Here is a 57,671-nt window from a genome sequence, read left to right as displayed (position 1 = left end):
TCAAGAAAAACTTATGCAATATGGCCTACTAAGTAAAGAAGCAAAGTTCTCTTCCGATACAACTGTTTATTTAGGCAGAAATATTAATCGGATTGCATTTATTCAAGAGAAAATTGGTGCCGGCTCCTATATGATGACTCATAAGTATACAATTGATCATCGTTTCGATGAAGTCCATTCTCGTATGCTTTCAGAATTCTTATGGGATAGCATTGTATTTGAAGGACGCGCTTCTATTGATACGTTTCTAGCAGAAGTAAAACGTCTTGGCTTTATCGATATTGTTACTCTCCCATTCTCATATACCGACGTTCCAACTTTACACTATGCAAATAAAGTCGGGTTTCATAACATTGATCATCAATTACAAGAAACTCTTATGCAGAAAGACACGGTAAGACAATGAAAGGAATTGTATATGTTGGACACGGTAGTCGCTTGCAAGAAGGGAACGAACAATTCATTCACTTTATTCAATCTGTTATGAAAGAACGTAACGAAAGCATTCAAAAAATAGCTTTTCTAGAACTAACGACACCTACCATTTCGGATGCAGTTACAGAAACGATACTAGAGGGAGCAACTGAAATAATGATTGTACCTGTTTTATTATTTGCAGCAGCTCACTATAAATGTGATATTCCTTTTGAGATAGAACAAATGCAAAAGCAATATCCACATATAACATTTTCAGTTGTACCACCTTTTAGTACGCATCCGCATATGGTTGAACTTGTAGTGAAAAGAATACGTGAAGCTATGCCAATGCAAAATAGTAGTATTTTACTCGTAGGAAGAGGTAGTAGTGACCCCCAGCCCATACATGAGTTACAGCAAATTGGAGTAGCTGTCGAACAAAAACTCAGTATACCAGTATCGTGCTCCTTTTTAACGAAAGGAACACCCTCTTTTACTGCTGAGCTAAAGACAATAACATCAACTGCATCCCATGTATATGTCATGCCCTACCTTCTCTTTACCGGATTATTGCTTCAAAAAATTAAGTTGTATACAAAAAAATACGATCACGTGACGACTTGTAATTGCCTACAGTTTGATACATATATGAAATTAACATTGTTAGAACGAATGGAGGAATGCATATATGTATAACATGTACCCCCTTATGTTTAATCTGCAAAATAAAGTGGTCGTTATCATTGGTGGAGGTAAAATTGCATATCGAAAAGCGTCTGGATTAAAAAATACAGGCGCTTTTGTCACCGTTATCAGCCCAGAAATTTGCGAGGAGATGAAGGAACTTCCTTTTATTACTTGGAAGCAAAAAACTTTTAGTAATGATGATATTAAAGATGCTCACCTTATTTATGCAGCTACAAATCAACATGCTGTAAATATGATGGTCAAGCAGGCCGCCCACGATTTTCAGTGGGTTAACGTTGTAAGTGATGGTACAGAATCATCTTTTCACACACCTGGCGTCATTCGACATGATGAATATGTTGTCACTATTTCAACTTCAGGTAAAGATCCATCGTTTACGAAGCGTTTGAAGCAAGAACTAACATCTATATTGCCTAAACTTATAAAAAAGATTTCTCGTACACATAAATTGTAGTCTATTTCTTAGTTAAAATCGTAATTACCTTTGGACAAACGTTTGTTAGGGGACGTTTGTTCTTTTTGTTGTAGTTCCGTTCTTTTATTCCATAAGCAATCTACGAAGAAAATGAATGGTGTTTGCAACTTGTAAGCAAGTAAATTTCATGACAAGTGCAACATTACGAGCAACTCTTTCTATTCAGTTTTTATATTGGATATTCATTCAACCAATTTAGCGCTTGTTCATAATCGTCAAAAAACTCTACGGATTCTTTTGTATTGGATTGTTGCAAATACTTCAGTATCTCTCCTTCTTCAAGAAGAAATGCAATTGCCTTGCTATGATTCAAAATAGTTTCATTGAAGAACTTCTCTTTCCATACTTTTTGAACAGAAAAATGATTTGGCGTGTATCCTTTTCTATCCACCAACAATTTGTATTTCCGCCCCTCAGAAATAAATTGCTGACAAACCTGCTCAAAGCCATTAAACCATTCATACACATCCTCTGTTTTAATCTGGCCAATTAGATGGGTAACAATCAAATCTCCTGAAATAGTTGTACTAATATTCTGTTTACTCATTTTAGAATCATCTCCCTTAAATACAATTATGAGGAAAAACCTCATAAAATCAATAAAGATAAAATTCTTACTTGACACTCCCGCTCCATCGCTATCATCCTAAGCTCATGTAATCTTAATTATAAGCGAGATTGCGTCTTTTTTCGCAAGTCTATATGTAAATGCTTTAAAGATTTGTATACGAAATAAACCTTAATGAGTTTCCTTTTTTGAATTAAGCCGCTTAATTATCAGACACGATACAATTGTAAACGACACCTAATATATGAAAGACTGCTTTTTCTCATCTCGATCCCCTTCCATCACTCGCCACCTCAAATCTATTCGTTTTTGCATGTAAATTCAAAACAAAATATATGACAAATAAATAACGACAGTTACTGTAACAATACTAAAAAGTGTTGAAAATAAAACGATTTGCGCATGTAGTTCAGGCTCTATTTGATACTCCATAGCAATGGTTGCTGTATTTCTTGAAGTAGGAAAAGAACTTGCAATAAATAATGATTGTGCAACAATACCATCAATCTTTAGTAGGTAGATCATGGTAAGTGCTACTAATGGTCCCATCAGTAACCTTCCAATTAAAGCCCATGTTATGACTCGATGGAAAAATTTAAGCTTAATGTTGGATAATTGCGCCCCTAGCAATATGAGTGCTATTGCAACAAAACCATTCGCAAGCTGATTAAGAGGTAGCAAGATAGAATTAGGTAATTGAATTGTAAAAGATTGAAAGAGAATCCCTAATACGAGCGCATGAAATACAGGCAGTCTTAGAAATGATTGAATAATACCTCCGATTGTTTTTGTTGCTGATAGTAAGTTATATATTCCATATGAATAGGTTAAAAGATTCTGGAAAATAACAATGAAAATCTGAATGGAAACCCCCACTGGATTGTGACTAAAAATCAATTGACTTACTGGTAATCCATAATTACCGGAATTCATTAACGAAATGCTATTTTTTAGAGCTGCACTTTCCCCTTTTTCTAACTTTAATATTTTTGAAATAAAATGACTTACTATGATCAGACTTAGACTGTAAAGCATTAAATAGTATATTATCTGGAGCAACAAATCTATTTCTATACGAATATCATATATATTCACAAATACAGCCGCAGGCATCAAGCAATACGTAATAAGTGTAGATAGTTGCTTTAAGTCAAATTGAAACTTTCTTTGTAAGATTGCACCAATTAGCATCAATATTAATATCGGTAATATTACGTCTAATATAATAAAAACAAACATTTACAACCTCATTCTACATATATTTTAGTTGGATTAAACACTTTACTACATATGGACCACATTTAATTCATCGGAAAACACCATTAGTTCTCAATAATCAGAAAAAACACTCATTTCATTTCCCTCCCCTTTCTTTTCTTTAACATAACAAATATGATCCATAAAGAAAATTATGGATTATTTATAGAAATTTATAATTTTATCTTATCGAACTGAACTGTATTCTTTAGTTTAAGTATACTTTTTCACAATACTCATTAGCCTTATCAAAAAGCTGGTTCTAATAAAATATGAAGTTTTTTCTTGTTATAGATACCGTCATATGTTTTTTAAAATTCCGAGGAATTTCAATTTTTATATTTCTTGATATAGATTGATAGATATTTTTTAGAAAGGAGTGACTATTAATCGATTCATTAGCGATCAATAGTCATATCGTTTAATTCAAAAGTTATTGTTTTCATTCTCGATATATTCCGAATGTTTTATGAGGATGTTTCGTTTATTCATTTCATTCTTATAACAATCGTACTGTTTCTTTTACTTTGTAAACTTTCAATAGACAAAAAACTGAGTTCTCGATTGTAGAATTAGATTTAAGGTCATACATTTATCCCTTAATTTCTTTATCTGTAGGCAAAACAATTGCAGCTATTATATAAATTAACACTGTAAATCCGCTAGTAAAAAAGGCTGATAATGCAGTTACTATGCGAAGGATACTAACATCAATTCCATACTTGTCACTTAAGCCACCTAACACACCTGATACTTGTTTATCTTGAGTGGACTTATATAACTTTTTCATCTAAACACCCCAATCCAATTAAATATTTGCTTTCTAAAAATTAGTTTAATCTTTATGCTTGAACTAACCTGCCCTTTAATTGAATAACATCTGATATTTATATTTTAACATAAAATCCCATTACTCTTCTGTTTTTCATTTTAAAACCACATTATTTTAGGAAACAAACGTTCGTTAAGATATCAATAGAAAACATGTTGAAGCCTATTACTAAAAGAACCATCCCAAAATACTTTGGGACGGTTCTTTTTCCTTATTAATGATTCTTTAACATCACTAAGAGTTTCTCCTGACTATACATCCAGACTGTAATAATTAAACAAGCAAGTGCGACTTCTGATAACGCCATAAATCCTATTGCATAATGACCTGTTAGTTGGAATAGTAATGTTAAAATTAGAGGCGGGAAGAATCCTCCTAGTCCGCCTAAAGCTGAAACGAGTCCGTTTACAATACCAGCTTGTTCAGAGAAATACATTGGAACGAGTTTGAAGATTGTACCATTACCGATACCTGCGCAAAATGCGACAAGTAGGCAACCAAATGTATATACGTTCATGCTAGGCATAAATGATAAAATAATACCTGAAAGTGTTAAACCGATAAATACGAAGATTAATATTTTAAATGGATTAAACTTATCACCGAGCCAACCACCAATCGGACGCATAATTGTTGCGAGTACGATGAATCCGGCTGTACGTATACCTGCATCTACTTTCTCTAATCCGAAATGAGATACTAAAAAGTTTGGTAAATATACTGTAAATGCAACAAATGATCCGAAAGTTAAAAAGTAAAAGATACATAAAAACCAAAGTTTCTCATTTTTATATACACCTTTTATTTGTTCCATTAGTGGTGTATTCACTTTTTTCTCTTTACGATCACCTAATAAAAAGTTCATAAGTGCAAACGCTGCAAGTAAAACTAAATAACATTGTACTGTCGTTCTCCAGCCAACTGAAGTTGCGATAACAGGCGCTAAAAATGAAGTAATTGCTGTTCCAGCGTTACCGACACCGTAAATACCATTTACAAAACCGTGACTCTCTTTTGGAAAGTATTTTGGTAAAGAAGTTACTCCTACAGAGAATACAGCACCACCGATTCCTACAAATAATCCACCAATAATTAAATCCATCATAGAATTGGCAACACTAATATAAAAAACAGGAAATAATAATAGAATAAAACTAATAAAGAATAATTTTCTTGCTCCGAAACGATTTGTCCAATAACCAATTGGAATGCGAAGAACAGAACCTAAAATAACGGGTACTGCTGTTACCATAGAAATTTGTCCCGCAGTTAATGGGATATCCACTTTAATATAGGGCATTAATGATGATAAAATAACCCACACCATAAAACCGATAATTAGATTAGAAGTTTGTAAACTTAATTGAAAATTAGGACTTTTCATCCTGTTCCCTCCTATGTATACGTAGTTATATTCATTCCCTCCAGCCTAATCACGTTCTTACATGATTAGGCTGAAAAGAATCAACCACCACTTACTGGCGGAATCATTGCTACGACATCACCAGTTTGAATGATGTCATCCTCATTTGCGTATTCTTCATTTATCGCGACCATAATCTCGTTTGAAATTGCTACATTATATTCCTTAATCAGAACTTCCTTCAGCTTCGCGACTGTAATATTTTCACAATCTATGTGTAATGCTGGCTTACTTACTTCTTCTTGTAAATGTGCAAATAATAGTACTTCAATCAAATTCTCATCTCCTTTCCAGGCTCGCCATTACCATATGCTGTTTTCTCTAACTGATCGCCTATCCACGACTCACTATCTTCCCAAAACTCTTTTTTCCATATCGGAATAATTTGTTTTATACGTTCCATAATATATTCATTCGCCTCATAAGCAGCTTTCCGATGCGGTGTAGCAACAGCAACGACAACAGCCAAATCAGAAATTTGTAATGTACCAATGCGATGTGTAATTGCCACATATGCCCCAGGCCATTTCTCCCCTACTTCTGTACCAATTCTCTCAAGCTGTTTCTCCGCCATTGTTTTATAAGCTACATACTCTAAATAAAGGGTACGACGGCCTTTCGTAAATTCTCTAACAGTGCCAATAAAAGTAGTAACCGCACCACACTCACGCCGAATTACTTTGTTTGTAACTTCTTCAATTGATATAGGTGTATCTATTACTTCATAATACGTATGTGTCATTTCGCACCTCTTATCTTTGTATAAATTAGCAACCTATTTTTCTATTATTTGTATGAACGAAGCAATTCTTTCCATGGCCATTCACTTCCGTTGGTTGATTCTAATAACAGTACCGAAACAGTAATTCCAGCTTTAAATCCTCTCGTTCCCCCTGGCAAAACGATAAATGCATTCGCTTCTGCAAGTGAAGAAATTGCGCTAGATTTATCTAAACCAACTGGTGTAACTTGTAATTGACCATCTACAATTTCTACTCTCCCTCTTACAAATCGAGTAAACGGATTTGCTTTCGGAAAGTCTTTTTGTAAAATTGCCTCTGCACGAAATACGTGCGAATCTTTTCTATGCAAGTATGTTCCAATGACTGGTCTAACATATAATTCACAACCGACATAACAAGCTGAAGGATTACCAGATAAACTAAATAGTAGTTTTCCTTCTACCTCAGCTACAGTTGTCACACTTCCTGGTCGCATCGCTATTTTGTTAAAAAGTACATTAGCTTGTAATCTCTCATAAATAGCAGGCAAATAGTCATAGTCTCCTACTGAAACGCCACCAGTCGTAATTAAAATATCAACTTCTTTTATCGCCTTTTTCACATTGTTATAACACGTCTCAAAATCGTCAATGAATTGTCCATAATACCGTACAACTCCGCCCGCTCGTTCAATTTGCGCAGCTATCATATAGGAGTTACTATTTCGAATCTTCCCTGGCTTTAATTGTTCATGTACTTCAAGCAGTTCACTACCCGTCGTTACAATTCCAATAATCGGCTGTTTTACAACATGTACGGAACTATAACCAAACGTAGCAAGAAGTGCTGCAACTCCAGGATTAATAACAGTCCCTTTTTTCACAAGGGTGCTATTTTGTTTTACATCTTCTCCTTTAAAAGAAATGTTATCACCAGGAGAGAAAGACCGTTTTAATACCATATAAGTCTTTTCGTTTTCTTCAAACCCTTCCGTTATCTCCAACATCACAACCGCATTACACCCTTTCGGAATTGCGGCTCCTGTCATAATACGGACAGCTTGAAATGCTTTCACTTCTTCTGTAAAAACAAACCCTGCTCCAATTTCGCCAATCACTTCAAACTGAATGGGATTACTGCTACTAGCTTCTTTTGTGTCTTCCGCTCGAATCGCAAATCCGTCGTACGGAGAGCGATCAAAATGTGGGACATCATGATCTGCAATAACATCTTCTCCAAGCGTTCTACCGTAACTTTCTATAAGAGAAACCTCTTCTGTTTCACCTTGATGAGCATATTTCATTACTCGTGCAACTGCTTCTGCCACTGGAATCGGTATACGTTTTGCTAACATTCTTTTTCACCTCGTTTTAATAAGGAGAAACTCTCTCTGTTCATCCTATATATTTTGCATATAGTCGTTTTGCCATTTTCACATCATTTGTTCCATGAATAAATGCCCTACCGTCTGTAAATAAAACGAAACGATATTCATCAATTAGAAATGATAGTAAGTAAGGTGTTTTTTGAACATGTACACTTTTTTGTAATTGTCTTTGAATTTCGGTTAAATTAAGATTTCTCTTTATTCCTGAACGGATTTGAACTGTATTCCGCCCGCATAGCACCTCCGTTTTCACCTGTGATTCAAATGTTAAACTTGGGTACGTACGTGTATTTCCGCAAGATGGACATGTACTTTTTTTCTGTTTATTTACTTTTAATGAGAGAAATTGATTGTTCCAAATATCAAATGATAACATTGTTCCTCGTAGCGTCTCGAAATCATCCACCAATATTTTCATTGCTTCTGTCACTTGGTGAGCAACAACCATCTGTACAGCTGGCTGAATAATTCCCGCTGTATCACATGTTGCACCGCCCATCGGATGATCCATTAAGCAGCGAAAACATGGTGTTTTTCCTGGAAGAATTGTGTACGTTACACCGTAACTTCCAATGCATCCACCATATATCCAAGGTATATTTTCTTTTTGTGAAATATCATTTATAAGTAGACGCGTATCAAAGTTGTCAGTCGCATCTAATATGAGATCCACTTCTTTCGTTAACTCTTCCATTTCTTTCATTGTGACATCCGTTACAACTGGTACAATTTCCACCTCAGAATTAATCCTTCTTACATGTTCTGCCGCTGCAATTGCTTTTGGTTTGCATTGTTTTGCATCTTCTTCTGTATATAACTGTTGCCGCTGTAAATTACTCCATTCGACATAGTCACGATCGGCAATTGTCAATTTCCCAATTCCCATCCTAACGAGCGCTTCTGCATTCGCAGCGCCTAGTGCACCCGCACCGATTAGGAGCACTTGCTTTTCTCTTATTTTTCTTTGTCCCATTTCACCTATTCCAGAAAACAATACTTGTCTTGAATATCGCTCTTGCATAGGAAAACCTCCTTTCACTATCCGCCAATGTAAGACATTTCAACTTTTTGACGTTTATTTGTGCTTTCCGCCGTTCTTTCATCTGAATATCGATCTGTTCTAAACTCCCATGTATGTTTGAGAATTTGTAGTAGTGAAGCATCCGAAATATTTTCTCTAAGAAGCGTTCGTAAGTCTGTTCCTTTCGTTCCAAATAGACACGTAAAAAACTTACCGTCTGCCGAAATACGAGCTCTCGTACAAGAAGAACAAAATGACTCAGATACTGAAGTAATAAATCCAACTTCTGCATCGCTCCCTACATATCGATACAATTTCGCAACTTCTCCAAAGTAACGAGGTTTAACAGGTTCAATTGGATATACACGATTAATTTTCTCTATTAATTGTTCCTTCGTAACGACTTGTTCAAAGTTCCATCCGTTCGTACTGCCTACATCCATAAACTCAATGAAACGTAACTGTATTTCTTGTTCTTTAAAATACTGAGCCATAGGAAGAATTTGACTATCATTCATCCCTTTTTTTACGACCATATTTACCTTTACTTCTAATCCAGCTTCCTTCGCTGCTTCAATTCCTTTCAGTACAGGTTTCGTACTTACATGTCTTCCATTAATTTTTTGGAAGACACAATCCTCTATTGCATCTAAACTAATATTTACACGCTTTAATCCTGCTTCTTTTAGCGCCTTAGCTTGTTTTGCTAAATGAATTCCGTTTGTTGTGAGCCCAATATCTTTTAAGCCTTCTAGCTTTGCAAGTCTTCCAATTAACTTCGGTAAGTCTTTACGCAATAACGGTTCACCGCCAGTAAGCCTAATTTTATTAACTCCCATACTTATAAATAATCTCGCTAACCTTTCTATTTCATCAAACGTTAATAAACACTCTTCCTGTAAAAAAGCATAATCAGGTCCGAACACTTCAGCAGGCATACAATATGTGCACCTAAAATTACAACGATCAATAACTGAAATGCGTAAATCTTGAAGTGGTCGCTTTAAAGAATCTTTCATGTTCTCGTGCATCTATATCCCTTCTTTTCTGCTGCAATCCTTAGTAAGCTTTCATTTTTTTATTTGCCTTTATTATAAAAAAGAAGCTACATATTCAATGTGACTTTTCTCACATCACTTTCCCCATTCAAAAACTTTTCACAAATCCGTTCGCATTTTGTTCACATCTTCAGGCCATACTCCTTACGGTCATTGAAATTTTACATTATTTTTAAAATAGCTCTTGCATTTTCATCATATTTACACTCAAAATAGGAAATGTATTGCTTATAAGAAGAAAGGTGATTGCTGTGGCAAACAGTATGACATTATCTCAAGATTTAAAAGAATTACTTGCATCTGTTGAATATAAAATGCAGATAAAAAAAGGTAGTTTTATTTTTCAAGAAGGTATGGAGGCAACCGAACTCTATATCATCCACTCAGGAAAAGTACAAATTAGTAAACTTAGTGCTGACGGACAAGAACTAACACTTCGAATTTGTTCGGCATACGACATTATTGGAGAATTAACATTGTTCACGGATAATGCGAAGTATTTATTAAATTCAAAATGCCTTGAAGATGTTGAAGTAGGCGTTATAAAGCGTGAAGCGTTAGAAAAAGAATTACTCCAAAAACCAGCTCTTGTATTTGAATTTATGAAATGGATTAGTGAACATTTAAGAAGAATGCAAACGAAGTTCCGAGATTTAGTATTACACGGCAAAAAAGGTGCCTTATATTCTACTCTCATACGAATGACAAATAGTTATGGTGTTTTAAAGGAAAATGGTATTCTCATCGATTTACCGTTAACGAATCAAGAACTTGCTAATTTCTGTGCAACTTCACGTGAAAGTGTAAATCGAATGTTAAATGAATTAAAAAAGCAAGGTACAATTTCTATTCATAAAGGAAAGATTACAATACACGATTTACAATTTTTAAAATGTGAAATTGCTTGTGAAGATTGTTCTGCTTCTGTTTGTAGTATTGATTAGCGTCTTATTTAGGTACTTATACCTATAAGGAAAGCCGAGGTCTCCAATTAGATCTCGGCTTTCCTTATAAATTACGAAACATATAAAACTAATTTATTTTTTCAATTCATTTGGAATACGTCTTCTGTAAATTACATAGCTACGGCTTACATATTTAATTGGGGCACTAAATACGTGTACCAGTCTAGTAAATGGCCATACTGCGAAAAGCCCCATTCCCGCAAGAATATGAATTTTAAACCATACAGGTACTTCCTTCATATAATCAACTTTCGGTTGAAAAACGAAGAGGCTTCGGAACCATGGACCGATCGTTGTACGATAATCAAATCCTTTTGAGTCGATATTTAAAAACGTTGAAGAAAGTCCTGCTAGCATTACGATAAGTAATAGAATAAGCGCAATATAATCTCCCTTTGTACTCGTTGCAATGATACGTTTTACCGTTACGCGGCGGTACGTTAATATAATTAAACCGATGATTGAAGCAACCCCTGCTGGAAGCCCAAAACTAATTGCTACTACATGATACATATGCTCAGAAATACCTATGGAACGGTATACAGCTTCTGGAATTAAAATCCCCATAACATGCCCGCCAATTACGAACATAATCCCAAAGTGGAATAATATACTTCCGATTCGGAGCATTTTCTTTTCTAATAGTTCACTAGATTTTGATGTCCAACCAAATTGATCATAGTTGTATCTGAAAATATGTCCACCGATAAAGATTGCAAAAATGATATAGGGAAACAATACCCATAGAAATTGATCCATCATTTTGACAACTCTCCTTTCTAATTTGTCTGTACACCCCATGTATCGATAGCAAGTAAAACAGCCGAAAGAATTGGTTCATACATACTATCTGCTTCTTTTAACTGAACGTGTAATGCTTGTATATTCTCCTTGTATTTACTCATAATTGGTTCACTGTCTTGCTCATTTGCATTTGCAAAAAACTCGAGTAATAGCGGTAAGTAATCAGGTAGTTCTTTATCTGTTACTTCAAAACCAGATTTTTTATAGTGCTGTTTTAACTCTAGTAATTCAATACCTCTTTCTCTTTGTTCACCGGTGTTCATATACGTTAAATACATATTTGTCTTCTTACCAAAATCAAATGTATATACGTAACTATCAATAAGTTGATCGTTCGTTTTATGTAGTGCTTGTTTTATAAATGTTGTAAGTGATGCTTTAACGTCTTCTTGTTCAATCGCTTCAATCTCTTCTAGTAATTCAGTTAAAGCTTCTCTCCACCCAAGTTCCGGGTAAGAGAGAAGGAATGAAGAACAAGAAAAAGCAGTTTGTAAACTTTGTCTCATAATTTTCTGCCCCTTTATTTAAGAAATTGTCATACAAGAGCCTGGACCACCTGTGAATGATAAACCACAGCTTCCTTGTTCGCTATATAAATCTGCCACTTGTTCACGGTGAGATGTCGGGATGACGAAGCGATCTTTATATTTTGCAATGGCAAGAAGACGATACATATCTTCTACATCCTGTTTCGTTAAACCAAGTTCTTTTAATACAGCTTCATTTGGTTCTTTATTAATTTGCAGTGCTCTCATATGCGTTCGCATAACAGCCATTTTTTTCAATGTAAGTCGAATGTGTGATTCATCTCCTGCAGTGAGTAGATTCGCTAAATATTGAATTGGAATACGCATATTATCGATAGCAGGGAAAATCTCTTCTGCTTGCCAGTTACTACCTTTCCCTTCCACCATATTCATAATTGGGCTAAGCGGTGGGATATACCAAACCATTGGCATTGTACGATACTCTGGGTGAAGTGGTAGAGCAATTTTCCAATCGATAATCATTTTATAGATTGGTGACTGTTGTGCCGCTTTAATCCACTCTTCAGGAATGCCTTGTTTTTTCGCTTCAGCTGCTACTTCAGGATCATTTGGATCTAGGAAAACAGTAAGCTGAGATTCATATAAATCTTTTTCATTCTCAACAGAAGCCGCTTCTTTTACTTTGTCAGCGTCATATAGCATTACCCCAATATATCTGATACGTCCTACACATGTTTCCGAACAAATTGTTGGCATACCAGCTTCAATACGTGGGAAACACATTGTACATTTTTCCGCTTTATTCGTTTGCCAATTAAAGTACACTTTTTTATATGGGCAAGACGATACGCAGAATCTCCATGCACGACATGCGTTTTGATCCACAAGAACAATCCCATCTTCTTCCCGTTTATACATCGCACCAGATGGACAAGACGATACGCAAGATGGATTCATACAATGTTCGCATATGCGTGGTAAATACATCATAAAGACATTTTCAAAATCGGTTTTAATTTCTTCTTCCATTTTCTTTACGTTCGGATCTTGTAATCCTGTTATATGTCCACCAGCTAAATCATCTTCCCAGTTTGGACCCCATTCAATTTTGTCGATAAATTCGCCTGTAATTGCTGATTTCGGACGAGCAACTGGCTGATGCTTACGCTGCGGACTATTTGTTAACGTTTCATAATCATAGTTCCACGGTTCAAAGTAATCATCAATTGTTGGTTGATCTGGATTGTGGAAAATATTCATAAGGCGCTTCATTTTCGAACCGGATTTCAGCTGAATTTCACCATTTTTCAATTCCCAGCCACCTTTATATTTCTCCTGATCTTCCCATTGCTTCGGATAACCAATGCCAGGTTTCGTTTCTACGTTATTGAAATACATATATTCAGCACCTGGACGATTTGTCCAGGTGTTTTTGCACGTTACGCTACAAGTATGGCAGCCGATGCATTTATCTAGGTTCATTACCATTCCGACTTGTGCTTTAATCTTCAAGCCAATCTACCTCCTTCAGTTTGCGAATTACAACGTTTAAATCGCGCTGGTTCCCAGTTGGACCATAATAGTTAAATCCATAACTTAATTGACCGTATCCACCAATCATATGTGTCGGTTTTACGTGAATTCGAGTTGGACTATTATGCGTTCCCCCGCGATTACTTGTTAATTTCGTTCCAGGTACGTTAATGTGGCGATCTTGCGCATGGTGCATAAACGCCATTCCTCTCGGTATACGGTGCGTTACAACTGCACGTGCTACAACAACACCGTTACGGTTAAAGCACTCAATCCAATCATTATCTGCAACACCAGCTTCTTCAGCATCTTCTTTATTCATCCAAACAGTTGGACCACCTCTAAATAGCGTTAACATCGGTAATGAATCAAAGTACATACTATGAATGGACCACTTATTATGCGGTGTTAAATAGTTTAGTGTAATCTCTTTCCCTTCTACTTCAGGTCGTGATTTACGGAACGGTTTATGTTGCAGAATTGGTTTAAATGTTGCCATCGTTTCACCAAATTCTTTCATCATGTCATGATCTAAATAGAAAGATTGTCGTCCAGTGATTGTTCTCCAAGGGATGAGACGTTCTACATTTGTTGTAAATGGTGAGTAACGGCGCCCACCTTTTTCAGAACCTGTAAAGGCTGGAGAAGTAATTACTGTTTTTGGCTGCGCTGTAATTTGTTCAAATGTGAAGCATTCTTCTTCACGTTCTTCTGCTAAATCACGTAATTTTAAATCTGTTTGTTTTTCAAGTGCTTCCCATGCTTTTACAGCCATATGACCATTTGTTGTAGAAGAAAGCGTTAATACCGCTTCAGCAGCATTGATTGCTTCTTTTATGTTTGGACAACCTTTCGCAATAGAATCTGTTCGAACAACTCCTAATCGGCTTTTTAATTGCTCATACTCTTTTTCTGCCGACCAAGAAATTCCTTTCGTACCAATCGGTTGTTTCCCGGCATTTGGTCCAAGTGCTGTCATTTTGTCATAAATCGTTTTATAATCCCTTTCGACAACATGAATTTGCGGCATCGTTTTACCTGGTATTGGTTCACACTCACCTTTGCTCCAATCTTTAATCTTACCAAGTGGTTGTGCTAATTCTTGCGGTGTATCATGAAGAAGTGGTGTTGCAACAACTTCTTTCATTGGTTCAAGATCAATTTTCTCTGCTAAATCTGACACAGCTTTAGAAAGTGAAGTGAAAATATCCCAGTCAGAACGTGCTTCCCATGGCGAACCGATTGCCGGATTAAATGGATGTACAAATGGATGCATATCTGTACTGCTTAAATCGTGTTTTTCATACCAAGTTGAAGCCGGTAAGACGATATCAGAATAAAGCGCTGTTCCAGCCATACGGAAATCTAAATTAATGAGCAAATCAAGCTTCCCTTCTGGCGCTTCTTCATGCCATTTCATTTCTTCTGGTCGTAATGAATCACTATCATCATTCATTAATCCGTTCGTTGTACCTAATAAATGTTTTAAGAAATATTCGTGTCCTTTACCAGAACTTGAAATTAAGTTTGCACGCCAAACGAATAAGTTGCGCGGGAAGTTATTTTTGTTATCTGGATCTTCAATCGCAAATTTTAGTTCTTTTTCTTTTAATTTTTGTGCAACATATTTTCCGATTTCTTCTTGTGTTGTTGCACCAGCAGCAACAGCTTCTTTATATAGTTCAATTCCATTTTTCTCAAATGTCGGATAAGAAGGTAACCAGCCAAGTCGCGCCGCTAATACGTTGTAATCACCGTGATGTTGATAACGAGAGTTGCCTTCGACTGGTGATGCTAAATGTCCCACTGGTGTATCTTCATAGCGCCATTGATCTGTTACGAAATAGAAGAAAGATGTACCGTTTTGTAATTTCGGTGGCCCTTGCCAATCTTTTGCCATTGCGATTGTTTGCCATCCTTCTGCTGGTCGTAATTTTTCTTGCCCAACGTAATGCGCCCAGCCACCGCCGTTTACACCTTGTGCTCCAACGAGAAGTACAAGATTTAAAACGGCGCGATAAATTGTATCAGAGTTAAACCAATGGTTAATACCAGCCCCGACAATAATCATTGAGCGACCATTCGTATCAACAGCATTTTGTGCGAACTCACGAGCGATTTGAATAATAAGCTCACGTTTTACTCCTGTCATTTTCTCTTGCCATGCAGGTGTAAACGGCACGTCATCATTGAAGTCTTTCGGCTCTTGTCCACCAAGCCCTCGGTTCACACCGTAATTTGCTAACGTTAAGTCATATACAGTAGTAACGAACACTTCGCCCTCTTCTGTCATAACCTTTTTCACTGGAATTGTACGTTCTAATACTTTGTTTCCATTATCAGAGAAGTACGGGATTTGTACAGTTCCAACATGATCTTCCATTCCAAGTACAGAAAGACGTGGATCAATCTTTTCGCCTGTTTCTTCATCTTCTAAACGTAAATTCCATTTCTTTTCGTTATCCCAACGTGACCCCATTGTGCCATGAGGTGTTGCAAAATCATTCGTGTTCTCGTTCCAAAGTACAGGTTTCCATTCTCCTAACTTTGTTTCGCGTCCAATATCAGAAGCATTTAAGAATCGATCCGCAACGAATTGGTCTCCTTTTTGTTTCAATGTAACGAAGAAAGGAAAATCAGTATATTGCTTCGCATACTTTGTGAAGTATTCCACTTGATTATCTACGTAAAATTCTTGTAAGATCACGTGCCCCATTGCCATCGCAAGTGCACCGTCTGTACCTTGTTTCACACTAATCCAATCATCCGCAAACTTTGTTGACTCAGCAAAATCAGGACTGACAGAAACGACTTTCGTTCCTTTATATCGAACCTCCGCTAAAAAGTGTGCGTCTGGTGTTCTTGTCATCGGTACATTTGAACCCCATGTCATAATGTAACCAGAGTTATACCAGTCACTACTTTCTGGTACATCTGTTTGATCACCCCAAATTTGCGGAGAAGCTGGTGGTAAATCTGCGTACCAATCATAGAAACTAAGCATCGGTCCACCCATAAGTTGCATAAAGCGGCTGCCTGCAGCATGACTTAACATCGACATAGCTGGAATTGGTGAAAAGCCAACATTTCGGTCTGGACCGTATTTCATTACTGTATATAATAATGAAGCTGAAACGAGTTGTAACACTTCATCCCAATTCGCACGAACGAATCCCCCTTTACCACGTGCCTGCTTATACTTGCGTGCTTTTTCAGGGTTTTCCACAATGCTTTTCCAAGCATCTAATGGTGACCCATTATTTTGTAATTCCTCTAGCCACATACTCCAAAGAACACCACGTACATACGGATATTTCACACGAAGTGGACTATAAATGTACCAAGAAAAACTCGCTCCACGTGGACACCCTCGTGGTTCAAAGTCAGGCATATCTGGACCTGTTGTTGGATAGTTAAGCTCCTGTCCTTCCCAAGTTACAATTCCATCTTTCACATAAATGTTCCAACTACATGAACCAGTACAGTTCACACCATGTGTAGAACGAATTACTTTATCATGCTGCCAACGCTTTCTATACACATTTTCCCATTCACGATCTTCATATGTTTCTTGTGTATGATTATCGTTATAACGATCTATTGGTGAAAAATATTTTAAACGTCTCATTAGTGCTGAAGGTTTCTTCTTCATACTGTTCACTCCTTTAATACGTCTCTCTTACATACCCTTACTATAAGAGAGGTTGTAAAATACAGATGTGACATTTCGCACAGTTCAAGAGATTGTCAAAAATTCAGTAGAAAATAAGTTTGTGAGAAGACCTTTTGTTTTGTTATGAAGATTTATAGTAAATCTTGATTAATAGAAGAATAGTATTTTGAGGTATTGACTATTTTGCAAAAGAAAAACGTAGGAGAAACTCCTACGTTTTTCTTTATAAATATAGGAAACAGCCATTTGAATGCATCTATAAAACTAGAAATCATTATTTACCATATTGCCCTTAGTTACTGAAACAATTATACTAGATGTAATCAGAATAAATAATCTGAATATTCTTAGAATTAAAGGTAATAGTTTTATACTCGCACATAGAGAGGTACGTTCTATTTTCCACTAAATAGATTAGAAAACGATAATAACATTAGGAGGATTACGATGCACCAACTTGATTCATTACATCCCATTATAGAAAAAATAATGAACAATATTGAAAAAATAATGGTCGGAAAAAGAAAAGAAACGATTTTAGCTTTGACAGCTCTCTTAGCTGAAGGTCATGTACTATTAGAAGATGTTCCTGGCGTTGGGAAAACAATGTTAGTACGCGCTCTTTCTAAATCTATTGATGCTGATTACAAGCGAATTCAATTCACACCTGATTTACTACCGTCAGATGTAACAGGTGTTTCTATTTACAATCCGAAAGAGCTCCAATTCGAGTTCAAGCCTGGACCAATCATGGGGAATTTTATACTTGCTGATGAAATTAATCGTACATCTCCCAAAACACAATCTGCCTTACTTGAAAGTATGGAAGAAGGCAATATTACAATAGATGGTATGACAAGACCGTTACCAAAACCATTCTTTGTAATGGCTACACAAAATCCAGTCGAATATGAGGGAACATATCCTTTACCAGAAGCCCAGCTCGATCGTTTCTTATTGAAGCTAAAAATGGGATATCCTTCACCAGAAGAAGAATTTGAAGTTTTAAACCGGATGGAAAAAACAAATCCCCTCTCCCTTTTACAAGCTATTACTACAATAGAAGAATTACTTTATTTGCAACAAAGCGCACGGGAAATAAGCATGGACAAAGCAATCAAGCATTACATTGTAAAGCTTGTTAGTCAAACTCGCTCTTATAGTTCTATACAACTAGGTGCAAGTCCACGTGGCTCGATTGCTTTAATGAAAGCTTCACAAGCTTATGCATTCATCCATGGCAGAAATTATGTTATTCCAGACGATGTTAAATTTTTAGCTCCTTACGTGTTAGCTCACAGACTCATTCTAAAAATGGAAGCAAAATTTGAAGGAATAACAGGGGAACAAGTTATTTCAAAAATCGTTGCGCGAACTACCGTGCCGACTCAAAGGAAGATGAACCTTTGATGAAACGCATGCTACGAACACTATATCACGTTTTGAAGTTATTACTAATCCCTTTATGCCTAGTGTTAACATTTGTGTACGCTATGCTTCAAGGAGGATTTGTAAGTTGGTTTTTATTTTACAGTATGGTTCCTATTGGCCTTTATTCACTATTATTCCCCTTCTACGCTTTACGGGGTGCTGAAGTAAAAAGAATAACAAATCAAAACGATTATGTAGCAGGAGAACGATTTGTAAGCACGATTACAATAAAAAGAAAATTTCCTTTCCCCTTACTTTATTTAGTTATAGAAGATGAACTGCCACCACACCTTACAAGTTGTAGACAAACAAAGATGAATAAAACAATACTCTTTCCAGGATTAAAACGAAATTTTTCGTTTCAATATGCAATTGACACAATCCCTAGAGGAGAGCACACTTTTTCAAGCATACGCGTCAAAACTGGTGATCTATTCGGTATGATGGAGAAAGAAGTAACTTTTTCAGTTCCGGATACATTTTTAGTCTATCCTCAGTATGTAGATATAACGTATCAGCAATTGGAAAACCATTTCGAGCAAGGAGCGCTCTCAGCAAATATAAATTTCACAAAAGACTCTACCATTTCTGTCGGTGTGAGAGACTATAAACCTGGTGACCGCTTTTCATGGATTGATTGGAAAGCAACTGCAAGAACAAACAACATTATGACGAAAGAGTTTGAACAACAGCGCAGCCATAATATTATGATATTCATAGACAGAACTGAGTCTCCTCTATTCGAATCAGTCGTCACATTTACTGCCTCTATTGTCAGGGCTGTATTGAAGCAAAATTCACCAGCGTCATTTGTGTCTGTCGGAAAAGAACGAACTTTTTTCCCTTTAGACAATGGAGATAGTCAGTTGCAGCAAATCTTTTGTCATTTAGCGAAAGTACAAGCGGACAGTGTATTCCCGCTCTCCCGGAGTGTAGAAATGGAATTAAGAAAAGTTTATGAGCCCGTAACAATTATACTCGTGACAAGCGATCTTTCTCCCGATATTCAAAAGGCAGCTGACTATGCCGCTATACAAAATAGAAAATTACTAGTTTTTGTCGTGAAAGAAAAACCGAATCAGCTCTCACATCGAGAACTAAATATATTAGAAACTCTACAAAAACGAAAAATATTTGTAAATGTGGTTTATGAAAACCGATATACAAACGTGTTTTTTGAGGTGAGCAAATGATAACATTACAGACAAAAAAACAATGGGATATGACTAGATTCTTCATGCATGCATGCGCATTTCTACTTTTACTAGAATGGATACGACCCCTTATAGGTATTACAAACGTAGGTAGATTAGATATTTTTGTAATATTTATAGGAATTTGCTTCACACTCTCTTTTTTTCAAACAAAGTGGCAGATTCCGATAAAGATCGTGACGATTTTATTCATCATTCATCTCCTATATTATAAAAATATTTTTATAAATCCATCTTGGCTAACGACATTTTTTACTGATATTTCTCGAAATTCCTCCCTGTTATTCCAGGGGAATTTGCTAGATATTTCTCCTGTTTTTCCAACCGTTTTATTTTTTCTATCATTTTGGTTTTTGAGTGCTTTCATCTCTTTTTGGTTGATTCATAAAAAGCGTGGATTGTTATTTCTTATATTGACTATTATTTATATCACAATTTTTCATAACTTACATTTATACAATGCAAACTACGCTATTATTCGTACTGTTGTCATCGGCTTTTTTATGCTTAGTCTTCTTCGCATAGAACGAATAAAAGAGAGTGAACACTTACAAAATTATGCTAGAGAAATCTCAAAATTACTTAGACCTATTACAATATTTATTGTATTATCAGCAACCATCGCATACCTCGCTCCAAAATTTGGTCCTCAATGGCCAAACCCAATGGATTTTTTACAATTCAACACATCCGAAGCAAGTAAACAGCAAGAAGTTTCTAAAATTGGGTATGGTTTAGATGACTCACGATTAGGTGGTCCTTTTAAAGCAGATCCTACAATTGTTTTTACAGCAGCAACGCAAAACAAACAATATTGGAGAGTAGAAACGAAAGATTTTTATACCGGAAAAGGTTGGGAAGTTTCTGAAAATCAAAAGAAGGTTACTTTTAAAAATAAAAACGACGTCGTGAGTTGGTACGAACAAAATACAAAAACAGAGACAACTAAGGCAACAATCACCATGCAAAAAAGGTATCCGCACCTTACCTATCCAGCAGGGTTAGTATCAGTTGAGGCTTCTTCCGATGTATCATACAGCGTTGACCCATTTTCAGAAAAAATCTATACGATGGACGGAGACTCTTCTACTACTTTACATTCTTATAAAGTAACGTATGAGGTCCCGGAGTTTTCCATAGAAAACTTAAAAGCTGTAAAAACGAATGAAGGTCAAGAAACAAATCCTTATTTCATGACAAAGTACACGCAACTTCCCAAATCATTACCGCAGCGAGTAAGAGACTTAGCTAGTAGTCTAACAAAGGATAAAGACACCCGATACGATAAAGTATTAGCTATTGAAAACTATTTCACCGACCATTCTTTTATATATGAAACAACGAATGTCTCATTCCCTGCCAAAAACCAAGATTATGTAGATCAATTTCTTTTCGATACAAAAAGCGGCTACTGTAATAATTTCTCGACATCTATGATCGTGTTACTTCGTTCTGCTGGAATTCCCGCTCGCTGGGTAAAAGGTTATACAGAAGGAACTCTTGATAATACGCTGGTGGGTGCTGAAGGTGAGGATGTTTATAAAATCGCGAACGATAACGCACACTCTTGGGTCGAAGTATATTTCCCTGGATACGGATGGATTCCATTCGAACCGACAAAAGGATTTACGAATCCCTATAATTTTATAAATAATACTCCTGCTCCTACTTTACAAAATAACGAAGTATATAATTCTAATAACGAACCAATACAACAACGAAACAATGAAGCAAAGCTCAAAAGTTTAATAGAAGATACAGAAGAAGCTTCTACTAAAAAGATTCCAAATTCTAAAAATGGATTTTCTTGGTGGTACGTATTCCTTTCTACAATACCGATTAGTATTATAGGCTACATTCTATTCATCACTAGAATGAAATGGATTACGTTTTTTATCATTCATTTCTATAAATATCGAAAAGATGATGCCGTTTATACAAAAGCTTACGATTCTCTCCTAAAACAATTTGCGCGAATTGGTATAAGACGAGATGAGAGTCAAACATTCCGAGAATATGCTCTCCATGTTGATACACTTTACAACTCGAATGATATGCAACAACTTACTTTCAGTTATGAGAATGCTATATATCAAAAAGGACAAGCCGCAGCAGAATGGAAAAAATCCGTACACTTATGGGAAGTGCTTATGAAAAAAGCTGCTTCTCCACCTAAATCAAATGACTTCCATTCAGCGATTTAATATTGACAATGTGAATGTAAATAAAATGCCTCAAAGAACAAAATAGTTCTTTGAGGCATTTTTTAATAAAGTGAAACTCCTAGTTATTCGCCAAGTACCTTCTCAATCTCAACCTCTAAATCCACCGGCTTCGTTTGCGGTGCAAAACGCCCTACTACTTTTCCGTCTTTTCCAATTAGAAATTTTGTAAAGTTCCATTTTACTGCTTTCATACCGAGTAAACCTGGTGCTTGTTCTGTCATGTATGTATACAGAGGATGAGCCTTATCACCTTTTACATCAATTTTTGCAAACATTGGGAAGTTTACACCGTAGTTTAATTCACAAAAACTAGTAATATCTGCTTCTGTTCCTGGTTCTTGCCCTCCGAATTGGTTACAAGGGAAACCGAGTATTTCTAGCCCTTGTTCTTTATATTTATCATATACTTCTTGTAATCCTTTATATTGCGGTGTAAACCCGCATTTACTAGCTACATTTACAATAAGAAGTGCTTTTCCTTCGTAATCTTTTAACGATTTTTCTTCACCTGTAATTGTTTTAGCTGAAAAGTCATAAACTGTCATTGTCCTTACCCCTCTCTTCACTATCATTCCATGTTTATACTATACTACATTCGTGAATTTACAGCTCTTATTACGTATTTCTCTCTACAATTGAAAACGCTTTATTTTCGTTCGAAAATTCGACACAAATTACTAGACTTTTATGATGGAAAGTTTTACAATTGAATTGTGAACAAAATGTGACAGTTTATATTCTATTATTATAGAAAAGGATGGTGTTCAATATGAAAACTGCACAACATGAAACGATTTCAAATCGCGAGTTTTATTTCGTACTATATATGATGTTATTGTATGTGATTGGCTGGGTAATCGATGTAAATGGTTTATTTTTAAGCTCCTACTTTAATTTAGCGGGAGAGATTATGCTTCCATTAGTTGGCGGCATTGTTGGACTATTCGTTATGTCTATTAATAAACAACAAAGACAATAAGAACATTACAAAAAGGCAGAAGACGAAACTTTCGTTTTCTGCCTTTTTGTATTTTTAGCGTATAATAGTTACATACCGTATATAAGGAGTGGTAAAGATGAAAAAAGTAGAACAATTATCTTCTCACCTATATCTGATTGATGATTTTGATTTACAACATAATGAACGAACTGGTACGTACGTTTTATTAGGTGATGATATTACTTTAATTGAAACTTGTGCAGCCCCTTCTCTTCCGTATATTTTAGACGGCTTACAACAATTACATATTGATTTAAACGAAGTTAAAAACATTATCGTTACACATGTTCATTTAGATCACGCCGGTGCTGCTGGTTTAATGATGGAAAAATGTCCAAATGCTACTTTATATGTGCATTCTCGCGGTGCTCGTCATATGATTGACCCAACAAAACTCATTTTAGGTGCAAAAGCTGTGTACAAAGAAGATTTCGATAAACTTTTTGATCCAATTCTTCCAATTGAAGAAGAACGTGTTCATATTGTACAACATGGTGATACGTTACAAATTGCAGAAGACCGCATCCTTACATTTTATGATACACCGGGACATGCAAAGCACCATATTAGCATTCACGATTCATTAACAAACGGCATTTTTACTGGCGATACAATTGGAATTTATTATAGAGAACTCGCAGACCTTGGTGTAGAACTGTATCTACCATCAACGTCCCCTTCACAATTCCAACCAGATGCGATGATTGCTTCTAAAAATCATATTCAAAGTATGAATGTAGATACTATTTATTTCGGCCATTACGGCGCATCATCCAATGTTACAGAAGTATATAAGCAACTAGAACATTGGTTACCTATTTTCGTTCATACTGGTAAAGAGGTCTTTGAAAAATATAATGATTTCGATGAAGCTACTAAAGCTTTGCAAACTGTATTAATGGATAAGGTCTCTTCTCACCTTACAAAGTTAAACGTTCCATCAGATCATTCCGTTTATAACATTTTACATCTAGATATAGAAATTAGTGCGATGGGCATTATAGATTATTTCACGAAGCAAGAAAAAGCAAACACCACTATTAAATAACCGTAAAAGAAGAGATATACAACAGTAGTTATTGTATATCTCTTCTTTTTTTGAATATATTTTGAGTAAAGGATGGTGGAATATAATGCAAAAAGTGATGCTATACCTCTGCTTTACATTATTTATCGTCTTATTATTATTTGTCGGAGTGAAAATTCAATTTTATTTAGATACAGACGCACAAGTAAACTTTAACGTTTATCCAAGATTATTCTACTTTACACTCTTCCCTCTTATAGTCGGCATTTTATTACGATTCCTTCAATCTATTAATCGTGAAACAAGTAAACAAAACTGGCGCTTTCAACCGGATAAATTTATCGCCATTACTGTGCCTACACTATTCATTTCCTTTTCTCCAGCTCTACTCTTTTCACCAGTTGGTGCGTACCTACCTTATTTAGCTAATATTATTCTTATCAATACAACTTTTGTTACGATAATTAGTTTAGTAGCTGGTTATTCCCTTTTAGATTGTTTTATAAAAAAAGACATTGCAAATATGAAAAAATATAATTGATAACCAATACTTAAATGTCATTGGTTTCGGCGGTTTATTTATAAATGCAATATTACTTGTAATAGTCGCTACACATAAAAAAGGAAATTTATGTTAAACTAAAAGAAATCACGTACTAAGTCAAATTACATTTCAATCAAGGGAGAATTATTATGTATAGATTTTTGGGATTCTCGTGTCTAATGTTTCTCGCAAGCATATTTTCTTTCTTTATTCTAAGAGGGCCTAATGCAAATTTAACTTTAATTATTTCGATACTGGGTATTCTCTCATTACTCGGCATTATTTTTGCGATAGCTTCAAAGAATTGGTTATTCGGAATAGTTGGTACAGCATTAAATGGAATAATACTAGTAGTTGCATATTTCCTATTGCTAGCAAAAGGCATAGGTGGTTAATATATTTACGTTTCAATAAGAAAAGCTCAGAGCTTAGACTCTGAGCTTTTTTACTTATCTCACCTTTTCGTCTACATACTCCATAATCTGCTCTGCTTTCATAAATCTTTCTTTATATGCCTCAGGTATTTCTTCTACTTTTATTGCACCAGTTGATTTTGTCTTCACTCGTACGATTTCATGTGTCATTAAAGCTTCCATATAGCGATCAAACTCTTCTTGCGTTAATACTTCCCTACTTGATTTATGACCATTTAATTTATCAAAGTATGGTTGAAGGCCCATACTTACCTTTTTCATTTCTTCTCTTTTTGCTGATGATAATGCATCATAATCAATATTACCGTTCGAATCTCCATACGCAAGCTTTGCATTCGTTAATTTCTTCAGTTCTTTTGTAAACACTTCATATTCTTTTGTACTCATTTCATCTTTCGCTTTTGATAGCTTTGCACTAAAACGCATGTACGCCTCTAATGTCATCGTTCCAGCATGTTTTTTTAAGTTTTCAAAAGACCCGTATATACCATCTGCCATAATAGATTGATATGCAAAACCAGTTGTCGGGATTAAAAACGCCGCTGCAAGTACTCCTGCGATAAGGCGTTTCTTCTTCTTACTTCCCCCACGCTTCATTTTTATTTGAACGATTACTTTTTCTTTCAACTCCGGCGGCGCAACAATCTCCTTCGCTTCTTCTTGTATAGATTCTCGAACTCTACAATCTAAACTCATTTCACATTCCCTACCTCTCCTAAAAAGATTTCTTCTACTTGCTCTTTTTGACGTAGTTTCTTTAAGGCCGAATGAATTCTAGATTTCACAGTACCAATTGGAATATGTAATATTTCTGCTACTTCTTCTTGTGAGTAGTCGTGCAAGTACCTTAAAATAATAACTTGTTTCAATTTATACGGTAATTTATGAATAAGTTCGATTAGTTTTCGATTTGATATTTTACTTACAACATCGTTAGAAAAATCACTTTGTACCGGTTTTCTTTGCTCTTCTGCTTTTTTATAATTCGTAGTCGCATCCACCTCTTTCTTCTATAAGAGTGAATTTGTTTAATTACAAGTCCAATTAGCCAAGGACGAAATGGCTTCTCGCTATCATACTTACGAAGCGATTCATATAGCTGTATGTATATTTCTTGAACGACATCATCTACATCCGCTTTATCATCTATTAAAAAATGTGCTGTCTTATATACTTCGTGAATCGTTACATCATATAATTCGCTATACGCTTCTTTATTTCCTGATAAAGTTAATTGGATCAAATCTGTATACACTGTTTCATCCTTCATATACCACCCCTCCTTTGTCTTACACTTTATATTGGCAAGTAATCTATATTTCGTTCGATTTTTTCAAAAGTTTTTTATATAAATTAATATAATGATTCAATACGTTCATAAGCTTCACTTATAACCTTGCATAACTATTATATAATTTTCCAATTCCTGATAAAGATTTAAAATGATTTATATAGTCAAATTTAGGGGGATAAATAATGAAAGCTATCATTGTAACATCGTTCGGTGGTCCTGAAGTGATGAAATATACAGATGTGGATATGCCGGTTATTTCAGAAAATCAAGTTTTAATTCGCGTTGGTGCTACAAGTGTAAATTTCGCTGATATTAAATCACGTTATGGCAAAAAAGGAAATAAAGCACTACCTTTTATTCTAGGTATAGATGTCGCTGGTATTGTAGAACGTGTCGGCTCTCATGTGAAAAATATTCACCCTGGCCAACGTGTCATTTCATTTCCTCAAAATGGATCTTACGCTGAATATGTTGTTGCAAATGAAAATCTTACTTTCGTATTACCTGATGAAGTCGATTTTCAAACTGCAGCAGCATGCCCTATCGTATCTTTCACAAGCTATAATTTACTCGCAAATGTAGCAAGGCTTCAACAAGGTGAATCTGTACTCATTCATGCGGCGGCTGGCGGAATTGGCACTACTGCTATTCAACTTGCAAAACTATTAGGGGCTGGAAAAGTTATCGGTACTGTCGGAAGTGAAGCAAAAAAAGAAATTGCTTTAGAGGCTGGGGCTGATTATGTATTTTGTCATCAAGATGAAGATTTTGTAGAGAAAGTCAATGAGCTAACATATGGAGAAGGAGTGAATATCATTTTGGACTCTATTTCTGGATCTGTTTCGGAAAGAAGTTTAAAATGTCTTGCTTATTACGGTCGCCTCGTTCATTTCGGTAATGCTAGTGGTGAAATTGGCAATTTTCAAACGAAAGATTTACATGCAAGTTGTCGTTCTATACTCGGTTTTAGCTTTGGAACTACACGAAAAAAACGTCCTGAACTACTCCAAGAAACTGCAAATGAAGTTTTCCGTTATTTGCGTGACGGACGTTTGCAAATGAAGGCTACAAAATCTTTTCCACTCCAAGATGCAGGGAAAGCACATGAATGGGTCGAAAGTAGAAAAAGTACAGGAAAAGTAATACTAACTGTTCAGTCCTCTTCCTGAAATGAATACTTGAAACCGAGGTGTCATTCATGGGATCACGAATTATGCATGCTATTATCGCTAACGGTATTGCCGAAAAACTATGTATTCAAGATAGAACTTCTTTCATACTCGGAGGTGTAGCACCTGATGCGGTTCATTCAGCAGAAGAAAAAGGAACTTCACACTTTTACGCTGGCACAACGAAAAATTATACGAGAAGGATAGCTTTTAATTCTTTTTTTCAAAAATATAAAGCTCAAATGGATTCCCCTTTTCTCTTAGGCTATTACACTCACCTCATTGCTGATGATAATTGGCTAAGCGGCTTTTTTCTTCCTTGGTTAAAAAATAGAATAGAAAATGATGAAACGATCGCACCTATGTACTATAACGATTTTAAATTGTTAAATGCAAAATTGCTTCATCATTACGATAAAGAACAACAGCTCTTCTCGCTTCTCAATCAAGATGCTCACATTGTCGATATTGAAGAGGTTTCTAAAGAAAATGTTTTAGAATTTCGAAAATATCTTTTTGAAGATATGTTGTATCCAAAGCAACATTTGCATGAAGACTTACAGGTGTTTACGTTTAATCAAATTGTCGGTTATATGGAAACCGCTATTGAAAAAGGAACATTTTTTATTAAACAACTCTCTCATGATAAATTCATTTCAAAGATTTAATCCCCCTCAATATGTTTGAGGGGGATTTTCACATAACAATATTATTATCGGTTCTTTTCCATAACCGCAAAATAATTCCCTTCACTATCAGCAAAGTTAAATACTTTACCAGAAGGCATAGTTACCATTTCGCCAACAGTAACATTTTTATTTTTTAAATCTGCATATAATTGATCAAGATTTTCTGAGAAGAACATTAAAGACGGTGTACCAAGATTCAATTCTGGGCTCATCTTAGAGATAACTTCTTTATTATGTAATATAATGCTCGTTTCAGCACCGTTAGTTGGAGCGATTTCAATCCATCTCATTCCTTGTTTATTATCTTCCTCTGCAACTACATGAAATCCTACCTTTTCCGTCCAAAAATTTACTGCCTCATCTTGATTATTTACATATAACATAATTTGTCCTACTTTATGGATCATTGCATTTCCCCCTAATGGTTTTTATATTCTATGTAGCTTTCTACAAATACTATCGTTATTCCTTTTGAGTTGGTATGTACTTCTTTGCAAAATTTATCGACTGACTCATCCCATCCAGTTCATCAAAATAATCATTTCTTTCAATCATGTTATATCCATTGAATCCAATTTCATCTAATACCTTGAAGAATATATCGAAATCCACTTCACCATTTCCTACTGCTACTTCAATATACTTACTTGAACTATCGCTTTTCACTTTTGTACAATCTTTAATATGAGTTTGTACTATATAATCTTTTAATAGCAATAAACCTTCTACCGGATTTTCAATTACATCACTAATTAAATTTGCTGGGTCAAAGTTAACCGCTAATCCTTTTGAATTTATATTTTCTATAAATCGCTTTAACACTATCGCTTTTTCAGATCCTGTCTCAATAGCGAAAAATCCTCCAAATCTGAACGCTAAGTCTCCTATTTCATTACAAACACGTATCATTTTATCATAGTACTCACTATTTTCATCATCAGGGATTTTCCCAATATGGACAGTTACTATGTTAGCTCCTAACCTTAACCCTTTATCAGTAATATATTTAAGACTCTCTATTGCACATCCAGCTTCAGTTCCTATCATTCCATTTTCTCCGAAGCTAATTGCTAATGACGGGACTTGAATCTCATTAAAAGATAAGTTTTCTTTTAATGTGTTCCATTGTACCTTTGAAATGTTAGCTAAGTTGAAAGTCGAATTCATAGCATATAATTGAATATATTCTAACCCCCATTCTCTCGCCTTCTTTATTCCTTCGTTTACTTCAATATGTTTCGTATTTAAAAACATTCCTAATTTCCTATCCATATGTGTACCTTCTTTTTATTATTTCGTATCAGTTTAATATTCGGCTTTTTTTATATTATTTCCTCGTATAAACGAAATAAATAAACTACCCTTTTTTTCGATACTCCCAGTAAAAGCATATATATGATAGGCACATAAAAAACACTAATACAATTCCCATTATCACTTGATTACAAATAAAAAAGACGTAACTACAAATAGTTACGCCTTCCTCATCATTTATCTAGGCTTTTTCTTCCCAGTAAATGCTGGTTTCTTTTTCTTTGGTGCTTTCGGTTTTGTTTCTACAAATGATCCTTTGAACATTTCTTGCTTCGTAAATACGATACCTAGTTTTTTCGCAAATTGTAGTAATTTACGCTCTTCTTGCGGTGTTACAAGAGATACAACAGTTCCTTCTTTACCCATACGTCCAGTACGTCCAGAGCGGTGAATATATTGGTCTACTGTGTCTGGTAATTCCAAGTGAATTACATGTGTTAAATCGTCAATATCGATACCGCGTGCTGCAATATCAGTAGCAAGTAAAATTTCTAATTTTCCTCCGCGGAAAGCACGCATCGTCGCTTCACGCTCTTGTTTACTTGCTTCTGCATGAAGAGCCGCTGCTTTCATTTTACGGAATTTCAATTTCTCTGTAATTTCGTCTAAACGGAATGGGTCGTTTAAGAAAGCAACTGCTTTTACATCGCCCATATGCATAATTCTTCTTACGTAATCATTTTTCTCGCGTCGCTCACAAATGATATACGTATGCTCAACTAAGCTTTTTGACTCTGCTCGTGTTACACGTACTAATTGTGGTTCAACTGCTAAGTCACGTGCCGCATCTTCTGCAGCTTTTGTCATTGTAGCCGAGAAGAATACTAATTGACGATCGCGCATCGTAGATTTAATTACATCTTGTACAGCGCCCATCATCTTTTGTTTTACAATTTGATCAAACTCATCAAATACAATTGTTTTCACTTCATGCATTTTTAGCTTTTTCATACGAATTAATTCTAAAATACGTCCTGGTGAACCGACAATCACTCTTGGGTGTTTCTTTAATTTTTCAACTTGGCGCTTAATATCTGCACCACCAATTAAAGATGCACCTGAGATCTCAGTTCCTGCTGTAAACTTTTGAACCTCTTCATGAATTTGCATGACAAGTTCACGTGTTGGTGCTAAAACAACAACTTGTGGCTGTTTTACTTCAGGATTAATTTTATGTAAAAGGGGTAATAAGTACGCTAATGTTTTTCCTGTTCCAGTTGGAGATTCAGCTATAACGTCTTGTCCTTCTAAAATAGTTGGAATCGCTTGTTTTTGAATTTCAGTTAACTCTTTAAAACCAGCCTTCTCCCAAGCTTGTTGTAAAAATGGTTGCATATCTTTTATCATTTGTTTTTCTCCTTTATCTCTATTTTTGAAGAAAATGTTGTATTGTTCGCACCGTTTCTATCATGTGTGAAATAACAGCTATTAAATCATCAACATGGTCTTCTGTAATCGCTTTTTGAAATAGAACCTCTACCTTATTATGATATGAAATCGCTTGCTTATTATATTCGTATGAAAGTTTTTGCGTAATCATTCTTTCTTTTCCCCATATAGAATGCATGAAAGTTTCAATTTCTTCGCACATTACTTCTGGTTTTTCTATCGGGAATGAAAATGCTAATTTCATTTCACAACCTGGTGTAAATTGTGGTACTTCTAATATTTCACCAGACAAGTTCTTTGCATCTACAGATAGTGAAAATGTTGCTTCTACTAACGGTTCGAATGGTTCTGTTAATTGAAATGAAATATGATATATACGACTTAATGAAGCAAGGTCCATCATATCTTTTCGATCAGTTACAAGAATATCTCCATGTAAATCAAAATCATAAACAGCGCCTTCTACGATTACTTTTAAATTATCAAAAGCAGTTGGATCAAACATAATTTCCTCCAAAAAACAGGCGCCTTTCGATGGAAAGGCGCCACTTGATGTATATATAGTTTACAGATAAACGAGATGAATTACAACCTTTTAGAATAAACCTACTGCTTTTCCATCTTCATTTACATCCATTTGTAGTGCTGCTGGTTGTTTTGGAAGGCCTGGCATTGTTAACATTGTTCCTGTTAACGCAACGATAAAGCCTGCACCAATGGATGGTTTTAGCTCACGAATTGTAACGATAAAGTCAGATGGACGACCTAATTTCGTTGCATCGTCAGAAAGAGAGTATTGTGTTTTCGCCATACAAATTGGTAGGTTACTCCAACCTTCGCCTTCATATTGAGCTAATTGCTTACGTGCTTTCGGAGCAAATTCAATATCTTTTGCGCCGTACACTTTTTGAGCAATTGTACGAATTTTCTCTTCTAATGGTAATTCTAATTCATAAAGTGGTGCGTAGTTGTTTTCACCTTTTTCAATTTCTTTTAACACTTTTTCAGCAAGGTCAACTCCGCCTTGGCCGCCTTTCTCCCAAACTTCCGTTAAGGATACTGCATAGCCACGCTCATTACACCATTCTTGTAAGTATGCAACTTCTGCATCTGTATCTGTAATGAATTTATTAATTGCAATTACGAAAGGCACACCGAAGCTTTGAATTGTTTCAACATGCTTCTGTAAGTTTTCCATACCTTTTGCTAATGCATCTACATTTTCTTCTTTTAATTGATCTTTTGCTACGCCACCATGCATTTTAAGCGCACGAATCGTCGCAACAATAACAACTGCTTCTGGTTTAATGCCAGCTGCACGAGCTTTAATATCTAAAAACTTCTCAGCACCTAAATCTGCACCAAATCCAGCTTCTGTAATAACATAATCACCTAATTTTGCTGCCATTGTAGTAGCGATAACACTGTTACAACCGTGAGCGATATTCGCAAATGGTCCGCCGTGAATGATAGCTGGTGTATTTTCTAACGTTTGCACTAAGTTTGGCTTTAATGCATCTTTTAATAATAATGTTAACGCACCTTCTACCCCTAAATCTTTAACCGTTACAGGTTGATTTGCAAAATTATAAGCAACTACGATGCGTGATAGACGTACTTTTAAATCTTGAATATCTGTTGCAAGGCAGAATACGGCCATAATTTCAGATGCTACTGTAATATCAAAACCGTCTTCACGTGGTACACCTTGAACCGGTCCACCAAGACCAATTACTACGTTACGAAGGGCACGATCATTTAAGTCAACACAACGTTTCCAAACGATTTTACGCGTATCAATTCCAAGTGTATTTCCTTGTTGGATATGATTATCAATAAACGCCGCTAACGCGTTATTAGCAGTTGTGATCGCATGGATATCTCCAGTAAAGTGAAGGTTAATGTCTTCCATTGGTACAACCTGTGAAAAACCACCACCTGCTGCTCCGCCTTTTAGCCCCATCGTTGGTCCAAGAGATGGTTCGCGAAGTGCAATTACTGTTTTCTTACCAATTTTATTAAAAGCTTGACCTAAACCAACTGTTACTGTTGATTTACCTTCTCCAGCTGGAGTTGGGTTAATCGCTGTTACTAAAACAACTTTACCGTCTTTCTCATTCTGTAAGCGCTTAAAAATATCAAGAGATAACTTACCTTTATAATGACCGTATGGCTCTAATTCATCTTCTAAAATATTTAATTCAGCTGCAATTTCTTGAATCTTCTTCATACTTGCTTCTTGTGCGATTTCAATGTCGGATTTAACTGTTGTAGTAGTTGTCATATACCCTAGTCCCCCTTTAATTGGTTCTGATGATATTGTATCAGTTTTTTGTATTTTCTGCACTTATTTACCTCCTAAAAATTCTTTCATTTCTTTATGCTTTTTTAACATAAATACCCATAAGAATGTTAACGATTGTTGTAACTCTATAGGAAGTTGACCTAACATCTTCTCATTTACTCCGCGCTTATATACACCGATTCCATCTACAACTTTAAAACCTTGTTCTTTTGCTAACTGTTCAAATTCCCAGGGCATCATCGTATTACAAACAACGTCTTTGCCGTATAAACGAGGATAACTGTTCTCGCGCGGCTTTGCTGTCGGTCCTAAAATCGCAATACATGCATATCCATCCCTTTTTAGAACACGCTTTATCTCATTTAATGCTCGTAATGGCTCCTCGGTCCATTCTAAAGAATTAATTGCCATAATTGCTTCAAATTGTTCATTTTCGAACGGTAAGGAAGAAAGATCTCCTTTTATAAAGGATAAATCCGGTCCCTCTCCGCGCTCCTTACCTTTTTGAATCATCACTTCTGATAAATCTACTCCAACTGCTTTATAGCCCGCGCGACTTAATTTATATGTACCGTATCCATCTCCACAACCAACGTCAAGCACCTTGGCTTCTTTCTTCACATATTGTTCAAAAAATGGAATAATCGTACTCCTACTCCCACTATCCCACATCTCCTGACTATTTTGATTCCAAAACTCTGCACTACTATCCCATTTCTTCTCTGCTGATTCATGCCAATTAAATTTCGTCATACATTCCCCTACCTTCACGCTTTATCACTCATTTCATTCTACATCATTTTCCAAAATTCCTGTTTTATCTTCATTAGGAAATGTACATGCTAATAAAGGAATCTTTATTCTCCAATTTTTGCTTTACTTGGGTTTAACTCATACTCATGTTCTTCTCTTTATGAAAGATAATATAAGTACACCCAATTGAAAGAGAGGGATGTACATGCGAAGAAAGAGAAATCATCATTTTAAAAGTGGTGAAAAAAACGAAGAGTATGCAGCTGAAATATCACCAGCTGGCATTCCAATTAGACATAAACGTAAAGAAATTTCAAATGAAATAGAAGGTACAAATACCGGTGCAATGATAGGCTATGTCGCTTTATTTCTTTCGCTTTTCTCCATTGCATTTTATCCAGTTACACTCGGTTCTCTTGCGATTTTAGTCGGCTTATTAGCTGTCAATTTTGGAGCAAGAACACTTGGATATACCGCAATTGGTTTTGGTAGTTTTTCTGTTTTATTTACTTTACTTTATCCGCTTGCTTTGTCAGCATTTTAAAAAACACACCAAGTTATACTTGGTGTGTTCATTCATGATACAACATAATATGACCGCATCCACAACAATGCTTCGCTGTAATTTCTTGAAACACTGGATAATTTTCTTCATCCCGATGCTCAATAAATACCTTTTCAAATCGATACATATTTGGCGCATATGCCCAATCTTGTTTCGTACGTGCGTATAATGTAGAAGAGAAAAACTCCTCACCGCCACAAACAATACATTCCTTCTTCATCAATATCCCTCCTATGCTTGTCTTACTTCATCTATATGAACATAAGCATAAAAAAAAGACCTTCTATTACTAGAAAGTCTTCTCTGAAACAAAAAGAAATGTACCAAACATTCCTACCCCGCTATATTCTTTTGTAACATCAGCTTCTGTTTTAAATGTTTGCTTTACAGTCATAAAGAATACACCATTTCGTGCATCTGTACTTTCAAATTTTAGTTTTTCTTTTTTACCATCTACATTTTGTGTGCATTCAAAACTACCCTCGTCACATTTCAATGCATACTTATCTTCTAGATACAATTTAAAATCTGATTCTTTCGGACAAGTGATAAGTAAAATTGCCACAAGAATAATACTTACAATACCCACAATTGTATAATATTTCTTCATTTGTACTCCTTTCAAAAGACAAGAAAACTTGACTGCATGCGCCAAGTTTTCTTAGTCCACAACCCATTGCCACTCTTGTTCTTTCTTATCAAAAATAAGCCAACCAGTCTCTGTTGCTTCTTCTTTCAATTCATCGATATTATCTAGTACCTCATCCGTACTTTCATACGAACCGACTACATAAACTGGAATTTCAAGACCCCTTCTTGACTCAATTTTCCCTGCCAGATCAATATAAAGACCATCTTCCATTAATGGAATAAGCCCCATAATCACTTCTTTTGAAATTGCTGGGAAAATTTTTGATTTTTGGAAGAAAGAAAAACGTTTCTTACCGAAAGCACCGAGTTTATAAGGAATAACTTTACTTAACATTCCTACAAAATCAGCAATTCTACGATAATACACTTTGTTGTACCATCCGTCATCATGTGAAAAATAAACAAATCTATTTTTCAATAACGGAAAGAACGTTCTTGCAAGTGGTTCTTTTTTGTGAGCCAAATATAAAAGCTCTGCAATTTCTTTTGGCTCTAGTTCATCTAAATCGCTTGCATCATCAAAATCTACCCAACAAAATTCATCAAATTCATCAATCTCTGCTTGAATTAACTTATGTATATTTTCTTCCTCAACATATTCAAATAAAGTATGATAATGAAAATCTGTCCATTCAAAATTATGCTTTAAAAGCAACACTTGATGAAGCGGTGAAGGGATGTTACTTGCAAACTCTTTAAACGTAATTCCTGATGTAATAAAACAATGACCTCGACGATTACCATTAATATATATCATATTCTTTACTTGGTCAGATCCTCCAGACAAAGCACCTAGCCACCTTCGTTTTATATGTTTCAATTCTATAGCATATTTTAACATGAAAAATTTTAGAAACATAGAAAAAACTTCAAAAACTATTTACAATTTCATGTGTTTTATTACATAGTGATTACAAGAAAAAACACCTGCTTGTAAGCAGGCGTTTTTAAAGGATTTCATCTGGGTTTTGAGGATGATGATTTCCCTCTTTCTTTTCATCTTTTTGGAACATCGATTGAATTTTATCAATTGTTTGTGGAGCTAATTCAATCATTTTCTCTGCTAAATGTGTCGCATTTTGCAAATGAAGAATATTTACTCCATCTTTATTCACCACAAGAAATGCTACTGGTGTAATAGAAACACCACCCGCGCTACCGCCACCAAATGCAGGGTTACCGTTCGCTCTTTGTCCATCATTCGTTTGGAAATCAGAACCTCCTGCTCCAAAACCGAACGCTACTTTAGAAACCGTTAACACTACACCACCGTCAGCCGTTTGAACAGGCTCTCCAACAATCGTATTTACATCGACCATTTCTTTTAAATTTTCCATTGCCGCTTTCATTAATCCTTGAATTGGATGATCCACCGTTCATAACCTCCTTTGTCATATCTTTCCTAGTTTTTCCGAAAGTTTGTGAACTAAACATAAAATTTTATATTGATTTCAAAAAACTTAAGTTGTAATATTTAGAAAAATAAAAAAAGAGGTCGATTCGTTATGATGCGAAAATTAACAAAGAAAGATCATGAACAAGTATTCGCTTACCTAAAAGAAGAAGCAGCCCTTAACTTGTTTATTATTGGAGATATTGAAGCTTTCGGCTATGATACAGATTTTCAAGAATTATGGGGCGTATTTAAAGAGAATGGAACATTAAAATCAATTCTACTCCGATTCCACGATTCATTTATACCCTATAGTAAAGAAGAACTTGTTACCACTGATTATGAGACAATTCTTTCCGCATATAAGCCGCTTAAACTCTCTGGTAAGTCAACTATTGTAGAAAGGTTTGAAACTGCTTCCAGTCTACAATTAGGCTCCAAAAATGAAATGTATTTTTGCGAATGTATAGATGCCGACAACTTGCCTAGTACGCCTGCCCAAGAAACAATTAAACTTGCCACACTAGATGATGTAGAGCGAATTATGCAATTAAGAAGTAGCATCGATGAATTCCCGACTGCTCATGAATCAGAAAAAATTTTAAGGCAAGCTCTCGAAACAAATACAGGACGTACATATTATATTGAAAAAGACGGTGCAATCATCGCATCCGCCTCTACTTCCGCTGAAAATTCATTATCTGCAATGGTTGTTGGCGTATGTACACACCCGAATTACCGCGGAAATGGATTTGCTTCACTCATATTACAAAAAATGATTCAAGACTTTACGAAAGAAAGCCGAACACTTTGCCTGTTTTATAACAATCCAACTGCTGGACGAATTTATAAACGACTAGGGTTTAAAGACATTGGGATGTGGACGATGTATCGATAATAATAAAAAGCCGATTTAAAATCGGCTTTTATACATATTGTGCTATTCCAGCTTCAAAAGCTTTCTTATCATTATTTTGACCTATTTCATTTATATAAACAGAATTTATTTGCAATTCAGGATACAACCTTTGTAAATACGCAACATACTCATTTTCTTTTCTCATTCTTTCTCTTCTCCCGTTCAAACTATTATTCTCACTTCAAAGTCATAATGACCTGTCTTTCAACAAAACCAAACTGTTCGTACATCTCTTTTGCAAAATTTCCAGCAAATACATTCAAACGAATTTCTGAATAATTCTTTTGTAATTCCTTAATACCAGCCTCCATTAACTTTCTTGACAATTCTTTCCCGCGGTACTCTGGAAAAACATACAATTCGTATATAAACCCTAGTTTTTCATGAGAAAAATAGTCCGTATTTTCCCCTATTAATATCCAACCCATTACAACGTTTTCTTCTTTAACGACTAAATAATACGCTCCCTTTTCTACAATCGGCCTTGTAATTTCAATCGCTTTCTCTGTATTTAAACGACAATTTCCCCTCGTACCTTCAAAAAGCGATTGAGCTGCATATTGTATTATTTCGTCCGTTTCTTCCCGATTTGCCTTTTCTATCATTTTTTACAACTCTCCTCTTTAATAGGCATTAATATCGCTCGTTCAAGATCCTCCGCTTCCATAACAATTGCCATCAATCCCTTTTCTGTACTTGTCTCATGAAGCTCCCCCTTTTCCCAAAACACAGCTTGTCCCGCTTCCACCTTCACTTTTTCTTTATTTGCCCCGCATACATATCCTTCTCCGTCCACAATAAGAAGCAGTTGCGATACAACTGCTTCATGATATCCAATTATTCCATTCTCTTTTAAATGCATAGCACCGATATGTATATTCCCTTGATGGTTTACTATTTTCGACATTATGAAATTAGATTGAAATGCTGTAATTTGCTTTCCTACTTTTTCACTAAAATCAAAGATTTTCACTTCTAGTCCTCCTTATATGTATAAAACCATCCTTACTGTCTGCATCATATGTCCTTCAAAATCTTCTTCAAATTCTTCTAATTGTGCAAAACCTTTCGCTTCATAAAAACGTTTTCCTTTTTCATTCGCTGCTTCTACATGAATGTATAGTTTCCGAATTCCTTTTAATACTGTTAACCCTTTTTGTAATAAAGCACTTCCTATCCCTTTCCCTTGTTGATCTGGTAACAAATAAATTGCTCCTAATTCTGCTTCGTTTTGCAGTCTAACAGGTGAAAAATTTGCAAAGCCAATGACTTCTCCCTCTTCTTCTGCAACGAATAAATGTGTATTCTCAAGACGATATTTCATTTTTTCATCAGAATAAGCCTCGTCTAAAAAACTGTCTTGAATCTCTCTCGGAATAATGCCTTCGTATGTATCATGCCAAGCTATTTTCGCTACTGATTGTACAGCATGAATATCTTCCTGCTTCATTTCTCTAATTACATATGTCATCTCGATGTCTCCATTCTCTTTAAATTATATTCTGCTAATATACGAGAAGAAATGGCAGAACCATTTTCATAATTCACCTTTATTAATTTTAATTTCTCAATTGAAGCTGTTGCATGATCAAATTTTTCATAAATATATTCCATTACGCTTAAAAACTGATTTGTATGTAATCTATTTGCAATCGTACAATGCGGAACCCACTTTCCCGGTACGTAATATGAATTGGGGTTGTCATGAAAATTGTTAAAATAATCATGATAAGAATGATGAAATTTTAACAATGCATCAGTAACAGTCGGTGCTAGAAAGACCGTTCCGTTAGTAGGAAAAGTTCCAATAGAAGGAAAAGTTACTGGATCCATATTTTCTTGAATAGCTACAAACTCCCCTAATTTCTCCTTATACAAATGAACATTTAACTCATTATAATCAGCTAACATAATATGAGGTTCTGCTCCGGCTAATTGATTTGTGCCAATGATATTTGTTAATTCATTTTGCAATTCTGTAATTTTATTAGTAAATACACGATCAAATGTAGCAATAATAGCGTACATATCCCTTCACCCCTTTGTTACACATAGCGCTTCCCATTCTTCACGAATCATTCCCATTCGAATAGAGTCATAGTACGTTCCGTTATAATAACGGCATTTTCGCATTCTACCTTCTAAGCTCATTCCTATTTTCTCCGCTACTTTCATCATACGTTCATTACCAGACCAAGTCGTGAGCCCTACTCTACCAATCTCCATCTTTTCAAATAGTAAATCCCGATATAACGTTAACGCTTCTGTACCGTAACCGCCATTCCAGTAAGCCGGATTATAAATGACAATTCCCATCTCCAACCAACGCGTCGGTTTATACTCCCAATAAAATCCGACCGTCCCTATAACTTGACCGTTATGTTCTATAATTAAATTGGATAGCGGTTCTTCTTTTAAACGAGTTTGCATCTTTTCCTTATAGGCTGAGTATTCTTGCATCGAAAACGGAAAATACGGTGCATCCCATTTTTTCCATTCTGGATTTTCTTCTTTAAACACGAGATTCCATAATGTTTTTATATCTGATTCTTCAATTGTACGAATTGTTACTCTATCCCCTTTTATGATTACGCTTTTCATAATTTCCTCCTACACTCCTCTTTATTTCATATATAATTATAATGTTTTTTCTGAAAAATCAAAACAGATATCGTTTATTATATTGTATAATTTTGTTATAAGATACCAATTATTCATGTAGAAAGCTGGTGATTCAATGAATAATCGATTTAGTATTACTTTATTTCTCACTATTGTTACGGCAAATATTATTCTCTATTTCTTCTTACCATCAAATATTGTTACGAAATGGGACTTCAATGGAACGCCTACATCAACAATGGATAAAGCTACTTTTGTTATCGTAAATATAATTATATGTTCTTTCGTATTCTTTTTATTTTTAGCTTTATCTAAAGCAGCGAGTAATCAGAAATTTCTCCTTTGGATCGGCAATACTATTTTACTATTCTTATTTTTTGTCGATATTGTCATTGCCCTTATCGCTCTTGGCTTTTCACTTCCTCTTGATCATTTTATATTTTTAGGATTAGGGCTTTTATTTATATTAATAGGTTATTTCAGTTCCAAAATTGATACGACTGAATCAACTGTTTCATTGGAATGGAATGATAAGCACCTCGAAAAAAGAGCTTCAAATATTTGTAGTATTTCAATGATAATAGCAGGTATTTTACTAGCGGGGCTTCCATTTATCGTTTCTACTCCTTATAGAGGTTATGCTATACTAACAATTATTTTAGGAATGACGCTTGTCATTTTACCGAGTACGATTTATTTACTTATTAAAGATAGCAAGCAATCTACTTCTTAAAAAAAAATAGGAGGTTACATCCCTCCTATTTCAGCTAAATATTTTCTTTTTCGTCTTTTCTATCTCAACTAAAATCCCTTTCTCTATCCAGCCTTCTACTCCATCTTTTTTAATTAAATCATATCCTGAGCAGCTACCATCAATGAGAGAAACAATATCCCCTTTTTTTACGCTTATTTGCGCACAAGATATATCCGTTTTCACTGTGTATTCACCTGAATCAAGTTGCTTAATATATTCATCTTTCACATAAAGTAATGTATTCGTTTCCCTTTGCCTGCATATTGTGTAATCTTGCTTCTTCTCCATAGGCTCTATGTAATAATGTGGATAGGTAACCCCGCCCTGCATTGTTGCATCGGCATGAAAATCTGCTATTACTTCATATTCTGGAAAATAGTCTACATATGTATAAGAAAACTTATCACTTGCACTTGTCCTCTGAATGATAAATGCATTTAATTGTCCTGCCTCTTTAATCGTATTTCCACCGTCAATTGCAATAATCTTTTTTCCCTTATCAATAACAGGATTGTTAGATGGTGCCTTCTCTGAATAGTTTACAACAGGCCAATGACCGACAACTACATACTTATTTGCTTTATGTGATTGATTGAAAAACTCCGGTATTGCTATCGCATTTTTTCGTTCTGTCTCTTTCCAATCTTCTCTATCTTCAAGGCCAGCATGTACAAAGATATAATCCTCCGTTTCAATCGCTGTTGGTAATTCTGTTAGCCACTTTATTTCTTTTGAGAAATGGCTCATTAATTTTGTTTTCAATTCACGGATATCACTTTCTTTATGAACGTTAATATTCAATTGCGCTAGCCATTCATTAAAAATTGTATTTTTTCGCGTACACAAATAATTTATTAAAGCAGGATTTTCATTTACAAGTGCTTCAACTACAACTTCACAATTCCCTTCTATTACATACACATTTGGCTTACTAACTACTAGATCCATCACATAGTTTACGACGCCAATACTATTTCTTCCTTTCTCACAAAGATCGCCATTAATAATTAAATAATCTTCATCTTGAAAATTAACTTTATGTAGTAGTTCCTTAAAAAGGTCTAATTCTCCATGAATATCAGAAATAATGATGACTCTTACATCATTTGGTATAGATAATTTCTTTATTTTTTCCAAGTATAAACGCCCCTAACATTCTCTAAATTCAAGATTCCATTTTAAATTTCTAATATTCGACAAATCATATCGCTAGACCTGTCCCTAGCTCAAATCTGAAAAAGAAAATAGGTTCCATATATTTTTACACACGGAACCTACTTAGTATTATAACTCTTTATAAAAAGAATAGCTTACCTTATTAAAGCCCTCTCTTTCATAAAAACGATGTGCATCAATTCTTGGAAATGCAGATGTAAGTACGATAGAACTGCACCCTTCTTCTTTCCCCCATTTTTCTACATATGACAGCAGAACATTACCATACCCTTTTGATCTGTGAGCTTCCGCGGTTACAAGGTCATACACAAAAACATGTTTCTCATTATAAAAATTCGTACAAATCGCTACACCAGCTAGACTAACAACTTCATTCTCTTCGTTACGCAGCGAAAATAGTTTATAATTTTCTTCTTTCATTTTTTGAAATAAAGAACTTGCTTCTTCTCTTGAAAGTTTTGTTCGCAATTGCTGTAATACGGGAAATACTTCATGTAAATCAGCTTCTGTTACTACTTCTTTAATATTCATTATGATTCTCCCCTTACTATTTATAAAATTTTCTAAATGTTATATCATCATTATAGAAAGTAACTGCCCTTAACTTAAGTGACAGTTCTATTCTTTTTTATAAGGCCAGTATAAAAAGGAGCGTCTACAAATGGATCTGACTATCCCATTAGTGTTACAAAATAAAACGCCTATTTACTTACAAATTTACGAATATATGAAACGAGAAATCTCTCATGGATCACTACGTGCCGGTACACGTCTTCCTTCTCACAGAAATTTAGCTATGCAACTTAATGTGAGTCGTATTACAGTTGAATCCGCTTATCAACAATTACTAGCTGAAGGTTACGTAGAAAGCAAACCGAAACGCGGGATTTTTGTTGCGGAAGTAGATATTGATGTCATTCAAAAGAAACAACAAATTGCGTCAAGCAGTACTAACAATAAAGAAAAAGAACAATATGATTATGATTGTAGTCAAGGACTTATTGATCAAAAAGCTTTTCCCATAACAAACTGGAAAAGAGCGTTACACGAAACTTTATTGCAGTATGAAAATGAATTATTTGCTAAAGAAGATCCACAAGGTGAGCTCGTTCTACGAGAACATATTTCAAAGTATTTATATCATGCTCGCGGGGTACATTCTTCACCTGATCAAATTATTATTGGAGCAGGTACGCAGCCTCTTCTTTGGCTACTCCTTCAACTACTTGGTTCAAAAAAAGAATACGGAATCGAAAATCCTGGATTTCACCGTATACCTGCTATGATTCAAAGTTGTGGCCTTCCTGTTCACCCGATCCCTTTAGACGATAAAGGGATTCATATTTCCGCTTTACGTGAATCCGGTTCCAATGTGGCATATGTCACTCCATCTCATCAATTTCCACTCGGAATCATTATGCCATTATCTAGAAGACTCGAGTTATTAAAATGGGCGAATGATTGTAATGGTTATATTATTGAAGATGATTACGACGGGGAATTTCGCTATATAGGAAAACCTATTCCTTCTTTACAAGGGCTAGATTCAAATGAACGTGTTATTTATATGGGAACTTTCTCGAAATCTTTTTTACCTTCTTTACGAATGGGATATATCGTTTTACCACCTCATCTTTTAAAAGTCTATAAAGAACTTGGTGGTATGTTTAAACAAACTGTCTCTACAATGCAACAACTTACCTTCGCCACCTTTATTCAAAATGGGGATTGGGAACGTCATCTTAACCGAAGTCGTACGTTATATAAAAGAAAACATATTTCTTTAATTAAATCTATTAAAAGCGAAATGGGAAATAACGTGCATATACTCGGTGAACAATCCGGGCTTCATATTGTACTTCACGTTCATAACGGGATGAATGAACAAGAACTTATTCATGCAGCTGCAAAAGAACGTATTAAGTTATACCCTCTCTCCACATACGATTCTGTTTATAATGTAAGGGAGGAGTCATATGTATTGCTCGGTTTTGGCAGTATTCGAGAGGAATGTATTGAAACTGTTGTCAAATTACTGAAAAAAGCGTGGTTCCCTAAATAAAAATAGCTCCACGCAAGTTATACTTACGTGGAGCTATTTTTATGCACTATTTTTCTGATCTCATTGCCCTTCCCGGACGTTTGACACCAGTTGTTTCTGTTGAATAGGAAGCTTCAATAATAGCAGTTGGATCTACAGAGAGAACGAGATCTTTCATTTTCGGATAAATGAAACGGTTTGTAATACAATAAATGATTCTCTTATGTTCTCCTAAAAAACCACCTTCTCCATGTAGATACGTAACGGATAATTGCAATTCTTTCATAAGTAGATCGCCTATTTCTTTATTTTTACCAGAAATAATCATAACGCTCTTTCCTTGATTAATGCCATCTAATATGAAATCAATCATCTTCGTAACAATATAGAAAATTGCTAATGAGAACATCGCTTGTTCAATTGAAAACAAAATGGCAACAAAGATGAAAATAACCGCATTTACAGCAAGTAAAAATGTACTAATCGGCACTTTAAAATGTTTATTCATCCAAACAGCTAACATTTCTGATCCATCAATTGCTCCGCCCATTTTTACTACAATTCCTACACCAACACCAAATAGAACTCCTCCATAAAGAACAATTAACAATTCAGAAGTTGTAATTGCTGGAAATGGTTTCAAATAAATCAATCCGAGTGTTGTCACAACATTTGCATAGGACGTACGGATAAAGAACTTCTTTCCCATTACTTTTGCAGTAAATAATAAAATCGGGATATTAATCCCCAAGAACACTCCATAAAGCGGCAATCCTGCAACTTTATTCGCCATAATAGCAATGGCTGTTACCCCGCCATCTACTAATCCATTAGGCGCTAAAATAAGCTCTAATGAACCTGCTACAATAATTGAGCCAATTGTTAATAATACGTATTCAAATACTTTCTTCATTCATTACCCCCAAAACTTATATATTTTCTTAGTATTATTTTAACGTAATTTCTCTACTAATACAAAGATATCAGTTTATATACACAAAAGTTTCACCTTTATAGTGATTTTTATGTAATTTTTTATTGAAACACACTTACCCATTGTAGTAAGTGTGCCTCAAACATTTATTTAAGTTTCAAGTACGAATTCATTTTCATTTTAAATATTTCATCAACTGCCCTTTTATATCCACCAGCCTTTCGAAGTGACTCTCCAACTTTACGACTATTTTCCTTAAACGTTACATCATTCATCACTTTCTTTACAGACTCTCGTAACAATTCAGAAGTGAGTTCTTTACGATTTAGCCTTATTCCAGCCCCTACTTCATTTACTCGTTTCGCAACTAAAGGCTGATCTCCTGTTACCGGAATTACAACTAACGGGACACCGTAATACAGTGCTTCACTCGAACTATTCATACCACCATGTGTCACGAATACATCAGCATGCTGTAATACTTCTAATTGTGGCACATAATTATACAACTTAAAGTTATCCGGAATGTTTTCAAATTGACTTATATTTATCTTCTTACCAACAACTAATACGACTGTCGCTTCTACATCTTTAAAAGCTTCAAAACATTTTTCATATAGCTCAGGTTGTTCATTGAAAACTGTTCCCATAGAAATGAAAATCACTTTTTCATCTTTTAAATGTTCAATAGGAAAGCTACCTATTTCTTTTCGAGTAGCAATTGATGGACCGACAAACTTATATGATTCATCAAATACATCTGAACGCGGCTGATATTCTTTTGAAGTATACACAATCGTAATATCACCAGGATGGTTCATAATATCATACATACTAGTACACTTCATTCCATACTGCTTATTCCATTTTTCCATTCCCGCTAAACAAGATTGATACAATGGATTCATTTCATCTACTTCTCTTGATTCATGTTCATCGTTAAAAGTAATGTACTGATTAAAAGCAAACGTTGTACAAGAAGAAACACTAGGTAATTTTAAAACATTGGCTATAATACGTCCTACTGGAAAATGATTATCATATATCAAATAATCGTACTTTTCCCCTTTTGTTTCTTCTACAATTTGAGTAACAATACGTTCTGATGCTTCCATCATATGAGACAGCATCGTCAAAGGACTCCCACCTTCATTTACTCGCTCCATAATATTAATTTGAGAGAGAAAATTCTCAAACTCTCGGAATTCTGCACCTGTTGCTTCAATCTTCTTTCTAAAATCTTCAATACAATACGAAACAACTGTCTCCCCTCGCCGAATTAACTCACTTACAATAGCTAAAGTCGGATTTATATGACCTTCTCCAGGGAAATTTATTACGAGTACGTTTGCCATCATATTCTCTCCTATCTAATATTATTAATAATTAATTATATTAATTAATTTAAAACTATTATAAAGGAATCTATTCTATTTCTTCACATTTTTCTCTTCATTTTATTATTGAGAAATATTTTTCATAACCTACGTTATCCCCCTATTGAAAGTGCGCTTAACTCTTCATTTACTGAAAAATATGAGATTTATATTTGGGTATTTTTACAGATTTATCATCAAAAACATTATTTTGATAATTCATACAAAAGTAGAAAAATATAATTTCCAAACTGATTTCTCACCTTAAATTTATTTAAATTCTATGTTGTCCCTATCATTATCCACTTGCAACATATTCTGTTATATAATAAATTTATCGAATTTACAGAAAAAGGAGCAATTTCATGCTACAACAACTATTCGCTTCACCTATTTTATCTATTCAAACTTTACACCCAGGTTATGAAGAACATGCAAGCGATGTGTTTCTTGTTAAAACAGCATTTGAAGAAGTTATTGTTCGTTCCTCAAAAATGACTGAAGAACCAAATAATGATTTTTGGTGGGGATGTAAAAACCTTTTTGGAATCGATCCAAGGAACGTACATCATTTAGAGCATATACACGAATTATTGAAAAAGCATACTAACTTGCCCATCCCCACTATTTTGCAAAAACATGTTTTAAATGGTCGGAAGTTTGTTAGTGTCGAAAAACTAACAGGAAATACGCTGCAATCCTTTATCGGACAATCTGATTCAATTTTATTCAGCCTTGGAAAAGGACTAGCAGAAATTCATTCGTTTCAAGCAAAGTTTATAGGAAACCCATCAGGTACTTTCCAAGTTCCACTAGAAGAATGTAAGTCTCACATATTAAAAGTCAGTAAAGAACTTGTAAATAGATTTTATTCCAATAATGCGAGCATCCGTAACGCATTTCCTACTTTTGAACAACAACTTTCTTCCTTACCGGTACCAAAGGAAGCTACGCTCGTTTTAATTGATATGGACCCTACTCAGTTTTTATCAGATGGTACAACTATTACAGGTTTAGTAGATACAGAAGCTTATGCAGTTGCTCCCCGAGAATTTGATTTTATCGGCTTAGAATATGTATTTACAGAAAAGGAAGCTCATGCTTTTAAACAAGGTTATGAAACCATCATGCCTATTCCTAATCTTGTAGCATGTAGACGTCCTTATCGATATTTGTACCGTTTATTATCTGTTCAGGGCAGTGTGGAGTTAGGAAAGTGGCTAAATCATCCATCCTATTTTTAAATACGAAGGTGAGGGGTTATGAAATGGAAATTCAGAAAAGGTGTTCTTTAACAGAATGTGAAATACAACAAATGAAAGATTTAGCTCATATTTGCGGGCAACACGATCAAATTGATTACTCGTCAGATCTACATGTAAACTTTTTAACTGCTCGTAATAAAGAAGAGATAAATGACTTTTTACTCTATGACGATACTCAATTAGTCGGTGCATTAAGTATGTATGACTTTGAAAGACCTACCAAACTTGAGTTATTAGGCTTTGTTCATCCGAACTATAGGAAACAATATATAGGTACTACTCTTTTACAAACCGCAATGAAAGAAATCCGATTAAGAGAGGCAGACGAAGCTCTTCTTATTATGAATGGGGAGTCTGCTTCTGGGAAAGCATTTGCAATACATATGAAGCTGCCTTATTTATATAGTGAATATAGTATGGAGTTCAAAGCAAATGGAGCGCAAAAAAGAACGAAGAATGCTATACAACTTACTCTTGCATCTTCAAAATCACTGCTTGATCTGATTGAAATTTCTAGTAAAGCGTTTGGAGATTCAGTAGAAAACACCACTACATGGTTACAAAAGATGATGGATTCATCTTCCCATCAAGTTTACAGTGCTCTTATCGATGAAAAAGTGATAGGAACAATTACAGTTTCTAAACAAGAGCAATCTACTATACTATCAGGATTCGCCGTTCATCCTTCCTATCAAGGTAAAGGATACGGAAAAGATATTCTTACGTCCATGGTACATACCCTTATTACAAAAGGAGCTTCAACAATTGAATTAGACGTCGAAACGAAAAATAACCATGCTTTAAAATTGTATACACAATGTGGTTTTGAAATGAAAACGAAGTATGATTATTATAATGTAATGAATTTCGAGGTGAATGCATGTGTCTAAAAAACTAATTTATTCTGATTATGATATTTTCGCATCCATTTATAATAAACATTGGGGGCATTATGCTGAACACTCCTATCTACTTTTGGAAAAACTCATTTTACAATATGCACCACCACATTCTCATATTTTAGATCTTTGCTGCGGGACTGGTCACCTTACTAAGAAATTAATTGAGAATCATTTTGTAGTAACTGGTATAGATGGTTCTGCTCAAATGATTGAATACGCACGTCAAAACGCTCCAGACGCAGCCTTTATCGTCGATGATGCTCGCTATTTCAATATAAATGAGCAATTTCAATATGTTATCTCTACTGGCGATAGCTTAAACCATATTTTAAAATTAGATGAATTAAAAAGTGTTTTTCGTAATGTTTATTCTATATTACATAGTGAAGGTACATTCGTATTTGATATGAATATGGAAAAAGGTTTTCTAGAAAACTGGAGCGCGTCCTTTCACATTTCAGAAACGGAATATGTTTGTACAATCGATTCTACATATGATAATGACAATAAAAAAGCAGTCATGAACTTTATACTATTTCAACATGACATAGATAATAATTGGACAAGAAGTGACTTTTCTTTTGAAGAAGCTTGTTATTCCAATGAAGAAATAATTTCTTCGCTAGAATCCGTAGGTTTTAAGGACATTCAATCACACGGTACAAATAGAACATTTTTCATTTGTCAAAAATAAAAAAACTGAATCATAACGATTCAGTTTTTTCTTAGTATATTTACAATAGCAGTCGTTTCATTATTTTCTTTATATACACGTGGAATTCTTCTGTCTAACATACATGTAACTTCATAGTTAATTGTACCTAACATATCCGCTATTTCTTCTACTGCAATGTTTTCTTCGCCTTGTTTACCGTAGAATACTACTTCGTCTCCCACTTGTACTGGCATTGCTTTTGAAACGTCTAACATGAGCTGATCCATACAAACACGACCAATAACAGGTACTCGAACTCCATTTATTAATGCATGCCCTTTATTAGATAACTGACGGTTATAGCCATCAGCATAACCAATCGGTATAGTGGCAATCCATTCTTCACCAGTCGTTACATACGTATTCCCATAACTTACACCGCGATTTTTCTTTGCATGCTTAATATGAGCTACTTTTGATTTTAACGACAACGCAGGCTGCAGAGAAACAACTGAATGATCTACCTCTTTTGAAGGATACATTCCATAAATTCCGATACCGACACGAACCATATTTTGAAATGTATTGCTAAGTTCCATTGAACCCGCACTATTTGAACTATGAATATATGGAATATGAATTCCTAATTCTTTTGCTGTATTGACAGCTTTCTCAAATAAACTTGTTTGCATATTCGTATATGATTTATCGATTTCATCTGCCGTAGAGTAATGTGTAAACATTCCTATTACCTCTACATACTCCATACGTTTTAATTCCTCTAAAAATGGTTTAACCTCTTCTTCCTGTAAACCAATGCGACTCATTCCTGTATCAATTTTCACCTGAATTTGCGCCTTCTTTTGTAGACGGTTTGCGATTTCATTTATACCTTGTAAATCTTCACTTCTATAAACAGTCATCATAACGTCATATTGAATTGCTTCTTCCGCAGATGCTACTGACGTATAGCCTAAAATTAAAATCGGCACGTTAATTCCTGCTTCTCTTAACTCTATCGCTTCATCTACAAACGCAACTGCAAGCTGATTTATTCCTGCTTCAATAGCAGCTTTTGCAACTTCAACTGCCCCATGACCATACCCATTCGCTTTTACAGCAGCCATCATTGCAATATTTTCATCATTCACTCTTTTTTTAAATTCTTTTACATTATGTTTTACTGCATTTAAGTCAACTTCAACAATTGTATCTCTTCCATATTTCAAACTCATTGGTCTAACTCCTAACTCAATAATTGCATTCCATTCTATTTCACGTTTCATATGACCTTTTACAATATAATACTTTTCAATATGCTAGTCAAACTACTAGAATTTTCGGAATTTTGAGTACGATATAATACCCTCAAGAAACTATTATATACGTAGAAGAGGAGAATTACAATGTTTGTACAATCTGCATTACACCAACTACAAGTTGCTGTTGATACTTCTATTCAAATGCTTAACCGATATAAAGAAGACGAATTAAAAATACAACCAATTCACTCGAAGCGATCATTATTTGAAATGTGTGCACATCTTTCTCTTATTTGCCATGCTGATTTACTCATTTTAAATGGTATTACAGAAAAAGAGCTACATACTTTCTATAAAGAACAAACACCCGAAACAATTATGCAAATACAACAAACGATGATACAGGGCTACGATTTACTTTCTAAAACTTTTTTATCTTATCCCAATGAACAATTAGCAGAAATTAAGACTGCTTATTGGGGTATTTCTTATTCACGCTTTGAATGGTTGCTGGAAATTGTTACACACTTTTATCATCATCGTGGACAAGTTCATATTTTACTATGTGAGCATATAAAAGATCCTAACATACCTTTATTTCAATAAAGGTATGTTAGACGATATGAAACTTCTCTAAGGCAAATAAAATACTACCTTCACTCGCCTTCTTTGTAACGAAATCAGCTCTTGTTTTTAACTTTTCTCCGCCATTCCCCATCGCAATACCTAATCCTACATACTCTAACATCTCAATATCATTGCTACCGTCACCAAAAGCAATGGCTTCTGATTTGCAAATGTTTAGGTGCTCTAATACCTTTTGAATTGCAGTTACCTTCGATACTTTATTATCTTCCAACACATTCATAACATAACCGTGAAAACGTTCAAACGTAAGTGCTGGATATCTTTCAAGAAATTTTTGAGCTTCTATTTCATCTGCATACAGACATAAACAATAGATTTCTTCTGACAAATCTCTGCTTTTTTCTGGATACTCCTCTAAATTCAACGTCTCGCTAAGCGCTTGCATTACACGCTCATTATCCGAGGCTATTCCGTTCATTGCAAAATCCTCGGTAAAATAAGAAATACCGTGACCATGTAATTCTGCAAACTCTGAGATATCATGTACAATTTCACTTGAAAGTACTGATTTATGTATAACTGATTCCCCACACTTGATATGTGCACCATTTGCAGAAATAATTGTATGTATGCCCAGCTCTTTAAATTGCGAACATAAGCTATATGGTCTCCCTGTAGTAACAACTACGTGAATCCCTTTTTCTATTAATCTTTGTATTGCTTCTTTTGTGCTCTCATGCATACTTCTATCAATTTCGCTTAAAAGCGTACCGTCAACATCAAAAAATACTACTTTGTACATAGATCTTTACATCCCGTCCAAATGATTCGTATCATTAATGAAATGTACTGTTTTTTGTTCGCCATCAATTTCAATTAAGCTTATTCCCGTATCTCCCATTTTAAAATAATATTCCATTGAAATGGGCATTTTGAAAAACGCACGTAATAGACTATTTATTACACCACCATGTGCAACAATTGCAATTCGGTCATACGTATTCTCTGTCACGATTTTAGAAAAGATGCCTTCTATTCTCATTCGAAACTCAATAAATGACTCCCCATTTTCAAATCGATCATGAAGAAACTTTGGCTCGGGATATTTCTTTGCTTCTTCAAATGAAAGACCTGCTTGCACTCCATTATTGAACTCCATTAATTCCTCTTCTAATTGAATTGGACACCCAATTCCCTCTGCTAACGTTTCACCAGTTTCACGAGCACGTTTTAATGTACTTGCCCAAATGAAATCTGGCGGGAAATCTGCTTTCACTTTCTGTACAAGTCTTTGCACCTGCTCTCTTCCCTTTTCTGTTAATTCAAAGTCAGCTCGTCCTTCATGTACGTTTAAAATATCAGCTTCTGATTCTCCGTGGCGTATTAGTAGTATTTGCATGTTTCTTCACTCCCCTTTTCTCCTTAAAACCAAGAATAAATTTTAACATATTATTAGAAATTTTCAAAACAACAAAAGCAACCCCCATTCATAAGAGAATGAAAATTGCTTTTATTACTAACTAAATTTCTTTTAAACACTCTTTAGACTTTCCTCCTACTCCCCAATGCGAACTTGGGATTTCATTCACTAAAACACGGACTCGTCCAACATCTACATCCAAGTTTTTCGCGACTACTTCTGTAACATCAAATATTAGATTTTGAATTTGCTCTTGCTTTCTACCTTCTATTATTTGAATTTGTATAATGGGCATTTTTATCTCTCGCTTTACTATTTATTCACAAAACATCGCTACACTTCCCAAATCATCAAATTGTGCAATGATAGAATCTCCAGATTTAAATGCAATCGCTTCAGATAATGCTCCACTTAATACAATATCACCTTTTTTTAATCCTTCATTTTGTAAATCAAGTTTATTTACCGCCCAAGCGATTGCCTCTGCTGGATGTCCCAGCACAGCTGCTCCTGTCCCAGTCGTAGCAATCTTACCGTTCTTTGACATAACCATTCCTACATTTGCTAAATCTATATTCTTAACATCAATCCATTTGCTTCCTAACAAAAATTTTGAAGAGGAACAATTATCTGCTATTACATCAGGTAATGTAAATTTAAAATTCAAATATCTACTATCAATCACCTCTAAAGCTGGCGCAACATATTTTGTTGCCTTTAATACATCATCAGCTGTCACATTCGTTCCTTGTAAATCCTCACCTATTAAAAAAGCAATCTCTGGCTCTACTTTCGGATGAATCAACGTTTCATATTGCAATGGCTCCCATTCGAATGCAAGCATATCATGCAACAAATATCCGTAAATCGCTTCATCAATCCCCATCATTTGTTGTTTTGCCTTACTCGTTAATCCAAGTTTCACACCAACTCTTTTAGAACCTTCGCTCATTTTTTGTTCAATTAAACGTTTTTGCAGTTTATAAGCATCCTCTACTGTTAAATCAGGATGCTTATCCGTTACTTTTACTACTTCTTTTCTTTCCTTTTCAGCTTGAAGTAAATAGTCAATAATTTCTAAATCTGCCCCTTTCACTAAAGCCATATGTTACACCTCCATTTTTATCTTTGCTAATTCTGCAGCTACATCTAAAATCATATCCTCTTGTCCTCCAACTACTTTTCTTTTCCCCAGTTCTATTAAAATATCACGTGTGTCTACCTTAAAGCGTTGTGCCGCCCTTTCAGCATGTAATAAAAAACTAGAGTATACCCCTGCATATCCCATTACTAGACTACTTTTTTGAATTTCTTGTGGTACTGGTAATAAAGGGGCAACTATCTCCTCTGCGACATCCATCATCTTATATAAATCTATATCTAGCTTATATCCCATACGATCCAAAACAGCGAGTAATACTTCTGTTTGGGCATTTCCAGCTCCTGCGCCAAGACATCGTACACTTCCATCAATACGTGTCGCTCCTTCTTCAATTGCAGTAATTGTATTTGCTACTGCAACCGAAAGATTATTATGACCATGGAAACCAATTTCAATATTTAAAGATTGACGCAAAGCACGGATACGTTCACGTACTTCATGAGGCAATAAAGCTCCTGCAGAATCTGTTACATAAACTGCTTCTGCACCATAACTTTCCATAAGCTTTGCTTGTTCTACTAACTTTTCAACCGATGCAGAATGTGCCATCATTAAAAAACCGCACACTTCCATACCTAACTCACGCGCAAATTGAATATGCTGAGCGGAAACATCCGTTTCTGTTACATGTGTTGCTACACGAACTAGTTTCGCACCAATATTTGCAGCTTGCTTTAATTCATGAATCGTTCCAATACCAGGAATTAACAAGACAGCTATTTGAGCTTGCTTACACTCATCTACCGCAGCTTCAATGAGCTTCATTTCATTAACTAATGACTTCCCATATTGTAAAGTAGAGCCACCTAAACCATCTCCATGGCTCACTTCGATATAATGCATACCTGCCTCATCTAATGCCCTTGTTACAGATCGAACTTGCTCTTCTGTAAATTGATGTTTCATTACATGACTTCCATCACGTAAACAAACTTCCGTTATTCTCACTGGTCTTTCACTATTTCGCCTCATTCATTACACCTCTTTTCTTCTCTGAAATGATTTGCGTTGCAAATTCTTCACCTACTTTTAATGCTGCAGCTGTCATAATATCTAAATTACCGGCATAAGGAGGAAAATAATCTCCAGCTCCTTCAACTTCTAAAAATACAGTTACACGATTCCCATCAAACATTGGTTCTTGTTTCAAAGAGTAAGCAGGAACATACGTCCTAACCCGTTCTACCATTTTATGAATTGCTTCATAGATAGAAACCTCATTCATATCCTTAACTTCACAATAAATCGTATCTCTCATTAATATAGGTGGCTCTGCAGGGTTTAATATAATTATCGCCTTCCCCTTATCAGCCCCACCAACTTCTTCAATTCCACGCTTTGTCGTAATTGTAAATTCATCAATATTTGCTCTTGTACCTGGACCTGCACTTAAACTGGAAATTGTAGCAACGATTTCTGCATATGTAACATTCGCCACCTCATTAATAGCATGAACAATCGGGATTGTTGCTTGTCCCCCGCACGTAATCATATTAACGTTTTTCTTATCTAAAAAATTATTATTTCGAATAGCAGGACAAACAAATGGCCCATATGCAGCCGGTGTTAAGTCAATTACTATTTTTTCAAGCTCTTCTAACGTTTTCGCATGATACCTATGTGCTTTAGCTGAAGTTGCATCAAATACAATATCAGCTAAACTGGGATTATCAATAATCGCCTGTATTCCATTATCAAAAACCTCGTATCCGGCTTCTTTCGCCCTCTTTAAACCATCCGATTCTACATCTATTCCAATCATGGCATTGAGGTCTATGACTTCACTTTTTCTTAATTTATACATTAAATCCGTACCAATATTACCTGATCCAATTATGGCCGCCTTTACTTTCTGCACATCTATCCCACCTTTTCATAACATTTTAACCTATATGAATGTAACTGAAACCGATCCTAGTGAACCGAAGTCAGCTTGAATGCTATCTTTACTATTCACTGAGACTGCACCAGATAACGCCCCTGGTAAAATTAACTCTCCTGCTTTTAATTCAATATTAAATTCATGTATTTTATTAGCTAACCAAGCAATAGCTTGTGCAGGATGCCCTAATGCAGCAGCACCAGCCCCCGTGGCAATTAAACTATTATTTTTATAAAGTGTCATTCCAGTTGTACGTAAATCTACTTTATCGATGCTAGAAAATCTGTTCCCAATTACAACTTTTGCTGACGAGCCATTATCCGCTACTGTATCGACCAATTTTATTTTCCAATCGGAAATACGACTATCAATTATTTCAAGTGTAGGTACAACATACTTCGTTGCCATCAGTACATCAATATATGTAATATTAGGCCCTTTTAAATCTTTCTCTAAAACAAATCCTATTTCTGCTTCTATTTTCGGAGCTACAAAAGAACTTATTGAGATTGTACTTCCATTTTCTATTTTCATGTCATCTAACAAATGTCCATAATCTGGTTCATTTACCCCAAGCATCTGCTGCATCGCAACACTCGTAAGTCCAACTTTCTTTCCGATTACATAACGCCCTTTCTCCAACTTTCTTTCTACTACTTCAAGTTGAATATTATATGCATCCTCAATAGATAAATTAGCATATCTCTCAGTAAAAGGAGGTATTCCTACACGTGAATCTTCAGCCTGTAATAGTTCATTAGCTAATTCTTTAATTAACAATTGCTCTCACCTCATTTTTAAAAATTTATATATGTCCAATCCACTACATTGTAACTAGCCCCCACCCATCGACTTATTTTCATAAACATTAAATGAGGGCTCTTTGTAATTAAGTTAAAATATTATCCTTATAATTTCATCGTTACCGTTTTAGCTTCCGTATAAAATTCGAAACTATGACGTCCACCTTCTCTACCAATTCCACTTGCCTTCGAACCGCCAAATGGCGTACGTAAATCTCGGACATACCAGCAATTAATCCATAGTAAACCTGAATCAATTTGTGAAACCACTCGTTGTGCTCGTCTAAGATTATTTGTCCAAACAACTCCAGCTAGTCCATAAATGGAATCATTCGCAATGCGAATTGCATCCTCCTCCGTTTTAAATGGAATAACAACTAGAACTGGACCAAATATCTCTTCCTGCGCTACACGCATACTGTTATCAACATCATATAGAATAGTAGGTTCATAAAAGTTTCCTTCTACTAGACTCTCTACTCTTTTTCCACCATAGGCTAATTTTGCCCCTTCTGAAGTTCCTATTTCTACATAACGATTAACTGTTTCTAAATGAGATTTTGATACAAGCGCTCCCATATCTGTCTCTTCAGAAAGAGGATCTCCAACTTTTATTCTTTTTACAGCCTCTACAAATTTCTCTAAAAACTGTTCATATACACTTTCTTGCACTAGTAATCTTGAACCAGCTAAACAAATTTCTCCTTGATTCCGATAAATAGCTTCAATTGAGCCTTGTACTGCTTCATCTAAATCCGCATCTTCAAATACGATATTCGCTGATTTACCTCCTAGTTCTAATGAAACAGGTATTAAGTTCTCTGATGCATTACGCATAATTGTCTTGCCTGTATTACTTTCTCCAACAAATGAAATTCTTCTAACAGCTGGATGTGTTGTCATTTTTGTCCCAACAGTATTTCCCGGACCTGTAATAATATTAAGTACACCTGGTGGTAGTCCTGCATCATTTGCAATTTCACCAAGCATAACTGCACTTAATGGAGTATAAGAGGCCGGTTTGACAACTACAGTATTACCAGAAGCAAGTGCCGCTGATGCTTTCCATGTCATTTGCATAAATGGCAAATTCCAAGGAATGATTAAACTTGTCACTCCCGCCGGAGCATACTTTGCATATGACATAAAATTATGTTTGTCATAGTGCTCGTGCACCATATA

65 protein-coding genes and 1 pseudogene (2 of these 66 running past the window's edge) are annotated in these 57,671 nt (G+C 35.2%); 21 read left to right on the top strand and 45 right to left on the bottom strand.

Annotated elements, in window-relative coordinates:
• The 3 genes in view from ACTFR9_RS03285 to ACTFR9_RS03275 are tightly spaced (each overlapping or abutting the next) and all read left to right on the top strand, a layout consistent with a single transcriptional unit that may run on beyond the window.
• A protein-coding gene (locus tag ACTFR9_RS03285; RefSeq protein ID WP_440048942.1) for a uroporphyrin-III C-methyltransferase crosses the window boundary here: on the top strand, positions 1–406 show its 3' end. The gene continues 1,019 nt to the left of window position 1, outside the view; the window shows 406 of its 1,425 coding nt (coding positions 1,020–1,425); the start codon falls outside the window, past its left edge; it ends in the stop codon at positions 404–406.
• Complete coding sequence (locus tag ACTFR9_RS03280; RefSeq protein WP_000676466.1) at positions 403–1,113, top strand: sirohydrochlorin chelatase; 711 nt, start codon at positions 403–405, stop codon at positions 1,111–1,113. Before ACTFR9_RS03285 ends, ACTFR9_RS03280 begins: the two co-directional genes overlap by 4 nt.
• The gene (locus ACTFR9_RS03275) at positions 1,106–1,579 is read left to right on the top strand and encodes a precorrin-2 dehydrogenase (RefSeq protein WP_000282597.1); all 474 of its coding nucleotides are present in this window, start codon (positions 1,106–1,108) and stop codon (positions 1,577–1,579) included. Before ACTFR9_RS03280 ends, ACTFR9_RS03275 begins: the two co-directional genes overlap by 8 nt.
• Before the next feature lie 190 nt (positions 1,580–1,769).
• On the opposite strand, the gene ACTFR9_RS03270 is transcribed toward ACTFR9_RS03275, so the two are convergent.
• The 9 genes from ACTFR9_RS03270 to moaA all read right to left on the bottom strand — a co-directional run bounded on the left by ACTFR9_RS03270 (position 1,770) and on the right by moaA (position 9,841).
• Positions 1,770–2,192, bottom strand: a complete 423-nt coding sequence (locus ACTFR9_RS03270) for an STAS/SEC14 domain-containing protein (protein WP_073535995.1) — start codon at positions 2,190–2,192, stop codon at positions 1,770–1,772.
• 297 nt (positions 2,193–2,489) lie between these two features.
• Complete coding sequence (locus ACTFR9_RS03265) at positions 2,490–3,407, bottom strand: AEC family transporter (RefSeq protein ID WP_000497478.1); 918 nt, start codon at positions 3,405–3,407, stop codon at positions 2,490–2,492.
• A gap of 610 nt (positions 3,408–4,017) precedes the next feature.
• Positions 4,018–4,215: a PspC domain-containing protein gene (locus tag ACTFR9_RS03260; RefSeq protein ID WP_000737852.1), complete on the bottom strand. Its 198-nt coding sequence runs from the start codon at positions 4,213–4,215 to the stop codon at positions 4,018–4,020.
• A 256-nt stretch (positions 4,216–4,471) separates the two neighbouring features.
• Complete coding sequence (gene narK / locus ACTFR9_RS03255; RefSeq protein WP_000841850.1) at positions 4,472–5,641, bottom strand: nitrate transporter NarK; 1,170 nt, start codon at positions 5,639–5,641, stop codon at positions 4,472–4,474.
• An 80-nt stretch (positions 5,642–5,721) separates the two neighbouring features.
• Positions 5,722–5,955 carry a molybdopterin converting factor subunit 1 gene (gene moaD / locus ACTFR9_RS03250; protein WP_000573674.1) on the bottom strand — a complete coding sequence of 78 codons (234 nt, stop codon included), beginning with the start codon at positions 5,953–5,955 and terminating at the stop codon, positions 5,722–5,724.
• Positions 5,952–6,422, bottom strand: coding sequence for a molybdenum cofactor biosynthesis protein MoaE (locus ACTFR9_RS03245; RefSeq protein ID WP_000149969.1), 471 nt, complete (start codon positions 6,420–6,422; stop codon positions 5,952–5,954). Before ACTFR9_RS03245 ends, moaD begins: the two co-directional genes overlap by 4 nt.
• Positions 6,423–6,466: 44 nt before the next feature.
• Positions 6,467–7,756 (bottom strand): molybdopterin molybdotransferase MoeA, encoded by a 1,290-nt coding sequence (locus tag ACTFR9_RS03240; RefSeq protein ID WP_229136373.1) that lies wholly within the window; start codon positions 7,754–7,756, stop codon positions 6,467–6,469.
• 40 nt (positions 7,757–7,796) lie between these two features.
• Positions 7,797–8,810 carry a molybdopterin-synthase adenylyltransferase MoeB gene (locus tag ACTFR9_RS03235; RefSeq protein WP_229136374.1) on the bottom strand — a complete coding sequence of 338 codons (1,014 nt, stop codon included), beginning with the start codon at positions 8,808–8,810 and terminating at the stop codon, positions 7,797–7,799.
• Between the two features lie 17 nt (positions 8,811–8,827).
• Positions 8,828–9,841, bottom strand: a complete 1,014-nt coding sequence (moaA, locus tag ACTFR9_RS03230; protein ID WP_000545026.1) for a GTP 3',8-cyclase MoaA — start codon at positions 9,839–9,841, stop codon at positions 8,828–8,830.
• 278 nt (positions 9,842–10,119) lie between these two features.
• On the opposite strand from moaA, the gene ACTFR9_RS03225 reads away from it, so the two are divergent.
• Positions 10,120–10,812, top strand: a complete 693-nt coding sequence (locus ACTFR9_RS03225; RefSeq protein ID WP_000013859.1) for a Crp/Fnr family transcriptional regulator — start codon at positions 10,120–10,122, stop codon at positions 10,810–10,812.
• Between the two features lie 93 nt (positions 10,813–10,905).
• Here the strand turns inward: ACTFR9_RS03225 and narI are convergent, their stop codons facing one another.
• The 4 genes from narI to ACTFR9_RS03205 are packed head-to-tail and all read right to left on the bottom strand — an operon-like array spanning position 10,906 to position 17,310.
• Entirely contained in the window at positions 10,906–11,595 is a 690-nt protein-coding gene (gene narI, locus ACTFR9_RS03220) for a respiratory nitrate reductase subunit gamma (protein WP_000969201.1), read from the bottom strand.
• Positions 11,596–11,612: 17 nt separating this feature from the next.
• Entirely contained in the window at positions 11,613–12,143 is a 531-nt protein-coding gene (gene narJ / locus ACTFR9_RS03215) for a nitrate reductase molybdenum cofactor assembly chaperone (RefSeq protein WP_001249920.1), read from the bottom strand.
• Positions 12,144–12,161: 18 nt separating this feature from the next.
• Positions 12,162–13,637 carry a nitrate reductase subunit beta gene (gene narH, locus ACTFR9_RS03210; protein ID WP_000692687.1) on the bottom strand — a complete coding sequence of 492 codons (1,476 nt, stop codon included), beginning with the start codon at positions 13,635–13,637 and terminating at the stop codon, positions 12,162–12,164.
• Positions 13,627–17,310, bottom strand: coding sequence for a nitrate reductase subunit alpha (locus tag ACTFR9_RS03205; protein ID WP_000729080.1), 3,684 nt, complete (start codon positions 17,308–17,310; stop codon positions 13,627–13,629). Before ACTFR9_RS03205 ends, narH begins: the two co-directional genes overlap by 11 nt.
• 468 nt (positions 17,311–17,778) lie before the next feature.
• On the opposite strand from ACTFR9_RS03205, the gene ACTFR9_RS03200 reads away from it, so the two are divergent.
• From ACTFR9_RS03200 to ACTFR9_RS03190, 3 genes are read left to right on the top strand one after another with little or no spacing between them, the layout of a single operon-like run.
• Entirely contained in the window at positions 17,779–18,741 is a 963-nt protein-coding gene (locus tag ACTFR9_RS03200; protein WP_071742409.1) for an AAA family ATPase, read from the top strand.
• Positions 18,741–19,955 carry a DUF58 domain-containing protein gene (locus ACTFR9_RS03195; protein ID WP_229136375.1) on the top strand — a complete coding sequence of 405 codons (1,215 nt, stop codon included), beginning with the start codon at positions 18,741–18,743 and terminating at the stop codon, positions 19,953–19,955. Before ACTFR9_RS03200 ends, ACTFR9_RS03195 begins: the two co-directional genes overlap by 1 nt.
• Positions 19,952–22,180 (top strand): transglutaminase TgpA family protein, encoded by a 2,229-nt coding sequence (locus tag ACTFR9_RS03190; RefSeq protein WP_229136376.1) that lies wholly within the window; start codon positions 19,952–19,954, stop codon positions 22,178–22,180. Before ACTFR9_RS03195 ends, ACTFR9_RS03190 begins: the two co-directional genes overlap by 4 nt.
• 83 nt (positions 22,181–22,263) lie before the next feature.
• Here ACTFR9_RS03190 and bsaA read toward each other — a convergent pair whose 3' ends face one another.
• Complete coding sequence (bsaA, locus tag ACTFR9_RS03185; protein WP_000219435.1) at positions 22,264–22,746, bottom strand: glutathione peroxidase; 483 nt, start codon at positions 22,744–22,746, stop codon at positions 22,264–22,266.
• Between the two features lie 224 nt (positions 22,747–22,970).
• On the opposite strand from bsaA, the gene ACTFR9_RS03180 reads away from it, so the two are divergent.
• The 4 genes from ACTFR9_RS03180 (at position 22,971) to ACTFR9_RS03165 (ending at position 25,167) form a co-directional block, all read left to right on the top strand.
• The gene (locus ACTFR9_RS03180) at positions 22,971–23,180 is read left to right on the top strand and encodes a DUF3925 family protein (protein WP_000844978.1); all 210 of its coding nucleotides are present in this window, start codon (positions 22,971–22,973) and stop codon (positions 23,178–23,180) included.
• A 97-nt stretch (positions 23,181–23,277) separates the two neighbouring features.
• Entirely contained in the window at positions 23,278–24,249 is a 972-nt protein-coding gene (locus ACTFR9_RS03175) for an MBL fold metallo-hydrolase (protein ID WP_000754987.1), read from the top strand.
• An 85-nt stretch (positions 24,250–24,334) separates the two neighbouring features.
• A complete protein-coding gene (locus ACTFR9_RS03170) occupies positions 24,335–24,769 on the top strand; it encodes a hypothetical protein (RefSeq protein WP_001174533.1) in 435 nt (144 codons plus the stop codon).
• Between the two features lie 152 nt (positions 24,770–24,921).
• Complete coding sequence (locus tag ACTFR9_RS03165; RefSeq protein ID WP_000285551.1) at positions 24,922–25,167, top strand: hypothetical protein; 246 nt, start codon at positions 24,922–24,924, stop codon at positions 25,165–25,167.
• Positions 25,168–25,221: 54 nt separating this feature from the next.
• On the opposite strand, the gene ACTFR9_RS03160 is transcribed toward ACTFR9_RS03165, so the two are convergent.
• Positions 25,222–25,902 (bottom strand): DUF3600 domain-containing protein, encoded by a 681-nt coding sequence (locus ACTFR9_RS03160; protein WP_000050664.1) that lies wholly within the window; start codon positions 25,900–25,902, stop codon positions 25,222–25,224.
• A pseudogene (locus tag ACTFR9_RS03155) lies at positions 25,899–26,476 on the bottom strand (sigma-70 family RNA polymerase sigma factor). Before ACTFR9_RS03155 ends, ACTFR9_RS03160 begins: the two are co-directional and overlap by 4 nt.
• Before the next feature lie 206 nt (positions 26,477–26,682).
• Between ACTFR9_RS03155 and ACTFR9_RS03150 the strand changes: the two are divergent.
• The gene (locus ACTFR9_RS03150; RefSeq protein WP_229136377.1) at positions 26,683–27,669 is read left to right on the top strand and encodes a quinone oxidoreductase family protein; all 987 of its coding nucleotides are present in this window, start codon (positions 26,683–26,685) and stop codon (positions 27,667–27,669) included.
• A 29-nt stretch (positions 27,670–27,698) separates the two neighbouring features.
• On the top strand, positions 27,699–28,337 hold the full coding sequence (locus tag ACTFR9_RS03145) for a zinc dependent phospholipase C family protein (RefSeq protein WP_000535596.1): 639 nt from the start codon (positions 27,699–27,701) through the stop codon (positions 28,335–28,337).
• Positions 28,338–28,381: 44 nt separating this feature from the next.
• On the opposite strand, the gene ACTFR9_RS03140 is transcribed toward ACTFR9_RS03145, so the two are convergent.
• The 6 genes from ACTFR9_RS03140 to ACTFR9_RS03115 all read right to left on the bottom strand — a co-directional run bounded on the left by ACTFR9_RS03140 (position 28,382) and on the right by ACTFR9_RS03115 (position 34,119).
• The gene (locus tag ACTFR9_RS03140) at positions 28,382–28,765 is read right to left on the bottom strand and encodes a VOC family protein (protein ID WP_000581474.1); all 384 of its coding nucleotides are present in this window, start codon (positions 28,763–28,765) and stop codon (positions 28,382–28,384) included.
• A gap of 55 nt (positions 28,766–28,820) precedes the next feature.
• A complete protein-coding gene (locus tag ACTFR9_RS03135; protein WP_000375198.1) occupies positions 28,821–29,630 on the bottom strand; it encodes a sugar phosphate isomerase/epimerase family protein in 810 nt (269 codons plus the stop codon).
• Between the two features lie 219 nt (positions 29,631–29,849).
• Positions 29,850–31,019, bottom strand: a complete 1,170-nt coding sequence (locus tag ACTFR9_RS03130; RefSeq protein WP_000588613.1) for a DEAD/DEAH box helicase — start codon at positions 31,017–31,019, stop codon at positions 29,850–29,852.
• A 19-nt stretch (positions 31,020–31,038) separates the two neighbouring features.
• Complete coding sequence (locus ACTFR9_RS03125; protein WP_000460208.1) at positions 31,039–31,566, bottom strand: hypothetical protein; 528 nt, start codon at positions 31,564–31,566, stop codon at positions 31,039–31,041.
• Positions 31,567–31,656: 90 nt separating this feature from the next.
• Positions 31,657–33,345, bottom strand: coding sequence for a formate--tetrahydrofolate ligase (locus ACTFR9_RS03120; protein ID WP_073536373.1), 1,689 nt, complete (start codon positions 33,343–33,345; stop codon positions 31,657–31,659).
• 63 nt (positions 33,346–33,408) lie between these two features.
• A complete protein-coding gene (locus ACTFR9_RS03115; RefSeq protein ID WP_000160036.1) occupies positions 33,409–34,119 on the bottom strand; it encodes a class I SAM-dependent methyltransferase in 711 nt (236 codons plus the stop codon).
• 205 nt (positions 34,120–34,324) lie between these two features.
• Here ACTFR9_RS03115 and ACTFR9_RS03110 point away from each other — a divergent pair, with 205 nt between their 5' ends.
• Positions 34,325–34,663, top strand: coding sequence for a hypothetical protein (locus tag ACTFR9_RS03110; protein ID WP_001253203.1), 339 nt, complete (start codon positions 34,325–34,327; stop codon positions 34,661–34,663).
• 28 nt (positions 34,664–34,691) lie between these two features.
• On the opposite strand, the gene ACTFR9_RS03105 is transcribed toward ACTFR9_RS03110, so the two are convergent.
• From ACTFR9_RS03105 to ytfJ, 4 genes are all read right to left on the bottom strand, one after another.
• Positions 34,692–34,904 (bottom strand): hypothetical protein, encoded by a 213-nt coding sequence (locus ACTFR9_RS03105; RefSeq protein ID WP_000711202.1) that lies wholly within the window; start codon positions 34,902–34,904, stop codon positions 34,692–34,694.
• 69 nt (positions 34,905–34,973) lie between these two features.
• Positions 34,974–35,294, bottom strand: coding sequence for a hypothetical protein (locus ACTFR9_RS03100; protein ID WP_000761177.1), 321 nt, complete (start codon positions 35,292–35,294; stop codon positions 34,974–34,976).
• Positions 35,295–35,345: 51 nt separating this feature from the next.
• Positions 35,346–36,122 (bottom strand): oxalate:formate antiporter, encoded by a 777-nt coding sequence (locus ACTFR9_RS03095; protein ID WP_000014090.1) that lies wholly within the window; start codon positions 36,120–36,122, stop codon positions 35,346–35,348.
• Positions 36,123–36,282: 160 nt separating this feature from the next.
• A complete protein-coding gene (gene ytfJ / locus ACTFR9_RS03090) occupies positions 36,283–36,708 on the bottom strand; it encodes a GerW family sporulation protein (RefSeq protein ID WP_000349987.1) in 426 nt (141 codons plus the stop codon).
• A 132-nt stretch (positions 36,709–36,840) separates the two neighbouring features.
• Here ytfJ and ACTFR9_RS03085 point away from each other — a divergent pair, with 132 nt between their 5' ends.
• On the top strand, positions 36,841–37,626 hold the full coding sequence (locus ACTFR9_RS03085; protein ID WP_000984765.1) for a GNAT family N-acetyltransferase: 786 nt from the start codon (positions 36,841–36,843) through the stop codon (positions 37,624–37,626).
• 28 nt (positions 37,627–37,654) lie between these two features.
• Here ACTFR9_RS03085 and ACTFR9_RS03080 read toward each other — a convergent pair whose 3' ends face one another.
• From ACTFR9_RS03080 to ACTFR9_RS03055, 6 genes are read right to left on the bottom strand one after another with little or no spacing between them, the layout of a single operon-like run.
• Positions 37,655–37,792, bottom strand: coding sequence for a hypothetical protein (locus ACTFR9_RS03080; protein ID WP_001224478.1), 138 nt, complete (start codon positions 37,790–37,792; stop codon positions 37,655–37,657).
• Positions 37,793–37,823: 31 nt separating this feature from the next.
• Positions 37,824–38,252, bottom strand: coding sequence for a GNAT family N-acetyltransferase (locus ACTFR9_RS03075; protein WP_000570284.1), 429 nt, complete (start codon positions 38,250–38,252; stop codon positions 37,824–37,826).
• Positions 38,249–38,620: a hypothetical protein gene (locus ACTFR9_RS03070; protein ID WP_000688092.1), complete on the bottom strand. Its 372-nt coding sequence runs from the start codon at positions 38,618–38,620 to the stop codon at positions 38,249–38,251. Before ACTFR9_RS03070 ends, ACTFR9_RS03075 begins: the two co-directional genes overlap by 4 nt.
• A gap of 12 nt (positions 38,621–38,632) precedes the next feature.
• The gene (locus ACTFR9_RS03065) at positions 38,633–39,118 is read right to left on the bottom strand and encodes a GNAT family N-acetyltransferase (protein ID WP_000222822.1); all 486 of its coding nucleotides are present in this window, start codon (positions 39,116–39,118) and stop codon (positions 38,633–38,635) included.
• On the bottom strand, positions 39,115–39,675 hold the full coding sequence (locus tag ACTFR9_RS03060; RefSeq protein WP_000270870.1) for a 2'-5' RNA ligase family protein: 561 nt from the start codon (positions 39,673–39,675) through the stop codon (positions 39,115–39,117). The genes ACTFR9_RS03065 and ACTFR9_RS03060 overlap by 4 nt, the downstream gene beginning before the upstream one ends.
• A gap of 6 nt (positions 39,676–39,681) precedes the next feature.
• Positions 39,682–40,248 (bottom strand): GNAT family N-acetyltransferase, encoded by a 567-nt coding sequence (locus ACTFR9_RS03055; protein WP_000843679.1) that lies wholly within the window; start codon positions 40,246–40,248, stop codon positions 39,682–39,684.
• A 136-nt stretch (positions 40,249–40,384) separates the two neighbouring features.
• Here ACTFR9_RS03055 and ACTFR9_RS03050 point away from each other — a divergent pair, with 136 nt between their 5' ends.
• Entirely contained in the window at positions 40,385–41,002 is a 618-nt protein-coding gene (locus ACTFR9_RS03050) for a DUF1648 domain-containing protein (protein ID WP_001065180.1), read from the top strand.
• Between the two features lie 30 nt (positions 41,003–41,032).
• Here ACTFR9_RS03050 and ACTFR9_RS03045 read toward each other — a convergent pair whose 3' ends face one another.
• Both ACTFR9_RS03045 and ACTFR9_RS03040 read right to left on the bottom strand, forming a co-directional pair.
• Positions 41,033–42,160, bottom strand: a complete 1,128-nt coding sequence (locus tag ACTFR9_RS03045; RefSeq protein WP_000411324.1) for a metallophosphoesterase — start codon at positions 42,158–42,160, stop codon at positions 41,033–41,035.
• A gap of 147 nt (positions 42,161–42,307) precedes the next feature.
• Positions 42,308–42,730 (bottom strand): GNAT family N-acetyltransferase, encoded by a 423-nt coding sequence (locus ACTFR9_RS03040; RefSeq protein WP_001021918.1) that lies wholly within the window; start codon positions 42,728–42,730, stop codon positions 42,308–42,310.
• 130 nt (positions 42,731–42,860) lie between these two features.
• Between ACTFR9_RS03040 and pdxR the strand changes: the two genes are divergently transcribed.
• Positions 42,861–44,261 carry a MocR-like pyridoxine biosynthesis transcription factor PdxR gene (gene pdxR / locus ACTFR9_RS03035; protein WP_000366296.1) on the top strand — a complete coding sequence of 467 codons (1,401 nt, stop codon included), beginning with the start codon at positions 42,861–42,863 and terminating at the stop codon, positions 44,259–44,261.
• 46 nt (positions 44,262–44,307) lie between these two features.
• On the opposite strand, the gene ACTFR9_RS03030 is transcribed toward pdxR, so the two are convergent.
• The gene (locus ACTFR9_RS03030; protein ID WP_000755132.1) at positions 44,308–45,153 is read right to left on the bottom strand and encodes a YitT family protein; all 846 of its coding nucleotides are present in this window, start codon (positions 45,151–45,153) and stop codon (positions 44,308–44,310) included.
• Between the two features lie 167 nt (positions 45,154–45,320).
• Positions 45,321–46,529, bottom strand: coding sequence for a macrolide family glycosyltransferase (locus tag ACTFR9_RS03025; RefSeq protein ID WP_000024475.1), 1,209 nt, complete (start codon positions 46,527–46,529; stop codon positions 45,321–45,323).
• A 386-nt stretch (positions 46,530–46,915) separates the two neighbouring features.
• On the opposite strand from ACTFR9_RS03025, the gene ACTFR9_RS03020 reads away from it, so the two are divergent.
• Genes ACTFR9_RS03020 through ACTFR9_RS03010 form a run of 3 tightly spaced genes read left to right on the top strand, consistent with a single transcriptional unit; the run spans position 46,916 to position 49,411 of the window.
• A complete protein-coding gene (locus ACTFR9_RS03020) occupies positions 46,916–47,794 on the top strand; it encodes a hypothetical protein (RefSeq protein WP_000941348.1) in 879 nt (292 codons plus the stop codon).
• Between the two features lie 23 nt (positions 47,795–47,817).
• A complete protein-coding gene (locus ACTFR9_RS03015; protein ID WP_440048941.1) occupies positions 47,818–48,705 on the top strand; it encodes a GNAT family N-acetyltransferase in 888 nt (295 codons plus the stop codon).
• Positions 48,698–49,411 carry a class I SAM-dependent DNA methyltransferase gene (locus ACTFR9_RS03010; RefSeq protein WP_000038490.1) on the top strand — a complete coding sequence of 238 codons (714 nt, stop codon included), beginning with the start codon at positions 48,698–48,700 and terminating at the stop codon, positions 49,409–49,411. Before ACTFR9_RS03015 ends, ACTFR9_RS03010 begins: the two co-directional genes overlap by 8 nt.
• Positions 49,412–49,431: 20 nt before the next feature.
• Here ACTFR9_RS03010 and alr read toward each other — a convergent pair whose 3' ends face one another.
• On the bottom strand, positions 49,432–50,607 hold the full coding sequence (alr, locus tag ACTFR9_RS03005; RefSeq protein WP_033688421.1) for an alanine racemase: 1,176 nt from the start codon (positions 50,605–50,607) through the stop codon (positions 49,432–49,434).
• Between the two features lie 171 nt (positions 50,608–50,778).
• Here alr and ACTFR9_RS03000 point away from each other — a divergent pair, with 171 nt between their 5' ends.
• Positions 50,779–51,240, top strand: a complete 462-nt coding sequence (locus ACTFR9_RS03000; protein WP_000498028.1) for a DinB family protein — start codon at positions 50,779–50,781, stop codon at positions 51,238–51,240.
• Between the two features lie 7 nt (positions 51,241–51,247).
• Here ACTFR9_RS03000 and ACTFR9_RS02995 read toward each other — a convergent pair whose 3' ends face one another.
• From ACTFR9_RS02995 to ACTFR9_RS02960, 8 genes are all read right to left on the bottom strand, one after another.
• Complete coding sequence (locus ACTFR9_RS02995; RefSeq protein WP_000278957.1) at positions 51,248–52,024, bottom strand: Cof-type HAD-IIB family hydrolase; 777 nt, start codon at positions 52,022–52,024, stop codon at positions 51,248–51,250.
• Between the two features lie 6 nt (positions 52,025–52,030).
• Positions 52,031–52,621, bottom strand: coding sequence for a histidine phosphatase family protein (locus ACTFR9_RS02990; RefSeq protein ID WP_001166457.1), 591 nt, complete (start codon positions 52,619–52,621; stop codon positions 52,031–52,033).
• Between the two features lie 121 nt (positions 52,622–52,742).
• Positions 52,743–52,943, bottom strand: a complete 201-nt coding sequence (locus ACTFR9_RS02985; protein ID WP_254916606.1) for a 4-oxalocrotonate tautomerase — start codon at positions 52,941–52,943, stop codon at positions 52,743–52,745.
• Positions 52,944–52,958: 15 nt separating this feature from the next.
• Entirely contained in the window at positions 52,959–53,747 is a 789-nt protein-coding gene (locus tag ACTFR9_RS02980) for a 2-keto-4-pentenoate hydratase (RefSeq protein WP_001229803.1), read from the bottom strand.
• A gap of 3 nt (positions 53,748–53,750) precedes the next feature.
• Positions 53,751–54,776 (bottom strand): 4-hydroxy-2-oxovalerate aldolase, encoded by a 1,026-nt coding sequence (dmpG, locus tag ACTFR9_RS02975; RefSeq protein ID WP_001254089.1) that lies wholly within the window; start codon positions 54,774–54,776, stop codon positions 53,751–53,753.
• Entirely contained in the window at positions 54,763–55,662 is a 900-nt protein-coding gene (locus ACTFR9_RS02970; RefSeq protein WP_001174432.1) for an acetaldehyde dehydrogenase (acetylating), read from the bottom strand. Before ACTFR9_RS02970 ends, dmpG begins: the two co-directional genes overlap by 14 nt.
• Before the next feature lie 30 nt (positions 55,663–55,692).
• Positions 55,693–56,466: a 2-keto-4-pentenoate hydratase gene (locus tag ACTFR9_RS02965; RefSeq protein ID WP_000905640.1), complete on the bottom strand. Its 774-nt coding sequence runs from the start codon at positions 56,464–56,466 to the stop codon at positions 55,693–55,695.
• A gap of 128 nt (positions 56,467–56,594) precedes the next feature.
• On the bottom strand, positions 56,595–57,671 hold the 3' portion of the coding sequence (locus ACTFR9_RS02960; RefSeq protein WP_001031170.1) for an aldehyde dehydrogenase. Its footprint extends 393 nt past the window's final position; the window shows 1,077 of its 1,470 coding nt (coding positions 394–1,470); the start codon falls outside the window, past its right edge; its stop codon occupies positions 56,595–56,597.

Source organism: Bacillus cereus group sp. MYBK222-1, from assembly GCF_051916425.1.
Taxonomy (GTDB): domain Bacteria; phylum Bacillota; class Bacilli; order Bacillales; family Bacillaceae_G; genus Bacillus_A; species Bacillus_A paranthracis.
Note: the sequence above shows the minus strand (reverse complement) of the source record. Positions and strands in the feature narration are given on the sequence as shown.

Coding starts and splice junctions, on each gene's coding strand:
- ACTFR9_RS03110 (WP_001253203.1), top strand. CDS start 34,325: ATGCGAAGAAAGAGAAATCATCATTTTAAAAGTGGTGAAAAAAACGAA.
- ACTFR9_RS03180 (WP_000844978.1), top strand. CDS start 22,971: ATGAAAACTGCACAACATGAAACGATTTCAAATCGCGAGTTTTATTTC.
- ACTFR9_RS03020 (WP_000941348.1), top strand. CDS start 46,916: ATGCTACAACAACTATTCGCTTCACCTATTTTATCTATTCAAACTTTA.
- ACTFR9_RS03000 (WP_000498028.1), top strand. CDS start 50,779: ATGTTTGTACAATCTGCATTACACCAACTACAAGTTGCTGTTGATACT.
- ACTFR9_RS03195 (WP_229136375.1), top strand. CDS start 18,741: ATGAAACGCATGCTACGAACACTATATCACGTTTTGAAGTTATTACTA.
- ACTFR9_RS03145 (WP_000535596.1), top strand. CDS start 27,699: ATGGGATCACGAATTATGCATGCTATTATCGCTAACGGTATTGCCGAA.
- narJ (WP_001249920.1), bottom strand. CDS start 12,143: ATGAGACAAAGTTTACAAACTGCTTTTTCTTGTTCTTCATTCCTTCTC.
- ACTFR9_RS03050 (WP_001065180.1), top strand. CDS start 40,385: ATGAATAATCGATTTAGTATTACTTTATTTCTCACTATTGTTACGGCA.
- bsaA (WP_000219435.1), bottom strand. CDS start 22,746: ATGACAGTTTATGACTTTTCAGCTAAAACAATTACAGGTGAAGAAAAA.
- ACTFR9_RS03040 (WP_001021918.1), bottom strand. CDS start 42,730: ATGAATATTAAAGAAGTAGTAACAGAAGCTGATTTACATGAAGTATTT.
- ACTFR9_RS03015 (WP_440048941.1), top strand. CDS start 47,818: ATGGAAATTCAGAAAAGGTGTTCTTTAACAGAATGTGAAATACAACAA.
- ACTFR9_RS03120 (WP_073536373.1), bottom strand. CDS start 33,345: ATGACAACTACTACAACAGTTAAATCCGACATTGAAATCGCACAAGAA.
- ACTFR9_RS03140 (WP_000581474.1), bottom strand. CDS start 28,765: ATGATCCATAAAGTAGGACAAATTATGTTATATGTAAATAATCAAGAT.
- ACTFR9_RS03065 (WP_000222822.1), bottom strand. CDS start 39,118: ATGACATATGTAATTAGAGAAATGAAGCAGGAAGATATTCATGCTGTA.
- ACTFR9_RS02990 (WP_001166457.1), bottom strand. CDS start 52,621: ATGCAAATACTACTAATACGCCACGGAGAATCAGAAGCTGATATTTTA.
- ACTFR9_RS03085 (WP_000984765.1), top strand. CDS start 36,841: ATGATGCGAAAATTAACAAAGAAAGATCATGAACAAGTATTCGCTTAC.
- ACTFR9_RS03160 (WP_000050664.1), bottom strand. CDS start 25,902: ATGAGTTTAGATTGTAGAGTTCGAGAATCTATACAAGAAGAAGCGAAG.
- ACTFR9_RS03235 (WP_229136374.1), bottom strand. CDS start 8,810: ATGCAAGAGCGATATTCAAGACAAGTATTGTTTTCTGGAATAGGTGAA.
- ACTFR9_RS03135 (WP_000375198.1), bottom strand. CDS start 29,630: ATGGATAGGAAATTAGGAATGTTTTTAAATACGAAACATATTGAAGTA.
- moaA (WP_000545026.1), bottom strand. CDS start 9,841: ATGCACGAGAACATGAAAGATTCTTTAAAGCGACCACTTCAAGATTTA.
- ACTFR9_RS03275 (WP_000282597.1), top strand. CDS start 1,106: ATGTATAACATGTACCCCCTTATGTTTAATCTGCAAAATAAAGTGGTC.
- ACTFR9_RS02980 (WP_001229803.1), bottom strand. CDS start 53,747: ATGGCTTTAGTGAAAGGGGCAGATTTAGAAATTATTGACTATTTACTT.
- ACTFR9_RS03200 (WP_071742409.1), top strand. CDS start 17,779: ATGCACCAACTTGATTCATTACATCCCATTATAGAAAAAATAATGAAC.
- ACTFR9_RS03270 (WP_073535995.1), bottom strand. CDS start 2,192: ATGAGGTTTTTCCTCATAATTGTATTTAAGGGAGATGATTCTAAAATG.
- ACTFR9_RS03080 (WP_001224478.1), bottom strand. CDS start 37,792: ATGAGAAAAGAAAATGAGTATGTTGCGTATTTACAAAGGTTGTATCCT.
- narK (WP_000841850.1), bottom strand. CDS start 5,641: ATGAAAAGTCCTAATTTTCAATTAAGTTTACAAACTTCTAATCTAATT.
- ACTFR9_RS03165 (WP_000285551.1), top strand. CDS start 24,922: ATGTATAGATTTTTGGGATTCTCGTGTCTAATGTTTCTCGCAAGCATA.
- ACTFR9_RS03060 (WP_000270870.1), bottom strand. CDS start 39,675: ATGTACGCTATTATTGCTACATTTGATCGTGTATTTACTAATAAAATT.
- ACTFR9_RS03130 (WP_000588613.1), bottom strand. CDS start 31,019: ATGATAAAAGATATGCAACCATTTTTACAACAAGCTTGGGAGAAGGCT.
- ACTFR9_RS03025 (WP_000024475.1), bottom strand. CDS start 46,529: ATGGCAAACGTACTCGTAATAAATTTCCCTGGAGAAGGTCATATAAAT.
- ACTFR9_RS03170 (WP_001174533.1), top strand. CDS start 24,335: ATGCAAAAAGTGATGCTATACCTCTGCTTTACATTATTTATCGTCTTA.
- alr (WP_033688421.1), bottom strand. CDS start 50,607: ATGAGTTTGAAATATGGAAGAGATACAATTGTTGAAGTTGACTTAAAT.
- ACTFR9_RS03205 (WP_000729080.1), bottom strand. CDS start 17,310: ATGAAGAAGAAACCTTCAGCACTAATGAGACGTTTAAAATATTTTTCA.
- ACTFR9_RS03265 (WP_000497478.1), bottom strand. CDS start 3,407: ATGTTTGTTTTTATTATATTAGACGTAATATTACCGATATTAATATTG.
- pdxR (WP_000366296.1), top strand. CDS start 42,861: ATGGATCTGACTATCCCATTAGTGTTACAAAATAAAACGCCTATTTAC.
- ACTFR9_RS03260 (WP_000737852.1), bottom strand. CDS start 4,215: ATGAAAAAGTTATATAAGTCCACTCAAGATAAACAAGTATCAGGTGTG.
- ACTFR9_RS03055 (WP_000843679.1), bottom strand. CDS start 40,248: ATGAAAAGCGTAATCATAAAAGGGGATAGAGTAACAATTCGTACAATT.
- ACTFR9_RS03280 (WP_000676466.1), top strand. CDS start 403: ATGAAAGGAATTGTATATGTTGGACACGGTAGTCGCTTGCAAGAAGGG.
- ACTFR9_RS03100 (WP_000761177.1), bottom strand. CDS start 35,294: ATGAAGAAATATTATACAATTGTGGGTATTGTAAGTATTATTCTTGTG.
- dmpG (WP_001254089.1), bottom strand. CDS start 54,776: ATGAGGCGAAATAGTGAAAGACCAGTGAGAATAACGGAAGTTTGTTTA.
- ACTFR9_RS03030 (WP_000755132.1), bottom strand. CDS start 45,153: ATGAAGAAAGTATTTGAATACGTATTATTAACAATTGGCTCAATTATT.
- ACTFR9_RS03150 (WP_229136377.1), top strand. CDS start 26,683: ATGAAAGCTATCATTGTAACATCGTTCGGTGGTCCTGAAGTGATGAAA.
- ACTFR9_RS03190 (WP_229136376.1), top strand. CDS start 19,952: ATGATAACATTACAGACAAAAAAACAATGGGATATGACTAGATTCTTC.
- ACTFR9_RS03240 (WP_229136373.1), bottom strand. CDS start 7,756: ATGTTAGCAAAACGTATACCGATTCCAGTGGCAGAAGCAGTTGCACGA.
- ACTFR9_RS03105 (WP_000711202.1), bottom strand. CDS start 34,904: ATGAAGAAGGAATGTATTGTTTGTGGCGGTGAGGAGTTTTTCTCTTCT.
- ACTFR9_RS02995 (WP_000278957.1), bottom strand. CDS start 52,024: ATGTACAAAGTAGTATTTTTTGATGTTGACGGTACGCTTTTAAGCGAA.
- narI (WP_000969201.1), bottom strand. CDS start 11,595: ATGATGGATCAATTTCTATGGGTATTGTTTCCCTATATCATTTTTGCA.
- ACTFR9_RS03245 (WP_000149969.1), bottom strand. CDS start 6,422: ATGACACATACGTATTATGAAGTAATAGATACACCTATATCAATTGAA.
- ACTFR9_RS03115 (WP_000160036.1), bottom strand. CDS start 34,119: ATGACGAAATTTAATTGGCATGAATCAGCAGAGAAGAAATGGGATAGT.
- ACTFR9_RS03125 (WP_000460208.1), bottom strand. CDS start 31,566: ATGTTTGATCCAACTGCTTTTGATAATTTAAAAGTAATCGTAGAAGGC.
- ACTFR9_RS03175 (WP_000754987.1), top strand. CDS start 23,278: ATGAAAAAAGTAGAACAATTATCTTCTCACCTATATCTGATTGATGAT.
- ACTFR9_RS03075 (WP_000570284.1), bottom strand. CDS start 38,252: ATGATAGAAAAGGCAAATCGGGAAGAAACGGACGAAATAATACAATAT.